Raw genomic sequence first — 57,175 nt, 5'->3', positions numbered from 1 at the left:
TCGTCTTCCCGCAGTTGCTCGATGAGCTTGTCCGGCTCGTCGGCGTAGCTGCGGCCGAACCGCGCGACCGAGTTGTCGATGATGCCGACCTGGTCGGACTCCTGGCCGCCGCGACCGAAGTAGGCGCGGTCCCGGTCGTCGACGATCGCGAAGATGCTGCGGCTCACCGACACCCGCGGCTCGCGCGGATGGCCGGCCTCGACCCATGCCTTGCGGAACCGCTGGATCTGCTCGGCCTGCAGCTGGTGGAAGGGCACGCCGGTGTCCTCGGTGAGCAGCGTCGACGACATGAGGTTCATGCCCTTCTCCGCGGCCCATTCCGCCGTCGCGCGGGTGCCGGCACCCCACCAGATCCGGTCGCGGAGGCCGGGCGACTGCGGTTCGATCGGCAGCAGGCCCGGCGGGTTGGGGAACATGGGCCGGGGATTCGGCCGCGCGAACCCGCCACCCTCGATGACACGCAGGAACACCTCGGCGTGCTGGCGGGCCATGTCGGCGTCGGTGGAGCCCTCCGGCGGGACGTACCCGAAGTACTTGTAACCCTCGATGACCTGCTCGGGGGACCCGCGGGAGATGCCGAGCTGCAGCCGGCCCTCGGAGATGAGATCGGCGGCGCCGGCGTCCTCGGCCATGTACAGCGGGTTCTCGTAGCGCATGTCGATGACACCCGTGCCGATCTCGATGCGACTCGTCCTCGCGCCGATCGCCGCCAGCAGCGGAAACGGCGACGCGAGCTGCCGGGCGAAATGGTGGACGCGGAAATAGGCGCCGTCGGCGCCGAGTTCCTCGGCCGCCACCGCCAGGTCGATCGATTGCAGCAGCGAGTCCGACGCCGACCGGACCTGCGAGCCCGGGGAGTCCGACCAATGGCCGAAGGACAGGAAACCGATCTTCTTCATGATCGGGAGAAGGGCGCCGGGGCCGGTTTTGTTCCCGGCTACTCCTGTGACCCGCCGACGGTCGCCTGCTGTCGGTCGTCGGCCAGGGCCAGACTCTGACGAGGCCGGTTGCTCGCATCCGCCAGCGAGTCGAGGAACTGCTGTGCGGCCCACGTGAGGGTCTCGGGATCGTCCGGGAGCGTGGACTGCGAGTATCCGGTGAGCACGTAGTTGGCCCAGCTCGAGTACCGGTGGGCGGCGACGCGGTCGTCGAGCAACTCCATCGCGATGTCGAAGACGACCTGGTAGCGGGCGTGGTCGGCCATCTCCTGGACCTTGCGCACGTCCGGATCCATGTTGGCCCACGTGCGGATGGCCGCCTCGGCGTGATGGGGGAGGGAGACGGCGAACTCGATGAGGTCCCTCATCCGCTGCAGGGGATCGGCGACGGCCTGGACGGCAGCGACCTCGAGTTCGGTCCGGGAGGCCAGCCAGTGCTGGATGAGCTGGCCGGTGTAGTCCGACCAGTTCTTGAAGAAGTGGTAGAAGGAGCCGCTGGTGACCCCGAGACGCCCGCAGACCTCGGACAGCTTGAGCGCGCTGTAGCCCGAATCGGCGAGAATGCTGATTCCGGTCTCCAGGTACAACTCCCGTGTGGTGGCTGCCATGAGGTCACCGTATTCCACATCACGCATCCTGTGGGTCGAAGGGATGACCGATTTGTGCGCCCGACACACGCGTGCCGTCGCGGGAGCGCACAACGTGACGGGCCGGGACCGCGACGAGGATCGCCCGTCGCCGGTCCCGGCCCGATCGAACCGGTTGTTGTCGCGGTGTCGGCCTACGGGGCCCAGGTCCGCGGAGCGGCCTCGCCGTCGGCCTCCGGCGCCGAGGTGACGCGGTAGGCGCGGTTGACCGCCGAGACGACGGCCCGCAGGCTCGCGGTGGTGATCGACGACGCGATGCCGACGCCCCACACGGTCTCACCGTTGACCTCGGTCTCGACGTAGGCCGCGGCGCTGGCGTCACCGCCGGCGGTCAGCGCGTGCTCGCTGTAGTCGAGAACGCGGACGTCGTAGCCGATGGTCGACAGCGCGTCGACGAAGGCCGCCAGCGGGCCGTTGCCCGAGCCGGTGATCTCGCGTTCGGTGCCCTCGACCTTCACCACCGCGGTGATGTGGTCCTCGCCGCCGTCGACCTCGGCCGCGTCGACCCTCTGGCGCATGCGCTCCAGCGGCCAGATCGGGTGCAGGTAGTTCTCGGCGAAGACGTCCCACATCTCCTTCGGGCTGACCTCGCCGCCCTCGCCGTCGGTGATCTTCTGGATCTCGCGGCTGAACTCGATCTGCAGGCGCCGCGGCAGGTTCATGCCGTGGTCGGCCTTCATGATGTAGGCGACGCCGCCCTTGCCGGACTGGCTGTTGACGCGGATGACGGCCTCGTAGTTGCGGCCGACGTCCTTGGGGTCGATGGGCAGGTACGGGACGGCCCAGATGATGTCGTCGACGTCCGCGTCCTGCGCGTCGGCGTCGAACTTCATCTGGTCCAGGCCCTTGTTGATGGCGTCCTGGTGGCTGCCGGAGAACGCGGTGTAGACCAGGTCGCCGCCGTACGGGTGCCGCTCGGGGACGTTCAGCTGGTTGCAGTACTCGACGGTGCGACGGATCTCGTCGATGTCGGAGAAGCTGATCTGCGGGTCGACGCCCCGGCTGAACATGTTCAGGCCCAGGGTCACCAGGCACACGTTGCCGGTGCGCTCGCCGTTGCCGAACAGGCAGCCCTCGATGCGGTCCGCGCCGGCCATGTAGCCCAGCTCGGCCGCGGCGACGGCGGTCCCGCGGTCGTTGTGCGGGTGCAGGCTCAGGATGATGGAGTCGCGACGCTGCAGGTTGCGGTGCATCCACTCCACCGAGTCGGCGTAGATGTTGGGCGTCGCCATCTCGACGGTGGCCGGCAGGTTGATGATCATCGGGTTCTCCGGGGTGGGAGCGATGATCTCGGTGACCGCGTCGCAGACCTCCTTGGCGAAGCTCAGCTCGGTGCCGGTGTAGGACTCGGGCGAGTACTCGAAGCGCCAGTTGGTGTCCGGGTACTTCTTCTTCTCCTCCAGGACCAGGTGCGCGGCATCGGTCGCGATCTTCACGATCGCCGGCTTGTCGGCGCGGAAGACCACGCGGCGCTGCAGCACCGAGGTGGAGTTGTAGAAGTGCACGATGACGTTCTTGGCGCCACGGCACGCCTCGAAGGTGCGCTCGATCAGTTCCGGACGGCACTGGGTCAGGACCTGGATGGTGACGTCGTCGGGGATCGCGTCGTCCTCGATGATCTCGCGGACGAAGTCGTAGTCGGTCTGGCTCGCCGACGGGAAGCCGACCTCGATCTCCTTGTAGCCCATCCGGACCAGCAGGTCGAACATGCGCCGCTTGCGGGCCGGGCTCATGGGATCGATCAGGGCCTGGTTGCCGTCGCGCAGGTCGACCGCGCACCACAGCGGCGCCTTGGTGATGACCTTGTCGGGCCAGGTGCGGTCGGGCAGTGAGATCTTCTCGACCTCGTCGGCGAACTGCCGGTAGCGGTGGACCGGCATCGCGGAATTGCGCTGCGGATTCCAGGAGGGCTGGTCGGCGGGGATCGGGCCGGAGGGCTCTACGATGCGGCTCGCGCCGGACGAAAAGTTGTCTGCAGGTGACATTTCGGGGTCATTCTCCGTGTCTGAGTGGAAAGTGACCGGCGCATGAAAGGGCCCCGCGACGGAGGGCCGGTCGTATCAGACCCCGCCGCGGCAACCGAGGAGGAGTGCACGCTGCATGCATTCGACTGTACTCCTCGGTGCAAGAGGAACAAAATCGCAGGTCAACCGTATCGCTGGACCCTCCGAGATTCGAATGTGACCCCTCTTCGGGGGGGTGGTCGGGACTTGGTGTGAGCCACACCATATGACCTACATCTCATCGGGTCGAGCGAGTGACGGAGTTCATCGGAGGGCTCGGTTTCGCCGACCGGGGATGGACGGGCCACCCCCAGCCCGGACCCGACGACGGCCGTTCAAACCCGAAGCGGCCGACCGCCAGCAAAGGACGACGCCAGTGACCACCACCCCCGCAGATCCACCGAGCGCCGACTTCCCGGCCCTGCAGCCGCCCGAGGCGGCGCCCCCGAAGAAGACCAGCCTCAAGCGCGTGGCCGCGGCCAGCTCGATCGGCACGACCATCGAGTTCTACGACTTCTTCATCTACGGCACCGCCGCCGCCCTGGTCTTCCCGACCGTCTTCTTCCCCGCCGCCGACGAGGTGACCGGCACCATCGCCTCGTTCGCGACCTTCGCCGTCGCGTTCTTCGCCCGCCCGGTCGGCGCGATGTTGTTCGGGCACTTCGGCGATCGCATCGGCCGCAAGCGCACCCTCGTCTGGACCCTGCTGATCATGGGCCTCGCGACCGTCGCGATCGGCCTGCTGCCGGGCTACGAGACCGGCGTCTTCGGCATCGCCGAGTCGGGCATCGGCATCGCCGCTCCCATCACGCTCGTCGTGCTGCGCTTCCTGCAGGGCTTCGCGGTCGGCGGCGAATGGGCCGGCGCGACCCTGTTGACCGCCGAATACGCACCTGCGGGCAAACGCGGCCTGTACGCGATGTTCCCTCAGCTCGGCCCGGCCTTCGCCTTCTTCCTGTCGAGCCTGACGTTCCTGATCGCGTCGCTGACCCTGGGCGAGACCAGCTCGGCCTTCCTCGAGTACGGCTGGCGCGTCCCGTTCATCCTGTCCTTCGCGCTCGTCGCCGTCGGACTGTGGGTCCGCCTCGCCGTCGCCGAGACCCCGGTCTTCCGGGAGGCCCAGCGCCGCAAGGCACTCGAAGGTGCGTCGAACGAACCCGCACTGCCGTTCCTGGATGCCTTCCGGTACCAGTGGAAGGAGATCCTGATCGCCGGCGGCGCGCTCGCCAGCCTGTTCTCGCTCTTCTACATGGGCACCGCCTTCCTGACCAACTACGGCACCAAGAGCCTCGAGCTGTCGCGCACCTTCGTGCTCAGCGCCGGCATGATCGCCGCCGTGATCTTCGGCCTGTCGACCGCCGCGTCGGCCATGTGGTCCGACCGGGTCGGACGACGCCGGGTCATCCTGACCTCCTGCGCCGTGGCCGTCCCCTGGGTGCTCATCCTGTTCCCGATCCTCGATCTGGGCGGCGGCTTCGCGTTCGTCGTCGGACTCGTCGGCACGCTGCTGATCTTCGGCATCGCCTACGGCCCCGCCGGCGCGCTCCTGCCCGAGCTCTTCGAGGCCCGCTACCGCTACACCGGTGCCGGGATGGGCTACAACCTCGCCGGCATCCTCGGCGGAGCGATCCCGCCGCTCATCGCCGGGCCCGGCGCGATTTGGGTGGGCGTGCTGCTCGCCGGCCTGTCGGCGGTCAGCGTGATCTGCACGATCGCCATCGTCGAGACCAAGGACAAGGCGATACGCGAGGAGGGCGCTCTCGTCGAGGATGAGTCGGAGCCGGCTCTCGTCGGCTGAGCATCCCTGCGGCGCAGCATCTTCCGCCGACATGAGAACATCCCCGTCGGACCGCTCGGTCCGGCGGGGATGTTGCGTATGGGGCCGCGTCGGTGTGCCGGGTGTCAGTCTCGCTCGCCGAACGCGGGCGTGCCCCACTGCCCGGCGAAGGCGACCTCGCTCAGCGGCAGGCGCGACCGGGGCTGTTCGTCGCGCTCCCGGATCTCGTCGGGCAGCGTGGCCGGATCGGCCGGGACGCCGATGGCGAGCAACACCAGAGGACGCTGGTCCGACGGGATGTCGAAGGCGCGGACCGCGGCCGCCGCGTCGAACCCGGCCATGGGGTGTGCGTTGAAGCCGACGGCGACGGCCTGCAGGCTCATCTGGGCCACGGCGAGTCCGAGGTCGACGGCCGCGTAGGTGTGCTCCTTCGGGTCGTCGGGGCGGTCGGAGGTGCAGACCAGAATGAGTGCGGCCGACCGCGGGGCCCACCCGGCATTCCCGCGGGTGAGCGTGCCCACGAGCGTGTCGAAGGTGTCGTCCCCGCGCTTGCCGACGACGAACCGCACCGGCTGGAGCCGCCCCCAGGTCGGCGCCCAGCGGCCGGCGTCGACGATCGTCTCGAGGTCGTGGACGGAGATCGAGGCGCCGGGGTCGTAGCCCCGTGCGCTCCAGCGGGATTCGATCAACTCATGCATGTCCCGAGGGTAGAGGGGCGGCGCCCCCGGACTACTTGGGCTCGCGCATGGCGAAATACACCGCGACCCCGAGGACGGCCAGCGCGATCCCGGCGGTGAGGGACGCCGCGTGCATGCCGTCGACGTAGGCCTGCCGCGCGGCGCTCGCGAGCCCCTCGCCCGGCGACCCCATGTCGAGGGCGCGCAGGAGTGTCTCGCCGAGGGTGTCGCCGAAATCCCACCCGTTGCGGTGAGAGCGGAAGATCAGTGTCGCCAGTGAGCCGAGCAGCGCCAGGCCCAGGGCGTTGCCCAGCTCGAAACTGGTCTCGGAGATGCCGGAGGCCGAGCCCGCCCGTTCCGGCGGGACCGCCCCGATGGCCACGACCGACACCAGGCTGAACTGGATGCCGTAGCCGACGCCGGCGACCGAGGTGCACAGCAGGTAGACCCAGATCGGGGACGAGGTGGTCAGCGCCAGGAGTCCGAGATTGCCCACCGCGGCGAGGCCGATGGCCAGCAGGAACGCGGCGCGCGTGCCGATCAGCGCGGCGACGCGTGAGGCCCCGACGGAGAACACCGCGACGGCCACCGCCATCGGGAGTCCGGCGATCGCCGCGGCGAGGACGTCGTGACCCATCACCGACTGCAGGTAGACCCCGGTCAGGTAGGACATGCCGCCGAGCGCCGCCATGCCGACGAGTGCCACCGAGATCGCGCCGACGAACTGCAGGTTGCCGAAGAGCTTCAGGTCGAGCAGCGGCGCCGGGGCGCGGCGCTGCCAGACCACGAACGCCGCCAGCATCACGACGCCGACGATCCCGACGGCGACCGTCGTCGCGTCCATGCCGTCGCTCGCGAGCGTCTTCACGGCGTAGACCGCCGGGAGGATGCCGCCCATCGACAGCACCACGCCGAGCACGTCGAACCGCGCGTCCGACGGGGCCTTGAACTCCGGCAGCAGACGCGGACCGAGGATCAGCAGCACGGCGAGCACCGGCACGTTCATCAGGAAGACCGAGCCCCACCAGAAGTGGTGCAGCAGAACGCCTCCGACGACGGGGCCGATCGCGCTTCCGCCCGCGAACGCCGCGGTCCAGACACCGATCGCCCGGCCTCGCTCGCGGGGATCGGAGAACATGTTGGCGATCAGCGACAGGCTCGACGGCATCAGCGTCGCACCGCCGACGCCCATCAGGGCGCGTGCGGCGATGAGGATGCCGGCGGTCGGTGCGAAGGCCGCGAGGATCGACGCGAGTCCGAACACCGTCGCCCCGGCCAGCAGGATGCGCCGCCGGCCGATCCGGTCGCCGAGGTTCCCCATCGTGATGAGCAGGCCGGCGATGAGGAAGCCGTAGATGTCGAGGATCCACAGTTGCTCGGACGCCGACGGGGCGAGCGAGGCGGTGATCGACGGGATCGCGAGGTAGAGGACCGAGACGTCGAGTGCCACCAGGAGGACGGGCAGGGTGAGCACCGCCAGACCCAGCCACGTGCGTCGGTCGGCGGTGTTGGCGACCTGCCGATCGGACGAGGCGAGGTGGGCTGACACTGGATGCTCCTACGAGATGGTCACGGGATGGTCATGCCGCGTACGGCGTACGCGGACCAGGTTACGATCATGAGTACGCTGTACGCAATCGAGATGTTCCCGGTCGGTGAGGAGGGGCCACAGGTGACCACGGGCACGCCCAGGCTGTCGCGGTCGGCCATCGTCGACGCGGCGATCCGGCTGGCCGACGAGGGCGGGCTCGCGGGCCTGTCGATGCGCAAGGTCGCCGACAGCCTCGGCGTCGGGGCGATGTCGCTTTATCGGCACGTCGCCGACAAAGAGGCCCTGCTGCTCGCGATGACCGAGGAGATCGGGCGTCTGTATCCGTACCCGGTCGAGACGTCGCCGCCATGGCGCGAGCGGGTGCGGATCGCGGTGGACGTCGACTGGGAGCTCTACGCGCGGCACCCGTGGGTGGTGCTGGCCTACTCGTCTCCGCGCAACAGCTACGGCGAGGATTCGCTGGAATGCCTGGACTGGTTGTCCGCCGGCTTCCTCGAGCTCGGCGTGGACATCGAGCAGGCCACCGACATGGCCCTGTCGGTGTGGAGTTTCGTCCAGGGTGTCGCGCTGGCCGCGGTCGGCGACGAGCTGCTCGCCCAGCAGGTCCGCGGCGAGTCCGGCCCGGACGCGCCCTGCCTGACCGACGTGATCTCCGGCAGGTCCGACGCGGACGTCCCGCCGCACCTGGCCCGCCTCGCGGGCCGGCCCGACGCGACGCGGCTCCTCGACCCGCGGGCCCGGCTCGACGCCGGGATCGATTACCTCTGCGCGGGATTCGAGGCCTCCGCGCGTTGACCCGGCGCGGCGGCCCGCCGTCCGGCATCCGCATCACATGGCGTGCGGGAAGACCGTCAACATGTGCGCGCCGAACCACGAACTCCCGATCACGATCGGCACCACGATCAGCGCCGCGGTGACCCGCCGCATCCGGGCGAGCGCCATCGCCAGCGGGATCAGCAGGACGAAGGCGGGCAGCAGCAGGCGGGGCCGGCTCATCATCAGTCCGCTCGACAGGACGATCTGCGCCACGAGCAGGGACCCGAACAGCAGCACCGGCCACGGCACCCGCGACCACACCGCGACCCCGACCATCGCCACGGTGCTCAACACGATCCACGAGGTCGCCACCGGCGGAACGTCCGAGGCGTTCACCAGCTGATCGTTGACGAAGTTGAATGCCGCGACACCCCAGTCGAATTCGGTGTCCCAGCCCTCGGTCTGGATGCGGAACCAGCCGGTCGGGGAGCCGGTGTGAGCCCAGACCACTCCGAGGTAGGCGAGGTAACCCATGGGGCTGATCACGATCGCGGCGACGGCGCGGAGGCGGTCGGCGCGGGTCGCGTCGCCGGATCCGCGCGCCTGCCAGAGGTATACGGCGGCCGCCAGGATCACCACGCCGATGATGACCGCGGCGGTCGGACGGCACAGGCCGCACAGGCCGGCCATGATGCCGGCGAGCAGCCAACGTCGCTCCAGGATGCCGACGAGCGCCCACGTCGCCAGGGCGCAGAACATCGCCTCCGTGTAGGCCATGTTGAGCACGATCGACATCGGGGTCGCGGCGAACAGCGCCGCGAGGAACAGCCCGGTCGCGCGCTCCGGCGCACGACCGATGGGGGAGTGCCCGGCCATCAGCCGGGCACACACCATGCCCAGTCGGGCCGCGCCCACCGCTGCCACGCACCCGAGGACGAGATTGAGCGACAGCGCCGCCCCGAAGGGCGTCACGCCGGGAAGCCTCGCGATGAGACCGACCAGATACGGGTAACCGGGGAAGAAGGCGTAGGCGGTGTCGGAGGTGTGGATGCCGCGGGCGTCGGTCAGCGTCACCGGCACGCCGCCGTAACCATGCGTGGCGATGGACAGCATCCACTGGCCGTCCCATTTCGTCAGCGCGTCGCCCAGCGTGGTGTGGCGCAGGTCGGCGAAGCGGGCCAGGACGAGGATCCCGACCGCGCGGATGACCAGGTACACGGCCAGGGCGTCCAGCCACCAGCGATGGCGTCGGAGTCGTTCGGCGTGCGGCGGTGTCGTGGTCGCGGACTCCGCCGCCGACTCCCCGGCGCGATGGTCACCGCGCTCCTGCCGGTCGGGGTCTTCTCGACGTCCCGCATCGTCGACGTCGGTTCGGGTGGCCACGGCAGCGATCCTAGGTGGTGGCGTCCGGGTGTCGCCCGACCGATGTATGCGCCTGGTCACACTGCACCGGGTGACCAGGTCAGAGCGGTTCCCGGATGCCCGGTAAGGTTGTCCGAAGCAAGCTGACGTCTATCGAACCGGCGCGAGAGCCGGCGGGAGGTAACTCGACGTGGCCCTCGTGGTGCAGAAGTACGGCGGATCCTCGGTCGCGACGGCCGAACGCATCCGTCGCGTTGCCGAGCGCATCGTCGAGACGAAGAAGCAGGGCAACGACGTGGTTGTCGTCGTCTCGGCGATGGGCGACACCACCGACGAACTGCTCGACCTCGCGCAGCAGGTCAATCCGACGCCGCCGCCGCGCGAGATGGACATGCTGCTCACCTCGGGCGAGCGCATCTCCAACGCGCTGGTCGCGATGGCCATCTCCTCGCTGGGCGCACAGGCCCAGTCGTTCACCGGTTCGCAGGCCGGCGTCATCACGACCAGCAGCCACGGCAAGGCCAAGATCATCGACGTCACGCCGGGACGCGTCCGGAGCGCCCTCGACGAGGGCAAGATCGTCCTCGTCGCCGGCTTCCAGGGCGTCTCCCAGGACACCAAGGACGTGACCACCCTGGGCCGCGGCGGCTCGGACACCACCGCCGTCGCGCTCGCGGCCGCGCTGAACGCCGACGTCTGCGAGATCTACACCGACGTCGACGGCGTGTTCACCGCCGATCCCCGCATCGTCCCCGACGCCCGCCGCCTCGAGAAGGTCTCTTTCGAGGAGATGCTGGAGATGGCGGCCTGCGGCGCCAAGGTCCTGATGCTGCGGTGCGTGGAATACGCACGCCGATACAACGTTCCCGTTCACGTGCGCTCGTCGTACTCGACCAAACCCGGCACGATCGTGGCCGGATCGATGGAGGACATTCCCGTGGAAGAAGCCATTCTCACCGGCGTCGCACACGACCGGAGCGAGGCCAAGGTCACCGTCGTCGGCCTCGACGACAAGCCGGGCTACGCGGCGAGGGTGTTCCGCGCCGTCGCCGACGCCGAGATCAACATCGACATGGTCCTGCAGAACGTCTCCAAGGTCGAGACCGGCAAGACCGACATCACCTTCACCCTGCCGCGCGAACTCGGACCGGTCGCGGTGGAGAAGCTCAACAAGCTCAAGGAAGAGATCGGCTTCACCGATCTGCTCTACGACGACCACATCGGCAAGGTCTCGCTCATCGGTGCGGGCATGAAGTCGCACCCGGGCGTCACCGCCACCTTCTGTGAGGCGCTCAGCGACGCCGGCGTCAACATCGAGCTCATCTCCACCTCGGAGATCCGGATCTCGGTCCTGTGCCGCGACACCGAACTCGACGACGCCGTGCGCGCGCTGCACCAGGCCTTCGACCTCGGCGGCGACGAGGAAGCCGTCGTCTACGCCGGAACGGGGCGATAGGCCATGGGTGTGCGTATCGGAGTCGTGGGCGCGACCGGGCAGGTCGGCGCCGTCATGCGAAAGCTGTTGGAGGCGCGCAACTTCCCGGCCGACGAGGTGCGGTTCTTCGCCTCTCCGCGGTCGGCGGGGAAGAAGCTGCCGTGGAAGGGCGGCGAGATCGTCGTCGAGGACGCGGCCACCGCGGACCCGGCCGGTCTCGACATCGCGCTGTTCTCGGCCGGCGCCACCATGTCCCGCGAGCAGGCCCCTCGCTTCGCCGCCGCCGGTGTGACCGTCATCGACAACTCGTCGGCGTGGCGCAAGGATCCCGATGTGCCGCTGGTGGTCTCGGAGGTCAACGGCGAGCTGGCGAAGAACCCGCCCAAGGGCATCATCGCCAACCCCAACTGCACCACCATGGCCGCCATGCCGGTCCTCAAGCCGCTGCACGACGAGGCCGGCCTGCAGCGCCTCGTGATCTCCAGCTACCAGGCGGTCTCCGGTAGCGGCCTGGCCGGAGTGCAGGAGCTCGCCACCCAGGTCCGCGCCGTCGCCGACGACGCCGAGAAGCTCGTCCACGACGGCTCCGCCGTGGAGTTCCCGGCGCCGAACAAGTACGTCGCGCCGATCGCGTTCAACGTTGTGGCCCTTGCCGGCTCGCTCGTAGACGACGGCTCCGGCGAGACAGACGAGGACCAGAAGCTGCGCAACGAGTCGCGCAAGATCCTCGGCCTGCCCGACCTGCTCGTGAGCGGCACCTGCGTGCGCGTGCCGGTCTTCACCGGGCACTCGCTGTCGATCAACGCGGAGTTCGCCAACCCGCTCTCGGTCGAGCGCGCCCAGGAGATCCTCGCGTCGGCGCCCGGCGTCGAGCTCACCGACGTCCCGACCCCGCTGGCTGCGGCCGGCAAGGACCCGTCGCTCGTCGGACGCATCCGTCAGGACCCGGGCGTGCCGGAGGGGCGCGGCCTCGCGCTGTTCGTCTCGGGCGACAACCTCCGAAAGGGCGCTGCCCTCAACACGATCCAGATCGCCGAACTTCTCGTCTAGTCGGCGGCGTCACCGGCGACGGCCTCGGCCGCCTCGGTGATGATCGAACGCATCGACGCCTCCGCGGCTTCCGGGTCGCGGAGGCGTATTGCTCTGGCGACATCGTCATGCAGCGCAATCGCGGCGGGATTGGGTGTGGGGGGCATCATCCCGTGATGGGTGCGTCCGGCGAGGACCTCGCCCACCACGTCGGCCAGGGAACGGAACATCTCGTTGCCGCTCGCCTCGAGCAGGGTGCGGTGAAAGACCTTGTCCGCCTCCAGGTATGCCTCCAGGTCACCGTCGCGGCCGTGGACCGACATGTCCGACACCGCGGCCGCCAGGGTCCGGCACTGGTGCTCGTCCGCGCGTTCGGCGGCAAGTGCGGCGGCCACGGGTTCGAACCCCCTGCGCAATTCCGAGAGCGTCGCCAGGAACTCGGCGCGGTCGGCGCCGTCGAGCCGCCAGCGGATCAGGCGCGGGTCGAAGACGCTCCAGCGGGTCCGCGGCTGGATGGTGCTCCCCACCCGGCGCCGTGACTCGACCAGGCCCATCGACTCCAGCACCCGGATCACCTCGCGGGCGACCGTGCGCGAGATGTCGAAGTCGGTGCAGATGGCGTCGAGGGTGAGCACACTGCCCGTCGGCTGTGCCCCGGAGACGATCCGCCGGCCGATCGCGGCGAGGACCTCGTCATGGAGCTCCCCGGCGCCGCGTGTGTTCTGACTCACCGAAACATCTTCTCATTTATGGAGGCGCTGACCAATAGGACTACGTTATGCGGGCCGGCACTTGCAAAAGTATGACTATTGCGGCAGGCTGCGTGATCAGCAACACAGTGATGTGAGGAGTGGGCATGGGATCTCCGGTGGTCGTGATGGGCGTTTCCGGGTCCGGTAAGTCGACGGTCGGCGCGGCGTTGGCACAGCGCCTGCGGGTGCCGTTCGCCGACGCCGACGACTTCCACTCACCGGAGAACATCGCCAAGATGTCGTCCGGGCAGCCCCTCGACGACGCCGATCGTCGCCCCTGGCTCGCGGACATCGGAAGGTGGCTCGCCGAACACTCCGACGGCGGGGTGATGAGTTGCTCCGCGTTGAAGCGGTCCTATCGCGACCTGCTCCGTGAACATGTGCCCTCGGTGGTGTTCGCCCACCTCGAGGGCAGCGTCGAGGTCATCGCCCGCCGTCAGGCCTCCCGCCCCGGGCACTTCATGCCCAGCGCCCTGCTCCGGTCGCAGTTCGACACCCTCGAGCCGTTGGACCCCGCCGAGCGCGACGTCACCGTCGACGTGGATCGAGACGTCGACACCATCATCGACGACCTGGTCGTCGCACTTCCGGCCGTCGAGGAGAACTGATCATGCTGTCGTCCACCGTTCTTCTCGCCGCCGGCGCCGACCTGCCCGAACCGGTCGCCCCGGGATGGCAGCTGGTCGTCGCGGCGCTGGCCGGCATCGCGGTCATCGTCGTGGCCATCACGCTCGCCAAGGTCCATCCGTTCCTCGCGCTCGTCGGCGGCGGCGCGACCGTCGGGATCGTCGCGGGTGAGTCGATCCCGACCGTGCTGGACTCGTTCACCAGCGGATTCGGCTCCACCGCAGCCGGTGTCGGCATCCTCATCGCGCTCGGCGCGATGTTCGCCAAGCTGCTCGCCGACTCCGGGGGCGCCGACGAGATCGTCGACACCATCGTCGGGCACGCCTCCCCGCGCATGCTGCCGTGGGCGATGGCCCTGGTGGGGGCGGTCATCGGCCTGCCGATGTTCTTCGAGATCGGCCTTGTGCTGCTGATGCCGGTCATCTACCTCGTGGCCCGCCGCTCCGGTCTCGGCCTGATCCCGGTGGGCATCCCCGCGCTCGCGGGCCTGTCGGCGATGCACGGCTTCGTGCCGCCCCACCCCGGCCCGCTGGTGGCCATCGACGCGCTCGGCGCCGATCTCGGCCTCACGCTCGCCCTCGGCGTGGCCGTGGCGATCCCGACGATCATCGTCTCCGGTCCGCTGTTCGCCACGGTCGCCGGCAAATGGGTGCAGGTCGAGGCGCCGCACACGTTCGACGTCGATCCCGACGACGGGCCGGCCACCCGACGGCCGTCGTTCGCGATCACCATGTTCAGCGTGCTGCTGCCCGTCGTGCTGATGCTGGGCAAGGCGCTGGTCGAGATCTTCATCGACGACGAGGACCAGGTCCTTCGTCGTGTCCTCGACATCCTGGGTACCCCGCTGATCGCGTTGCTCATCGCCGTCGTGGTCGCGATGTTCACCCTCGGCCGCGGGTCGGGAATGGACCGGCAGACCATCTCGCGATGCACGGGCGCGGCGCTGCCCGCGATCGCCGGCATCCTGTTGATCGTCTCGGCGGGCGGCGGGTTCAAGCAGGTCCTGGTCGACACGGGCATCGGCACCCTGCTGGCCGACTGGGCCACCGGCGCGAACGTCCCCGTCCTCGTCCTCGCCTGGGTCCTCGCCGCGCTGATCCGCCTCGCGACCGGTTCGGCGACGGTCGCGACGATCACCGCCTCGTCGCTGATGCTCGGTCTCGTGGACACCCTGGGCTCCGGGGAGATCTCGCTCGTCGTACTCGCGATCGGCGCCGGATCGGTGTTCCTCTCGCACGTCAACGACGCCGGCTTCTGGCTGGTCAAAGAGTACTTCGGCATGAGTGTCGGCCAGACCTTCAAGACCTGGTCGATGATGGAGACCCTGCTGTCGGTGAGCGGCCTGGTCGTGGTGGTTCTGCTCGGGTTGGTGATCTGACCGGCCGCACCCCGGCCGGAGATCGTCCCTGGAACAGGCCCTCGGAGATCGTCGACGTACGGTCGGCGGACCTTCTCAAGGGAGCGGAATCCAGGGGCCTTTTCCAGTAGCTTGACGACTCATGAGGAGAGCCCGGCCCCGAATCGCCGCCCTGGTGCTCGCCGTCGTGTTGTCGATCGCGTATCCCGCGGCAGCGCAGCCGGATACGACGACGAGCGGGCTCGGGCCGTCGGACACCTCGCTGATGCACGGCGACCCGGCGTCCACCGACTCGACCGGGCACCGCGGGCCGGGACGCGGCGCGCGGCTCGCGGCGTCGTCGGTGCCGGGCGGTGCCTGCGCCGCGACCTTCATCGGTTCGGACGGCATGCCGGTCTCCCTGTGCACGCAGTTCGTCGGGACGTCGCCCCCGGCCTTCGCGGCCCCGTCCGTCGTCCTCTTCGACCCGCGCACCGCGCAACCGCTCGCATCGAGGCAACTGGTCAAGGGCGGGCTCCTCGGCGGCGTGTACGGCTATCTCGACGACCGCGACCGAGTCGTCGTCGCGGACGGAACCAACTCGATTCTCTTTGTCGCGCACCGGAAGAGGGCCGCCGACTGGGAGGTCTACGTCGACGACCGGATCGATGTCGCGCGGCACATCCCGCCCGGCGACGCGATCACCGGTCTGGCGCCGGATCCCGACGGCCGCATCTGGTTCGCCACCACGCGCGGCGTCGTCGGCGTCATCGACCGCGACCGGGTCGTGACGACCACGAGGCTCCCCGCCGGCGAGGAACTGGGAAACGGGTTGTCCGTCAGGCGGAACGGGGTATCGATCCTCACCACGCACGCCCTGTACGAGATGCGGGCGGACGACGGTCGCGCGCCGGCGGTGGTGTGGCGCCGCGCTTACGACCGGGGGCGGGGCCGTAAGCCGGGGCAGCTCACCTGGGGGTCGGGGACCACGCCGACGTACTTCGGTCCCGGCGGGGACGGCTGGGTGGCCATCGTCGACAACGCGGACCGCCCGCAGTTGCTGGTCTTCCGCAGCGAGGACGGGTCACAGGTGTGCCGGATGCCGGCGTTCGGCCGGTCGGGGCAGGGAACGGAGAACTCCCCGATGGCGTGGGGCGACTCGCTCGTCATCCCCAGCACCTACGGCTACCAGTACCCGCCGATGGCGGTGACGGGCCCGTCGATCCCGGCCGACGCGCCGTTCACCGGCGGCATGACCCGCATCGACGTCTCCGAGGCCGGGTGCCGCCGCGTCTGGGAGAACTCCGACCGCGTCGCCACCCTGCCGAAGCTGTCCCGCGCCGACGGGCTGATCCACGCCCTCGGCTACGGCCCGGCGGTGCCGGGGCTCCCGCAGCAGGTGGGGCCGGTCGACTACATCGCGACCGAGTTCGCCACCGGTCGTCGGGTCGAGACCCGGCAGGTGGGCACGGGCCCGTTCGACGAGCCGTTGGAACTGACCGGGACCATCGCCGCCGACGACTCGCTCTGGCAGGCGACCGTCGGCCGGATGCTCAAGATCGCGCCGGGCGGCTGATCGTCGTTCTGTGCTGGGGGCGTGCTCGTGCCGGGTGTCCGCTCACCCTGCGCCGTTCCTGTGACCCCTCGTCACACCCATCACCTTACTGTGGGGTAAGTTACTCATCCATGAAACTCAAGTCGGGAATGAACATCGCGTCCCGCCGCAGGTCACGCCTGCGTCTGGGCGCGACGGCGGGGGCGGTCGCAGCGGCATGCGCGGCCGCGGTGATCACACCGAGCGCCCCGCTCGCGAACGCAGCCGATTTCTACACGCCGCCGGCGAAGATCGCCGGTGAGCCGGGGTCGGTCATCCGCAGCCAGCCGAGCGTACTGAGCCTGCAGATCCCGGGCGTGCCGGGGCAGTGGCCGGGAACCGCACGCAAGGTGATGTACACCTCCACCTACCAGGACGGCTCGCCCGCCGCGGTGACCGGAACCGTCGTGGAACCCACCGCGCCGTGGCAGGGCAGAGGGCCCCGCCCGACCGTCGTCATCGGCCCGGGCACCATCGGGCAGGGCGACCAGTGCGCCGCATCCAAGCTCATGGGCCTGCCGATGTCGGTCGACATCACCAAACCGAGCCTCGGCGTGAACTACACCGCGCCGGAGATGTACTACATGCTGCTCAACGGCGTCCGGGTCTTCGTCACCGACTACATCGGCCTCGGCACCCCGGGCATCCACACCTACGTCAACCGGGCCGAGACCGGCCACGCCATGCTCGACGGCGCCCGCGCGGCACTGCGGATCTCGGGTGCGCCGGCCGACGCGCCGGTCGGGTTCGCCGGCTACTCGCAGGGCGGCGGCGCGGCCGCGTCGGCCGCGGAACTCGCCGCGACCTACGCACCGGACCTCAACGTCAAGGCCACCTACGCGGGTGCTCCGCCGGCCGACCTCGAGCGGGTCATCCCGGCCATCGACGGCTCCACGATCGCCGGCGCCATCGGCTTCGCGGTCAACGGGCTGACCGCCCGCTATCCCGAGGTCGCCACGGTGGTGGAGCGGGAGACCAACCGGTCCGGCAAGGCCGCGCTGAAGCAGCTGTCCACCAGTTGCATCGCCGACATCATCCCGGCCTTCGGGTTCCAGCAGACCAGGAACTGGACGCGCACCGGGGAGACCCTGTCCGCGCTCATCGACCGGTCGCCGGGTGTCAAGAAGATCGTCGACGAGCAGCGCATCGGACGTCTCAAGCCGAACGCGCCCGTGTTCCTCGAGGGCGGCCTCAACGACGACGTCATCCCTCACGGGCAGGTCGCACAGCTCGCCGCCGACTGGCGCGCGCAGGGAGCCGACGTCCGGTTCGTCACGGACCCGACACCGCCGATCCTGACCAAGTCGATCGTCAACCACGTGGTCCCGATGCTCGGCACCTTCGTGCCCGGCATGGAATTCCTGCTGGGCGAGTTCCGGAAGTAGGGAACCGAACCGATCGTCGACAGGGCCCGCCGAGTCGCTCGGCGGGCCCTGTCCGTGCGAGGAACGCAGATGGCAGGATCGAGGAATGAACGATCCGCACGGACCGGCGGGCGGTGCCTCCGGGGAGCACCCCGACCGCGACCCCGAGCGCATCCCGACCCAGGCAGAACTAGACGCGGAGGACCTCGCCGAAATGGCGCGGTCGTCCCGCGACCGCGAGCAGTCCGCGCTCTATCCGTCGAGGCCGGGCGATCCCGGCCCGCCGCCGGCGGCACTGGCGCTGCACGCGCGAGTGACGTGGTGGGGCGCGGCGGTCGTCGGGCTGGTCCTCGCGGTCTACGGATTCCTCAACCTCGGCGCCATCACCGACGACCTGCGTGAGCGGCTGCTCGAAGGAGTGCGAACCGATCCCGCGAACTCCGCCCCCGAGGCGCAGGTCGACACCCTGGCCGGGTTCTTCCCGCCGTTCATGCTGCTGATGATCGTGGTGGTGCTCGCCATCGAATACCCGTTGCTCATCGCGGCGGCCACCCACCACAGCCGCAACAGTCGCAACTTCTTCGTCGCGATGGTCGTGGTGCATCTGCTGTGCATCCCGATCGGCGTCGACCTGCTGTTCCGCTACCCGGACATCCCGTCGGCGATGGTCGTCCTCTCCTACCTGCAGTTCGCGCTGGTGCTCGTCGCGGCACTGCTGACACTGCGCCGATCGGTGAACCGGTGGCTGCCGGAGTCGACCCGCATGCGCCCGAGCCGGATGCTGCGGGGCCGCTGACACCCGCGGCCACCGAGACCAGGGGCCGCCGACACCAGGGGCCGCAGACACCAGGGGCCACCGACACGTCCTCGCGCCGGTGTAAGCCCCGCCACCAGGCGGTTTGGCCGGAATGAATCCGGGTACAGAGTGGTTGGAAAGAACGTTGGTTCTTCTCGTCCCGGTGCCGCTCGTGCGCGCTGATGCGCGGGGGCCGGCACCGAGGCACCACTCATCTGAAGACCAGGAGGATCCGGCAGATGACAATCGAACCGGTGTACACCATCTCATCGAAGGCGTCCGGCGGCGGGCGCGACGGCGAGGTCGTCTCGGCCTCCGGGCAGATCGACCTCGATCTCCGCATGCCGAAGGAGATGGGCGGAAGCGGTGAGGGCACCAATCCGGAGGAACTGTTCTCCGCCGGTTACGCCGCGTGTTTCCTCGGCGCGCTGCGCGCCACGTCGAAGCAGGCGGGTAATCCGGTTCCCGACGAGTCGACCGTGAAGGTCACCGTGGGCATCGGCAAGGACCCGTCCGACGGCGGCTTCGGCCTCACCGTCGGGATCGAGGTGTACATCCCCGGCGTCGACGAGGCGAAGGCCCGGGAGCTCGCGGAGAAGGCACACGAGTTCTGCCCGTACTCCAAGGCCACCCGCGGAAACATCGACCACAAGGTGACCGTTGTCGTCTGACCCGACCGGTCTTCACCACCCGAGGCAGGGCCGCCGCCCACCAGGTGACGTCCCTCGCCTCATGCAGCCCGATATGACAGGAAAGGAAGTCATCATCATGGCCACCAACCCCATCACCAGCACCCTCAGCGACGAGCAGAAGGCGGTCGCCGGCAAGGCGTTGCAGGACACGCTCGTCGATCTCATCGACCTCACCCTGATCGCCAAGCAGGCGCACTGGAACGTCGTCGGCAAGCAGTTCCGCTCCGTGCACCTCGACCTCGACGAGCTCGTGACGGTCGCGCGTGAGTTCACCGACGCCGCCGCCGAGCGCGCCACCGCGATCGGCGTCAGCCCCGACGGTCGCGCCGAGACCGTCGCGAAGACGGCCGGCACCAAGGGATTCGGCGAGGGCTGGACCAAGGACACCGACGTCGTCGAATCCATCGTCGCCAACCTGAAGGCGGTCATCGACGGCCTGCGTGAGCGCATCGGCACCACCGAGGAAGCCGATCCGGTCACCCAGGACCTGCTCATCTCGTTCGCGTCGAAGCTCGAACAGCTGCACTGGATGTGGCAGGCGCAGGTCGCCTGACCCGAGATACCACTCTCTCCCTCTCACAGACGAACCCCGCCGGGCGCACCGGCGGGGTTCGTCGTCTCGTGCCGAGGACGGTGACCGGCGTCAGTCGTCGGAAGTCGTCTTCTCCGGCGCGGCCGCGGGCGTCACCGTCTCGTCTGCGGCGTAGGAGTCCTGAAAGGAGACGCGCGGGGTCGACGCCGAGTGGTACAGCGCGATCCCGGCGAAGACGAGCGTCGACAGCGCGAAGACCGCCGACGCCGCGATCAGGACGATGTGCACGACGGCGGGATACACCCCGTCGAGAGAGTCGACCGCGAGCGCTCCCACCGCGGTCAGCGCCGCCCCGAGGAATGCCCAGGCAGCGCTGCGAATCCACGGCGCCACCACCGACGCATAGAACAACCGCTGGTAGATGGTGAGGGAGAATTCGTCCACTGCGGCCAGCCGGACCTCGTCGTCGCCGGCGAGATCGCGCAGCTCACGTGCAAGAACAGTCTGCTTCTGCAGGGTTGCGGCCTCCCGCTCGCGATAGCGCACGAACGCCGCCACCGCGAACGCCGACGCGAGGAGCCCCAACCCGACCATCACACCCCAGTAATCCACGGCTCACACGCTACAACGACGACCATCCCGCCAGGTGAACCAGGTCACAGGAGTGGGCGTCGTCGCCGGTCACCGGCGGGACGGTCGTCGGGGGGTCGTCGCTGCTACGTTGGGCGGTCGTCGGCCCACACCGTCGACGTACATCGACGAACGGAGGGGATGCGCGGGTGAGGTTTCGCCTGATGGGTGCGGCGATCGTCTGCGTCCTCGCCGGACTGCTCCTCGGTGCCTCGGCTCCCGGTGGATCGTCGACCGGGGCCTCGCCGTCCGGGCAGGTCGTCGCCCGCGCCCCAGACGCCGCCGACGCAGAGGCCCCCGAACCGGCGAGCGCCGCACCGGAACTGCCCGGCGGCGGGCGAACCGTGTTCCCCAAGCGGCGGATGGTCGCGCTCTACGGCTCGCCCGGGGCCCCTGCGCTCGGTCCGCTGGGACGGCAGGGCGTCGACGAGTCCATCGCGCGCGTCCGCGCGCTGGCCGCCGACTATCAGCGATTCAGCGCCGAACCCGTGATCCCGGCGTTCGAGATCATCGCGACCGTCGCGTCCGCCGAACCGGGGGAGGGGTCGAACTACACGAACATGATCGACCCGGAGGAGCTGCGTCCGTGGGTCGAGGCCGCGGGACGGGCCGGGGTGTACGTGACCCTCGACCTCCAGCCGGGCCGGATGGACTTCCTGTCGCAGGCCCGGCGTTACGCCGACCTGCTGGCGCAGCCGCACGTCGGCCTGGCGCTCGACCCGGAATGGCGGTTGCGGCCCGACCAGGTCCACCTCACCCAGATCGGATCGGTGGGTGCCGACGAGATCAACCGGACGTCGGACTGGCTGGCCGGGCTGGTCCGCGAGCGCGGGCTGCCGCAGAAGTTGTTCGTGCTCCACCAATTCGACCCGGACATGCTCGCCCACCGGGAACGGATCGTGACCGGCCGGCCCGACCTGCAGGTCGTCCTCCACGCCGACGGGCACGGTGAGCCCGGGGTGAAGCTCGAGACATGGCGCAGATTGCTCGCCGATCTCCCCGCGGGGGTGTGGATGGGCTGGAAGAATTTCTACACGGAGGACTCACCGACCTTCTCGCCCGAGGCGACCATGGCGGTCCGGCCGACGCCCTGGTTCATCTCGTACCAGTAGGGGGCACGGCCTCTGCCGGTTCCGGGTCCCCGGGCCCGGACGCTGCGGACGAGGAGGAACAGACGGTGACCACCGTGGATCTGGCGGCCTGCCCCACCAGGGGCGAGAGAGCGGACCCGCTCGCCATCCTCGCCGCACAGGCCCGCGATCGGGTGGCCGACCTCATCCCGGTCCGGCACGCCAGGATGGCGGCGACGCCTTTCACCTTCTATCGCGGCGCGGCCGCGGTGATGGCCGACGATCTGGCGCGGACGCCGAACACCGGCATCATCACCCAGCTCTGCGGCGACGCCCATCTGAGCAACCTCGGCCTGTTCTTCAGCCCCGAACGCCGGATGGTCTTCGACCTCAACGACTTCGACGAGACGCATCCCGGCCCCTTCGAATGGGACGTCAAGCGACTCGCGGCGAGTTTCGTGATCGCCGGGCGCAACAACGGGTTCGACGACAAGACCAACCGCGCGATCGCCAAGACCGTCGCAAAGGCCTACCGCCGCACCATCAGGCGGAGCGTCTCGATGACCACGCTCGATTGCTGGTACGCGGGAATCGACGTCGAGTCGGTGATGGCCGAGATCGGCCCCATGCTCGACACCTCGATGACCAAACGGACCCAGAAGGCGTTGCGCAAGGCCCGCCACCGCGACAGTGCGCAGGCACTCGCCAAGCTGTGCGTGATCGACGAGGCCGGCAGGGCGCACATCCGCAACGATCCGCCGTTGCTGGTTCCGCTCGCCGAGCGGTTCCCCCGCGACACCGCGAACGTGCTCGCCGACCGGGTGCGCGAACGCGTCGAGTCCTATCGGGCGTCGCTTCCGTCGCACGTCCAAACCCTGCTCGCCCAGTTCTCCATCGTCGACATCGCGTTCAAGGTCGTGGGCGTCGGCAGCGTCGGCACGCGCACGTGGGTGGTCCTGATGATCGGCAAGAACCTCGACGACCCGCTGTTCCTGCAGGTCAAAGAGGCGCAGCGCTCGGTCCTGGCCGACCACGTGCCCGCGCCGGGCTTCGACAACCAGGGGCGGCGCGTCGTCGAGGGCCAGCGTCTCCTGCAGGCGGCGAGCGACCTGTTCCTCGGCTGGTCCACCGGACTCGACGAGTCCGGCAAGCGCCGCGACTTCTACGTGCGACAACTGCGCGACGGTAAGGGCTCGGTCGTCGTGGAGGCGCTCGAACCCGAGGGCATGACCCTGTACGCCAAGCTGTGCGGACTCGCGCTCGGTCAGGACCACGCCCGCACCGCCACCCGGTTCGACATCGCCCGATACCTCTCGGAGACCAAGGGTTTCGCCGGCGCCATCGCCGATTTCTCCGTCGCCTACGCCGACCTCAACGAGGCCGATCACGTGCAGATGACCGCCGCGATCAACCGCGGTGAGCTGGAGGTCCACGACCTGGTGGTGTGAACGAGTCGCCGGCGTCGGGGTGTCCGTCGACGCCGGCGGCTGTGGTACCACAGACGAGGGGCGAACCCCGCAGACACGGACCGACCGAGGAGAGAGCGCATGGACGACGCGACGTTGCGGGAGCGGGTGCGGGAGTTGATGCCTCGTGCGAAATCCGATCTGGCCGAGATGGTGGCGTTCCGGTCGGTCCACGACCCGAAGCAGTTCCCGCCGGAGGAATGCGACGGGATCGTCGAGTGGCTGCTCGGCGCCTTCGGCGAACTGGGTTTCGACGACGTCGCCGCGCACGTGACGAGTGACGGCTCCAAGGCGGTGACAGGACAGATCCCGGGTCCGGAGGGCGCGCCCACCGTGCTGCTGTACTTCCACCACGATGTCCAGCCCCCGCTCGGCGAGGACGAATGGGATTCCCCCGTATGGGAATTGACCGAGCGGGACGGTCGCTGGTACGGCCGCGGCGCCGCCGACTGCAAGGGCAACATCGCCGTGCACCTGACCGCGCTCCGGGCACTCGCCGGAGACCTGGGCGTCACGGTCAAGATCGTCGGCGAGGGATCGGAGGAGCAGGGCACCGGCGGCCTCGAGCACTTCGTCGTCGAGAACCCGGAACTGTTGCGCGCCGACGCGATCCTCATCGCCGACTCCGGCAACTTCGCGGTCGGCAAGCCGAGCCTGACGACCACGCTGCGCGGCATCGCGAACGTCGACGTCACGGTCGAGACGATGGGGTCGGCCATGCACTCGGGCATGTTCGGCGGCGCCGCCCCGGATGCGCTGGCCGCCCTCATCCACATGCTCGCGTCGCTGCGCGACGAAGACGGAAACACCACCATTGCCGGCCTCGACGCCGATCAGAAGTGGCCCGGCGTCCAGTACCCGCCCGAGCAGTTCCGTTCGGATGCAACGGTTCTCGACGGGGTCGACCTCGCCGGCTCGGGCACGGTGTCGGACATGGTGTGGGCGCGGCCCGCGGTGACCGTGCTCGGCATCGACTGTCCGCCGGTGGTCGGGTCGTCGGCGGCCGTCCAGCCCCGGGCCCGGGCGCGGATCAACCTGCGGGTGCCGCCGGGCATGGATCCGACGCAGGCGCAGGACGCGCTGATCGCGCACCTGGAGAGTGTCGCCCCGTGGAACGCCCGGGTGTCGTTCGAGCGCGAGGCGGTGGGTTCGCCGTTCGTCGGCTCGACGTCGGGGCCGGCCTACGAGACGCTGACCGACGCGTTGTCGACCGCGTACGGCACCGAGGTGGCCATCCAGGGGCAGGGCGGGTCCATCCCGCTGTGCAACGTCTTGCAGGAGACGTTCCCCGACGCCGAGATCATGCTGTTCGGCGTAGAGGAACCGCAGTGCCTGATCCACGCCCCCAACGAGAGCGTGGCCCCGGGAGAGATCGAGCGGATCGCGCTGGCGGAGGCGATCTTCCTGCGCGACTACGCCGCGCTGGCCGCCCGGAAGGGGTGAACCGCAGGCCCCTCGGCGCTACCCCGCGCCGGGGTCGTCGAGTCCGCTGAAACGCCGCAGCAGCAGGTCCTTCACCTCGGCACGGCTCGCCGCGACCAGGATGAACGCCGCCTCGCGATGGAGTCGCTCCGACGCGTAGCCGCGGATCAACGACGACCCGCCGTGCGCGGCGACCAGCGTGGACGTCGCATCGAGGGCGAGTTGGGCGGCGTCGGCGCGCGCCGCCACCAGGGCGTCTGCGCTCACGCCCATCGCGGTGTCCAGCGCCGATCGTGCGGCGTCGGCGCGTTCGCGCAGCCGACGGGCGGCATGAGGGAGGGCGGAGGCGTCCAACAGCGCGGCGCAGCGGCGGATCAGCCCGAACGGCAGCGTCCCGTTGATCCGGATGCCGGCGGTCTGATTCGCGAAGAAGTCCTCGCGGGTGACCCGGGTGACCACCCGGGCATCGGGGACGAAGAGGTCGGCCACGTGCAGGGACACGGTCGAGGTCGCGTTCGCGGCCGACAGCTGCATCGGGATGACCCGCACCCGGTTGCGCAGGTCGGTGAGCGGCAGGATCGTGGCGACGACGTCGTCGGTGTCCACGTCGCGAGCGGAGATCTGGAAGAGGTCGACGATGTCCCAGCCGCTGACGAACGGGGAGTGCCCGCTCAGCACCCAACCGCCGTCGACCCGCCGGGCCGTCATGTGCGGCGGGGTGCGCACGGCGCCGGAGAACGCCACACCGGCGCGGAGCCGGCCACTGACCGTGGCGTCGAGCAACTCCTCGCGCAGGGCGGTGTTAGTCGAGCGGGAGAGGGAGATGACGACCCCGTGGTGCTGGAGCCAGGCGAACGACGTCGACAGGCAGCCGCTGGCCAGGACCTCGAGGATCTCGATGACCTGGGGGAATTCCAGCCCGGGGCCGCCGGCCTCGGGCGGCGCGGCGATGCCGAAGAGTCCGGCCTCGGCCAGCGCCCGCCAGTGCGAGTGCGGGATGACGCCGGAGCGGTCGACCTCGCCGGCGGCCGGGTAGAGGATCTCGTCGGCGATCCGGTACGCCTCGGATCGCAGCGCGATCGCCCTGGCGGCCGGGTCCTGCGTGCTCACATCCTCACCCTACGACGGAAGACCCGGGTCGACGGCCGACCTGCCCGACCCGACGCGTGTGAGTACGAAGGTGGGCATTTTCGCAGCACAATCCCGTGACAAGGTCCTTCCGAATTGGGACCTAAGGCCCAAGACCGGCACCTGGCCCGTCGGTAGTGTCTCAGATTGGGTGGGAGCATAACCTCTCTCATGGAAGGGAATCACGTGGGCCCAGGTGCCAATGGTCGTGACGTGCAGCTGACGAGGCCCGTCGGAGGTGCCGTTTCGCAACGCGAACCGCTCTCCCGGGCCGGGGTGTCGGATCTGCGGACGAGTGAGCGGTACTTGCGCGCCGCCGTCGCCGACCTCATCGAGCGCAATTTCCGTGATCCGGACTTCAGTGTGGAGGTCATCGCCCGGCAACTCCACGTGAGCCGGCGTCACCTGTACCGGGTCCTGGCCGGGAGCCCGACGTCGCTGGCCGAGATGATCGCCGAGCGTCGTCTCGAGTGGGCGCGGAGGCTCCTCACCGGTCCCGGCAACCTCAAGCTCGAAGCAATCGCACACGCATCGGGCTTCGCGTCGACCGCGACGATGCGAAACCGGTTCCGCGCGAAGTACGGGATGACCCCGGACGAGTACCGCCGGGCCGCGGCGGCCACCAAGGCCGAAGCCAGCTGAGACGATTCAGGGCAAGCACCACCTCGGGTGCTTGCCCTGAATTCTCTGTGAGAGGTCTGCCCGTCAGGTGGTGCGTGATCGCGCACGGTGTGCGGGATTCGGCGACGCCACTGTGGGATCAGACGGTGCCCCGGCGGTTCAGATGGCGCACAGCGGCGAGTAGTCGTTTCGTCCGCCGGTGGTCGGCGAGATCAGGAACGTGCACGGGTTGAAGCCAACCCGCTCGATCTCCTTGGTGAGGCGGCGCAATTCGGCGTCGGACACCACCTTGTCGCGGGAGAGGAGGAATCCCGACGCGCGGCTCGGGTCGCCGACGATCGAGTACTTGTAGGGCGCGTCCGGGGAGTCGCCGTCCTCGAGATGGGCGACGATGTAGTTCGGTGCCCCGTTCGGGTTGATGCTCGCGGGGGTCTGCGGGAAGCGCACGCTCAGAGCGGCATTCGACGTCGTGTCCACGACGGTCGCGCGTCCGACGACGCCGCCGCGCATACCGGTGGGGCCGGTGCACTGGTTGTCGACGCCGATGGTCTTCGCGTCGATACGGGTGTAGAAGGCGCTGGTGTCGCGGGCGCATGTGACGCCCCAGAACGACGGGACGGTGGCCAGTTGCCACCACTTGCCGAGGTAACGATCCACCTCGAGATTCTGCACCGGTGCCAGCGGGGCCGCGGCCGCGGAACCGGTCCCGGCCGCGAATCCGATGGCGACGACGATGCCGGCGACAAGTGCGGCCAGGGTGCGTACGACGCGCATGATGTTCCTTTCGTGGGGCCGAATCACCAGTGGTTCGGTCCGGCCCGCACGACGGATGGGTCGTGCACCCCGGCGGCCTTCGTCGCCGGCATCGGTCAGTTGTGGCCCGGAGGTCAGGTCACAGGTTGTAGGCGCGATCGGGGTCCCAGGTCGACACCGCCCAGATGACGATGAGATCCAGGACGATGATCAGGATCGCCCACGCGGGATAGTACGGCAGCCAGAGGAACTGCACGACGATCGACAGCGATGCGATGACGATGGCGGCGACGCGGGCCCAGTCGGCGCCGAGTGCGAGGCCGCCGGCGATCAGGACGCCGATGATGCCCAGGATCAGGTGAATCCAGCCCCACGCGGTGAGGTTGAACTCGAAGATGTAGTTCGGGCCGATGACGAACAGCTCGTCGTTGGCGATGGCGGAGATGCCCTGGAAGATCGACACCAGGCCGGCGACGAACAGCAGTGCCGCGGCGACGATCGAGATGCCGAAGGCGAATCCCTGCTTCGCAGCAGAGTCGATCTGCTTGTCGGTCGGGGAGCTCATGAGGAGTCCTTTCGCTCTGAGAGCGCCGCCGCCGCCCTCTTCGAGAGCGCTCCGCGACGGCGCCGTGGGTGATGAAGCGGGTCGAACGTAGCCGAGAATGCACCCTCGGACACGCACCGCACAGCGTTTCGGCCACTTCCGGCACAGGTTTGACCAGGCGATTTAGTACTTCGCGGGGGTGGGGTATAAGCTATCGCAGGCTAAACCGCCACGGGGTGTGGCGCAGCTTGGTAGCGCGCTTCGTTCGGGACGAAGAGGTCGTGGGTTCGAATCCCGCCACCCCGACAAGAGACCGGGTCCGCCGGTCGACACAGAATGTGTTGGTTGAGACACAGCAGAGAGACCCCGGTCCGCGAAAGCGACCGGGGTCTCCTCGTATCCGAGAGTGTCAGTCGTCCGGTTCGGACGAGAGTCGGTCGCCGATGTGGGCGATGATCTCCGCGTCGTCGGAGTGGAAGCGGTCCACCTCTTCGCCGCCGTCGCACCGCAGCAGCGCGACGGTGACCCCTCCCGAGTCGCGGTGGACCACCCGCCAGGACGCCCCGAGATCCTCCCAGCGTCGGAGCTCGTCGAGGGTCACCGTTCCTCCCGCCGTCCGGTCCTCAGCAGCCCAACCGGCGCGCCAGATCGAGCAGATCCGTCGCGTGGACGTCGTTGTCCGGTGATCCCGAGTCGTCCTTGGGTGCACCGCCCCACTCGTCGGGGCGTTCGACGAACGCGGTGCGCAGCCCGAACGAGCGTGCCGCGTCGAGGTCGTTCTGGTGAGTGGCCACCATCATCACCTCGGACGGCTGCACCTCGAGCAGCTCGGCCAGGCCGCAGTAGGTCTCACGCGCGGGCTTGTAGTGGTGCCAGAGGTCGGAACCGCCGATGACGTCCCAGGCGAAGTCGTTGTGCCGGGCCATGTCGGTCAGAAGCGCCACGCTGCCATTGCTGAGCGCGCACACGATGAATCCTCGCTTGAGCCGGCGGATGCCCTCGGCGGCGTCGGGCCAGCCGGGGATCGTCCGCCACGCACGCACCAGGGCTCGGACCTGGTCGTCGTCCGGTGCGACGCCGAACAGTGTCGCGACGTCGTGGAGGGTCTCGGTCTGCAGGTCGTCGAGGCCGCGCCAGCCGAGTTCTCCCGACTCGACACGGGCGAGGATCGGCGCATAACGGCGGCGCCACTCGCGGGTGAACTCGGCGGCGTCGACCTCGGGCAGGATTCGGGCGACGGCCCCGGAGATGCCGGTGAACCAGTCGGTGACCGTTCCGAAGGTGTCGAAGGCCAGGACCTTGACGCCGGCGGCGCTCATCCCGGGGTGACCTCCGGCCGCCGCCCGCGCATCACAGGGACTCTCGGGCCAACTGCGGGAGGGACTGGTCGGCGTCGAAGTCGGCGTCGCCGTGCGAGACGGGCGTCAGGGTCAGCAGGCTCGCCTCTGGGCGGCAGCAGAAACGCGCCGGCGCGTACGGCGAGGTGCCGAGGCCCGCACTGACGTGCAGCTTCATCGAGGCGCCCCAGTTCGAGGGGCCCTTCACCCGGGACCGGTCGATGTGGCAGTTGGTGACGAGCGCGCCGAGGAACGGCAGGCACAACTGCCCGCCGTGGGTGTGCCCGGCCATGACGAGGTCGTAACCGTCGGCGGCGAACCGGTCGAGGACGCGGGGTTCGGGCGAGTGCGTGAGGCCGAGACGCAGATGTGCCAGCGGGTTGGGCCGGCCGGCGATGGTCTCGTACCGGTCGCGCTCGATGTGCGGGTCGTCGACGCCGGCGGCGACGATGCGCACGCCGCTCACCTCGAGCTCTCGCACGGTGTGCGTCGCGTCGAGCCAGCCGCGTTCGGTGAAGGCCGCGCGCAGGTCCTGCCACGGCAACGGGTCGCCGTACGTGCGCTGGTGGTCGGTCTTGAAGTACTTGAACGGGTTCTTCGGCTTGGGCCCGAAGTAGTCGTTCGATCCGAACACGAAGAGGCCGGGCCGGCTCAACAGGCCGCCGAGGGCCTGGATGACCGCGGGCACGGCCTGAGGGTGGGCGAGGTTGTCGCCGGTGTTGACCACGAGATCGGGCTCGAGCGCCTCGAGCTCGGAGATCCAGGCCTGCTTGAGGCGCTGCCTGGGCATCATGTGGATGTCGCTGATGTGCAGGACCCGCAGCGGGGAGGCGCCGGGTTCGAGCACGGCCATCGTGGTGTGGCGGAGCGCGAAGGCGTTGCGCTCGATGACCGTCGAGTAGACCAGCCCGGCGGCGGCGAGTCCTGCGGCACCCGCGAGTGCTCGCGAACCGACACCGGAACCGGACGAACCGAGGCGTGAACGGCGCAGGCGTGCGAAGTCGAGGTCGGAGTGCTGCATCTGTTCAGGATACGCATTTGCCGATGCACACCGGATCGGCTCGCGGATGGCGATCACCGCCCCGGCCCGCCGACCGTCCGCAGTGCGGGGTCGGCGGGCCGAGGCGGTGATCGTGGTCCGGTGGCCGGGGCGGGGCGCCGGTGTCAGCCCGGGAGCTGGATCACGACCGGCCCGACACCGGGCACGACGACGGTCGTCTCGGTGGGTCCGTTGCCGCTGTCACCGCCGGCGCGCCGGCCGTTGCTGACGTAGATCGTCACGGTGCTGCCGGGCATCGCCGAGTCCGACGGCGCGGTGAACACGACGGTCCCCTTCGGGCGGCCGCTGTCGACCTCGAGCTCGTTGACCCGGAAGCCCGACTGCTGCAGGCGCGAGGTCGCCTCGCTCGCGGTCAGGCCGCTCACCTGGGGGATGCGCCCGCGGTCGGTGCCGTTCCAGTACGCGCGGTCGATCGGGGGCAGCCGCACCGGCCCGAACTTGGTCGCGATCGGCTTCATCGCCTGGAACCACGTGCGTGCCGGTTCCATACCGCCGTAGAGGTCGCCGTCGTAGCAGGACCGCAGGGGGCTGGTGCACACGCCCTGCGGGTTCGGGCCGTCGCTGTAGACGTAGGCCGCGCCGGCGATCTGGTTGGTGAAGCCGATGAACGCCGAGCTGCGATGTGCCTCGGTGGTTCCCGTCTTGCCCGACATCGGCAGGGTCCAGCCGGCCGACCCGGCGGCGCCCGCGGCGGTGCCGGCGCCGATGTGGTCCTTGCTCAGCGCGTTGGCGAGGGAGTCGGCCAGACCCTTGTCGACGACCTGCTCGCAGCCCGGCGGGGTGAACGGCACCGACGTCAGCGCGCGCTGGCCGTCGGGCCCGATCACCGGGTTGCCGTACTGGTCGCGCTTGACCCGGCTGATCGACTTGATCGGGTTCGGCGGGCACCACACGCCGCCCGAGGCGATGGTCGCCGCGACATTGGCGAGTTCGAGGGCGTTCAGCGGCAGCGGACCCAGGGTGAACGAGCCGAAGTTCCCGTCCTTGACGTACTGGGCCATGCTCTTGTCGCCGTAGCCCGACGAACCGGGGATCGTGTACGAGCGCAGACCCAGACGCACGGCCATGTCGACCGCGGGCTTCACCCCGACCTGCTGCAGGAGCTGCACGAACGCGGTGTTCGGCGACTGGGCGAGTGCGTCGGTCACCGACATCGAGGCCGGGTACCGTCCGTCGTTCTTGACGCAGTAGGAGTTCTCGGGGCAGCCGAAGGCCCCGCCGCTGTTGCCCATGCCCTGCACGGAGACGAAGCCGGGCACCGGGATGCTCGACCCGGCTCCGAGCCCCTTCTCCATGGCCGCCGCGACGGTGAAGATCTTGAACACCGACCCGGCGCCGTCGCCCACCATGGAGAACGGCTGCGGCTGCATGGTCTCGCCCGCGTCGAGGTTCAGGCCGTACCGGCGGCTCGACGCCATCGACAGCACATCGTGTGACTTGTCGCCGGGGCGGATCGTGCTCATCACGTCGGCGACGCCGTCGGCGGTCGGGCTGGCCTGGGCCTTCACGGCCCGGTCGGTGGCGCGCTGCACCTCGGGGTCGAGCGTGGTCTGGATGATGTAGCCGCCGCGCATGACCGAGTTGCGCGAGATCCCGTTCTCGGCGAGGAACTGCAGCGCGTAATCGCAGAAGAATCCCTCGTTGCCCGCTGCGATGCAGCCCTGGGTCGGCGTCTTGGGGCGCGGGAGCACGCCGAGCGGCGTGTCCTTGGCCGCCTCCAGCTCGGCGCGCCGCTCCGGGAAGTTGGCGATCATGGTGTCCAGGACGATGTTCCGGCGCTCCAGCGCGCCCTCCGGGTTGGTGTACGGGTTCAGCGCGGAGGTCGACTGCACCATGCCGGCGAGCATCGCGGCCTGCTGGACGTTCAGGTCCTTGGCGGGGATCCCGAAGTAGGTCTGGGCGGCGGCCTCGATCCCGTAGGCGTTGTTGCCGAACGGCACGACGTTCAGGTACCGGGTCACGATCTGCTTCTTCGCCTCCTGCTTGGCGGCGGCGTCGTCGAGTCCCTTGTCGCGCTTGGCCTGGTCGATGAGGCTCTGCTCGAGCGTGAGCGCCATCCGGACCTCACGGAGCTTGCGGGCCGGCGTCGTCTCGACCGCGGCCTGGCGGTCGGCCTCGGTCCGGGCCAGCACGAGCAGCTGATAGTTCTTGATGTACTGCTGATCCAGCGTCGACGCACCTTGTTGGACCTCGCCCGACGACGAGTTCTTGAGCGCGGCGCGGATGGTGCCCTTCCAGTCGACGCCGTCGTGCTCGAGGAAACGGCGGTCCTCCACGGAGATGATCGCGCGGATCATGTCGGGCGAGATGTCGTTGTAGCCGACCTGGATGCGGTACTGGTCGAACAGCATCGCGATCGGCTTGCCGTCGGCGTCGGTCATCGTGGTGACCTCCGGCAGCGTTCCGTTCAGCAGTTCGGAGGAGACGTTCTCGACCGCGGCGGCAGCCCTGTTGGAGACGACACCTACACCGCTGGCCACCGGGTAGAGGAGGCCGGCGACGAGAATGCCGGCCAGCAGGCTCGCCCATGCCAGTGACCACAGCTTCTTGGACATCACCCCGACAGGATACGTGCGATCCGGACGAACATCGTCGTGCCTCGCTCCCGGGACAGTCGCCTCCCGCGACGCCGGGGCCGGGATGCATCGTCCCACGACAACGGCCCGCTGATGCCCGCCGAAGGGGGTCCGCGCAACCCTCCGATCGGATGAGTTTGCACGGTTGTCCCACTTTCTTCAGCCGCAGGGGTTGCGGACCAATGCACAGATCCCTAGATTGAGTGCAGAATGTGACTTACATAACAGTTTGTTGTAAATGTGGCCTGAGCAGCGCGTTGAGTCTCGACTTCGGGGCCATGCACAACACGACGAGTAGGGGTGGCGGATGGCGACAGCTGCAGTTTCCAGCGGAGAAGATCGTCTGGCCTGGGTGGCCAAGGCGCGGTGTCGGGGAGGGAACCCGGATGATCTGTTCGTGAGGGGCGCAGCCCAGCGCAAGGCTGCGACGATCTGCCGGCACTGCCCGGTCCAGCTCGAATGCGGGGCCGATGCGCTCGACAACCGCGTCGAGTTCGGCGTGTGGGGCGGTCTCACCGAGCGTCAGCGCCGCGCCCTTCTCCGTCAGCATCCCGAGGTGACGTCCTGGGCGGCCTTCTTCGAGGCCCAGCGTCGCCGCCAGCGGGCCGACGCGGTCTGATCCCCGCGACGCCTCACAGACGAGAACATCGGCTCGACCGGACCTGCCCGGTCGAGCCGATGTTCGTTGCGAGGCGTTCTTCGTGAGGTGTCCGCGAGTCGGTGACCCGGGCCGTCGGCCGGCACGGGTCACCGCGAGCCGTCCGGTCAGCCCCTGCCCGTGATCTGCTCGGCCACCGCGCGCAGGGCCGTCATGTCCGCGACCTCGAAAGGCAGCGCCGGGACCCCGACGATCGGGACGCGCGGATGCGACGCCGTGAACCGCTGCAGGAGATGCAGTTCCCGCTTGCCGGTGGCGGCGCGGTCGGCGTGGATCTGCAGCACGCCGCGGGTGAGGTCGTCGGTGATCGACTCGAGCGCCACCAGGGCGGCCTCTTCGTGGATCGACGTCAGGTTCGGGTGCGTCCGGTTGAGGATCAGGCCGGCCAGCGGCATCGACTCCTCCGACAGGCGGTCGACGAAGAACGCGGCCTCGCGCAGCGCGTCGGCCTCGGCGGCGGCCACCACCGCGAACCGGGTTCCGGGCTGCTTGAGCAGCTCATAGGTCTTCAGCGCGCGATCCTGGAAGCCGCCGAACATCGAGTCCAGCGACTGGACGAAGGTCGCGACGTCGCGCAGCATCTCGCCGCCGATGATCGTCGACACGCCCCGCATCGCCAGGCTCATCGCGCCGGTCACCATGCGGCCCACGCCGCGGCCGCCGCCGACGAGCATCTTCATCAGGCGGCCGGACAGGAACGACCCCAGGCGCTGCGGGGCGTCGAGGAAGTCGAGCGCGTTCCGCGACGGCGGGGTGTCGACGACGATGAGATCCCAGTGGTTCTTCTCGAGCAGCTTGCCCAGCTTCTCCATCGCCATGTACTCCTGCGTGCCGGAGAACGAGGACGCGACGGTCTGGTAGAAGGCGTTCTGCATGATCGCCTCCGCCCGTTCGGGTGTCGAGTACTCGAGCACCATCTCGTCGAAGGTGCGGCGCATGTCGAGCATCATCGCGTCGAGGCTGCCCTTGCCCTCGATCGGCACCGGCTGCGGCTCGTTGGTCAGCTCGCTCATCCCGAGCGACTGCGCGAGGCGCTTGGCGGGGTCGATGGTCAGCACGGCCACGGTGCGCCCCTGCTCGGCGGCGTACATCGCCATCGCCGCGGCGGTCGTCGTCTTGCCGACACCGCCTGCACCACAACAGATGACGACACGGGTCCCGGGGTCGGTCAGGACCGCCCCCATCTTGAGGTCGAGTGGCATCAGGCCCCCGCTTTCTGGAGAAGGTTGGCCAGCTCGTAGATCGAACCGAGGTCGATGCCGTCGCCGAGCGACGGGAGCTCGAGCATCGGCAGCTCCACCTCGTCGAGCTGTGCCTTCGCGATCTGCTGCGCCTGCAGCCGGGTGGCGTGCTCGATGGTCTCGGTGAGCAGCCCCGACAGGTCGCCCTCGGCCAGCTTGAGGCCGGCCGCCTTGAGGTTCTCCTCGATGCGGACCGCGTCGATGCGGCCCTCGGCGATCTCGTCGATGGAGTCGGCCGGCAGGTACGGCGGGCTGACCCGGTTGATGATCAGGCTGCCGAGATTGAGGTTCTTGCCGCGCAACTCGTCGATCGCCTCGATCGTCTCCTGGATCGGCATCGCCTCGAGCAGCGTCACCAGGTGGACGACGGTCTGCTCGGAGTGCAGCAACTGCGCCACGCCCTCGCTCTGGCTGCGGATCGGGCCGGTCTTGGCCAGGTCCGCCATGGCCTGGGTGACGTCGAGGAAGTTGCCGATCCGGCCGGTCGGCGGCGCGTCGACCACCACCGCGTCGTACACCGGATTGCCCTGCTTGTCGGTGTGGATGACGCGCTCTTTGATCTTGCCGGTGAGCAGCACGTCCCGCAGGCCCGGCGCCACGGTGGTCACGAAGTCGATGGCGCCGATGCGCTTCATCGCCCGGCCCGCGAAGCCCAGGTTGTAGAACATGTCGAGGTACTCGAGCAGCGCGTGCTCGATGTCGATGGCCAGCGCCGACACCTCGCCGCCGCCCTCGGCGGTGGCGATCCTGGTGTCGGCCGGCGGGAGCGGCGGGATGTCGAACACCTGCGCGATGCCCTGCCGCCCCTCGGTCTCGACGAGGAGCACCTTCTTGCCGTCGGCGGCGAGCGCCAGCGCGAGTGCCGCCGCGATGGTCGTCTTACCGGTTCCGCCCTTGCCCGAGACGAAGTGGAGACGCGCACGCGATGCCGCGTCCGGCCACTCGTTGTCGACGGTGACGGAGGAGTTGTCTGTCACGCCGGAATCGAGGGGTCCCCCCGCCCCGGAACGTGCGCCTGCTTGATTGGCCACCGCAACACCATATCCATTGATCGCCTGCGGATAGGCTGAGTCCATGAGTGAAGTGACTGCGTGGGAATACGTGACCGTGCCGCTGCTGACGCACGCCACGAAACAGATCCTGGACCAGTGGGGTGCCGACGGCTGGGAACTGGTCGCGGTGCTGCCCGGTCCGACCGGCGAGCAGCACGTGGCCTACATGAAGCGACCGAAGGGCTGATCATGGCGTCTACCTGGACCGATCGTCTCGCCGAACTGGGCATCACCCTGCCCGACGTGGTGCCGCCCGTCGCCAGCTACACGCCGGCGGTGCGCACCGGGAACCTCGTTTACACCTCGGGCCAGCTGCCGATCGTCGCCGGCGAGCTGTCCGTGCGCGGAAAGGTGTCCGACGGCGCCGAGGGCGTCGTTCGGCCGGAGGCGGCCACCGAGGCCGCGCGCATCTGCGCGCTCAACGCCCTGGCCGCGGTGAACGCGCTCGTCGGCATCGACTCGATCGTGCGCGTGGTCAAGGTCGTCGGCTTCGTGGCCTCGGCCCCCGGCTTCACCGGTCAGCCGCAGGTCATCAACGGGGCCTCCGACGTCATCGGCGAGATCTTCGGGGACGCGGGCGTGCACGCTCGCTCGGCCGTCGGCGTCGCGGAGCTGCCGCTGGGCGCTCCCGTCGAGGTCGAGCTGATCGTCGAAGTGGCCTGACCCCCTGGACGTCGCGCTGCTGATCGTCGCGGCCGCGGCAGCCGGGTGGGTCGACGCCGTCGTCGGCGGTGGAGGACTCGTCCTCATCCCCGCGATGCTGATCGCCCAGCCCGGCCTGCCGACGGCGACGGCGCTCGGCACCAACAAGCTCGCGGCGGTCTTCGGGACCGCGTCGGCCGCGTGGCGCTATGTGCGGCACGTCCGCATCGACCTCCGGCGGCTTCTCCCGGTGTTCGCCGCGGCGCTGGTGTTCTCGGCTCTCGGTGCGCTGGTGGCGATCTCGCTGCCGACGGAGATCTTCACCCCGTTCGTGCTGGTGATGCTCGTCGGCGTGGGGTTGTTCGTCGCGCTGCGACCGGGCTTCGGCGGGGACCTGTCGGCGGGGCCGCGGTCGCGGCTCTCGACCATCGCGGGCCTGGTGATCACCGGGGTCGTCATCGCGTTCTACGACGGGGTGATGGGCCCGGGCACCGGGACCTTCCTCATCATCAGCCTGACCGCGCTCGTCGGGACGTCGTTCCTGGAGAGCTCGGCGATGGCCAAGGTCATCAACACCGGGACCAACCTCGGTGCGCTGACGGTGTTCGGGCTGCAGGGCAACGTGCTCTGGCTGCTCGGGCTCGGTCTCGCGGTGGCCAACATCGCCGGGGCCCAGATCGGGTCGCACATGGCGATCGGGCGCGGTAGCTCGTTCGTGCGCTGGGTGTTGCTCGTCGTCGTGGTGGTGATGGTCGGCAAGCTCTCCTACGACCTGGTCACCGGGTGAGGCCGCGTCGTGGACTCGCAGGCGCTCCGCGCGACGCCGAAGCGGCGGCCCGCGCCGGTGCGAACCGCCCACGCCGTCGGCGGCGACCGGTGATGCTGTGAGGGTGAGGGCATCGACGGCGACGGCCGGGCGGATTGCGGTCCAGCGCCGGACCGTCGCCCTGCTGTGCCTGGTCCAGGTGCTGGCCGGGATCTCGATGGGCGGTGCGCTGGCACTCGGCGCGATCATCGGAGAGCAGCTGTCCGGCAGCGAATCGTTGGCGGGCGTCCCGACGACCGTGCTCACCCTCGGCGCGGCCGCGGCGGGGCTGCCCCTGGCGTCACTCGCCTCGGCTCGGGGGCGGCGGCCCGCGCTGACCACCGGCCTCCTGATAGCGGGAACCGGGGCGCTGCTCGTGGCCTTCGGCGTCGACGCAGAGTCCTTCTGGCTCATGCTCGCCGGGATGTTCGCGCTCGGATCGGGCACCGCCGTCAGTCTTCAGTCCCGTTTCGCCGCAACCGATCTGGCGGCGCCCGAATCGCGCGGCCGGGATCTGTCGCTGGTGGTGTGGATGACGATGGTCGGCGCGGTCGTCGGGCCGGCGCTGGTGCCGGCCGGGGCGGAGGTCGCGTCGTTCCTCGGGATGGCCGATCTCGCCGGGCCGTTCCTGCTCGGTGCATGCGGATGTGCCTGCGCTGCAGCATTTCTCTTCCTCGGGTTGCGCCCCGATCCGCTCCTCGAGGCCGGCGGGGGAGTGGCGTCGTCGTCGACCTCCTCGATCGCCGCGGGTCTCGCCGCGATCGTGCACTCGCCTCGCGCGCGTGCCGCGGTCGCCGCGGTGGTCTCGGCGCATGCGGTGATGGTCGGGGTCATGGCGCTGACGCCGGTGCACATGCACCACGGCGGTGCGTCGGTGACCGTCGTCGGGCTGTCGATCAGCGCGCACATCGCCGGGATGTACGCACTCGCCCCGGTCATGGGTCTCCTCGCCGATCGGGCCGGTCGGGTTCCGGTCGTCCTCGCCGGCCAGGCGATCCTCGTGGGCAGTTGCGTCCTCGGTTTCGTCTTCTCCGGGTCGCAGGCGGGCCTGGTGGCCGCACTCGTCCTGCTCGGCATCGGATGGTCGGCGTCCACGGTCGCGGCGTCGACGCTGTTGACCGATTCCATCGAGGGGTCGAGTCGGGCTGCCGCGCAGGGTGTCTCGGACGCCTCGATGAGCCTCGCCGGTTCGGCGGCGGGTGCCCTCGCGGGGGTCGTGGTCGGCGCGTTCGGGTACCCGGTCCTCGTCCTGTCGGCCGCGGTGATCGCGATACTGACCGCGGCCTATGTGGTGGTCGACGGTGCGCGCGGTCGTCGTGCCGGAGATGTGGCCTAGAGTTCGAGACATTCGACGCCGAGAACGGGATACGGCCGGACAGGGAGAGGTGAGGGTGTCGCAGCAACTCGTGGGGCGGACCGGCATCGTGACGCTGTCGATCCCCGGAGGTGAGCAGCTCGGCGAGGTCGAGCTGTCGTTCGCCGGCGGCACCGAGCGCTTCCTGGCGCGCGCGACCGAACCCATCGAGGTCGACGCCGCGGTGCTCGTGGTCGGCGAGATGCCCGGGCGCGTCGTCGATGTCGAGCGGTGGACGAGGCTGCCGGGCCTGTAGGACATGCCGGTGGAGCCGGGCCTGTGGATGCAGGACCGTTGCCGGCCGTTCGATGAGGCAGGATGAGTCCGATGGTCTGCGGTCCGCGCGTGATCGTGCGTGACCGGATGGATGTCGCGTGACGCCCGCCTCGCATCTGTCGCGGTGCGCCGGAGCGAGGAGCAGGCGGCACACCTACGACGACAAGGGGAAATCACATGCTCGGTTACTACGTCCCGGAGCCCGACGAGGCGATGCTCATCTCGGGTGGCAAGACCCAGATCGACGGTGCGCCGTTCGATGTGGTGGTCGGGCACGGCAAGTGGGTCATGCCGTTCTTCCGCAAGGTGCGCTTCCTGTCGCTGGCGCTGCACGAGGCGTCGATCCGCGAGGTGTGCGTCACCACGCAGGGCATCCAGTTGAACGTGCGCGCGGTGATCGCCCACAAGGTCGGCAACGACGTCGCGTCGATCGTCAACGCCGGTCAGCGCTTCATCTCCGAGCAGGAGAACGAGATGAATCAGCTCACCGGCCAGATCTTCTCGGGTCATCTGCGGTCGATCGTCGGCTCGATGACCGTCGAGCAGATCATCCGCGAGCGCGACACCCTCGCACGTCAGGTCCTCGAGGCGTCCAAGCGGGAGATGGCGTCGATCGGGCTGGTCGTCGACTCGTTCCAGATCCAGTCGATCGACGACATGGACTCCGGCTACATCAACGCCCTCGCGGCCCCGAACATCGCCAAGGTGCAGCGCGAGGCCGCCGTCGAACGCGCCCGTGCCGACCAGGAGTCGGCCAAGGCGCAGCAGGAGTCGCTGCGCAACCAGGCCGACTACGAACGCGAGACCGCGATCAAGCGCGCGGCGATCAAGGCCGAGACCGACAAGGCGAACGCCGAAGCGGCCCAGGCCGGTCCGCTCGCCGAGGCGCGGGTCAACCAGGAGGTCATCAAGGAGCGCTCGGTGCTGGCCCAGGCGCAGGCCGAGCTCCGCGAGCAGGAACTGATCTCGGAAGTCGTCAAGCCGGCGGAGGCCGAGGCGCGGCGCCGCGAGATCCTGGCCGAGGCGGAGGCCAAGGCCACCGAGATCCAGTCGGCGGCCATCGCCAAGCACAACCGGATCGCGCTCGACCAGCAACTCATCGAGGCGCTGCCGGCGCTCGTGGGCGAGGTGTCGAAGGGCCTGGGCAACGCCAACCTGACGGTCTTCAACGGCGCCGAGGGCGTCAACGAGATCATGACCGGCGTCATCACGCAGGGAGCCGCGCTGCTGAAGAGCCTGCAGGAGCAGGTCGCGAGCGCGGTCGTCGACGAGACCGATGGCGACACCCCGGTCGAGGGGCGGCAGGTCAGCGGGAGCTGAGCGGATCCCCGAGCACTCGGTACACCGGGTGCTCGGGAGCGATCCGGGCGAACTCGTCGAGCGAGGCCTTCGGCCCCAGCCCCAGGTGCGGACGCGCGCCGGGGGCAACGGCCGCATACCGCCGCAGGATCGGGGCGCGCTCGTCGGCCGGGACCTCCTCCAGACGCACCGGTTGCTCGTCTCCCTGGCGGATCAGCGTTGCCCGACGCGCGTTGGCCTCGATGTTGCGGACCCAGTTCGCCTCCCGGCCCAGCATCGACACCAGGTAGTCCGCGCCGTCGAGGTCCGCGACGGCGATCGGCACCGTGGTCGGCTGCCCGGAACGTCGTCCGGGAACGCGCAGCACGGCCGCCTGCGGCACCCGCGATATACCGCGGGCGTAGAGCCAGGCATCGAACCGGTTCGCCCATCGCATGACGCGTCCCGGTCGGCCGTCGCGATAGAGGAACCGTTTGAGTCGTCCGGCGGCGTCCGCCGCCTGTCGCTTCAGGGGCGCCACATCCGCGATTGTAGGAGGCGTGGCGGATGTTTCAAGGTCGTCGGAAATCGGGGTCGCCGCGCGTCGAGATCGCGTGATCCCAAGGTCGCAGGCCATCGTTCGGCAACCGACCGACGAGGTGCTCCGATCCTCGCGAGCGGATTCCCGCGGTGAACGGCGTCCCGGCCGTCGGCAGTCGTTAGGCTCGCAGGTATGAGTGCACCGAACGACGCCCCCGCCCATCCCGCCTACGGGGTGCTGCGCGAGGTCACGCCCTTCGCCTCGGTTCTGTTGTGCGACAACTCCGGGATGATGGAGCTCGACGGCACCAACACCTACATCCTGCGGGCGCCGGGCAGCGACGAGTGCGTCGTCGTCGATCCCGGTCCGCCGAAGTACAAGCACCACTCACGTCAGCTCGCCGAGATCCCCGGCGTCGCGCTGACCCTGGTCACCCACCGGCACTTCGACCACACCGGCGGGATCAAGCGTCTCCACAAGCGGACCGGCGCACCCGTGCGTGCCCGGCTGGACAAGTACTGCCGCGAGGCGCCACCTCTGCGAGACCGCGAGGTCATCGAGGCCGCCGGGCTGCGGATCACCGTGCTGCACACCCCCGGTCACACCGGTGACTCGGTCAGCTTCCTCGTCGAGCACGAGGACGAGCGCGCGGTGCTCACCGGCGACACCATCCTGGGGAGCGGCACGACCGTCCTGGATCCCACCGACGGCGGGCTGCGCGACTACCTGAACTCGCTCAACCGGCTCATCGTCGAAGGCGAAGGGGCGCGGCTGCTTCCGGCGCACGGCCCCGACCATGACGACCTGGGACCGGTGGCGCGCTTCTACAAGTCGCATCGCGAGGAACGCCTCGACCAGATCGTGTCGGCGCTCGACGAGATGAAGATGAGCCCGCACGAGGCGAAGCCGATGAAGGTGGTGCGCAAGGTGTACCGCGACGTCGACAAGAAGTTGTGGCCGGCGGCCCGGATGTCGGTGAAGGCGCAGCTGGAGTACCTGCGCGAGGTGTACTGATCCCCACGGGTGATCCGTGGCGGCGGGCCTCACCCCGGGACGCGGCGTCGTCGCCCCGTCGAACAGACACGGATACGAGAGACGCCGCCCGCCCCGTGGGGCGAGCGGCGTCTCTCGTCGTTCTTTCGGGTGCCTGCTCCGGGTCGTGGCGTCAGCGGGCGCGACGCGCCAGGCGCTCGGAGTCGGCGATCAGCACGCTCTTGCCCTCGAGTCGCAGCCAGCCGCGCTGCGCGAAGTCGGCCAGCGCCTTGTTCACGGTCTCGCGGGAGGCGCCGACGAGCTGGGCGATCTCTTCCTGCGTCAGGTCGTGGGTGACGCGGAGGGCGCCGCCCTCCTGCGTGCCGAAGCGCTGCGCCAGCTGCAGGAGCTGCTTGGCGACGCGGCCGGGCACGTCGGTGAAGATCAGGTCGGCGAGGTTGTTGTTGGTGCGACGCAGGCGGCGTGCGAGCACGCGCAGGAGCTGCTCGGCGATCTCCGGGCGGTCCTTGATCCAGGCGCGCAGGGCGTCGCGGTCCATCGACACCGCGCGGACCTCGGTCACCGTCGTCGCCGACGAGGTGCGGGGGCCCGGGTCGAAGATGGACAGCTCGCCGAACATGTCCGACGGTCCCATGATCGTCAGCAGGTTCTCGCGGCCGTCCGGTGAACGGCGACCGACCTTCACCTTGCCGGACAGGATGATGTAGAGACGATCGCCGGGCTCGCCTTCATGGAAGATCACGTGTCCACGAGGGAAATCCACGGGCTGAAGCTGCTTGGTCAGCGCCGCGACGGCAGAAGGCTCGACGCCCTGAAAAATGCCTGCCCGCGCCAGTACTTCTTCCACCTAGGGAACCTTTCTCGAAAACTCTGCTACAGCCACGTGTTGAGATCGCGCCCTTGGATACGCTACCCCGCGCATCAGCATATGTGTTGAATGGGTCACTGACGGCGCATTGGAGTGTGTGTCTGCGCAATGGCCTGTCGCGACCTCACGAACAACGGGCGAACCGGACACAATCCCGAGTTTAGTGACGTGAAGAACGTCCTGCGGAATCGGGCATCCCGTCGACCGCGACGGAGGGGCCCGGGGGAGGGTCCGGGCGACCGGACGTCAGCTGGCCCGTTGCGGAGAGGTGGCGCGGGAGGGCGGGGACTGGATGCGCCGCGGCCGCAACTCGTGCAGCTCGGCGGATTCGGCCAGGCGTGACGGCGCCCCGGCGTTCTGGGAGCCGGCGCGGTCGATGTAGTCGTCGACCTCGTCGTTGGAGACGGACACGCGGTCGACCCGGGCCTGCAACTTGTCCATGCCCATGGCGAAGAGCATGAGTACGGCCGGGAACAGCAACGCTGCGAGACCTTGCATGGGGACCAGTAAACACAATCGTCCCCGCGGATTCCGCATCGAAATGGCCGACGTCACTGACTTGTTACCTGACCGTAGGTTCGGGCCGAACGACTCCGACGGGTGTCCGGGCGGGTGTCGGAGCCGGCGGCAGAACACTTCTGACCGGCGACGATGCGGCCGCGGAAGAGGGGTCGTCGTCGGGCGCGCCCGGCCGGGTGGGCCGGGGTCGCCCGTCACCTCGCTAACCTGAATCCCGTGAGCGCACGCAAGGCTGCGGCCGCGGGCAGGTCCCCGGCCCGCAAGCAGGAGACCCGACTGGGACTGGTTCGCCGCGCGCGCCGCATGAACCGGGCGCTCCAGGTCGCCTTTCCGCACGTCTACTGCGAACTCGACTTCACCAACCCCCTCGAGTTGTCGGTGGCGACGATCCTCTCCGCCCAGTGCACCGACGTGCGCGTGAACCAGACGACCCCGGCGCTGTTCGCGAAGTACCGCACCGCCCGCGACTACGCCGAGGCCGACCGCACCGAACTCGAGGAGTTGATCCGCCCGACCGGCTTCTACCGGAACAAGGCGAACTCGATCATCCGGCTGGGCCAGGAGCTCGTCGCCCGGTTCGACGGCGAGGTGCCCCGAACGCTGCCGGAGCTGGTCACGCTCCCGGGGTTCGGTCGCAAGACCGCGAACGTCGTGCTCGGCAATGCCTTCGGTATCCCCGGGATCACCGTCGACACCCACTTCGGGAGACTCGTCCGCCGCTGGCAGTGGACCGACGAGGAGGACCCGGTCAAGGTCGAGCGCGCAATCTGCGAGCTCTTCGAGCCCAAGGACTGGACCGACCTGTCGCATCGGGTGATCTTCCACGGGCGGCGCGTATGCCACGCCCGCAAGCCCGCCTGCGGGGTGTGCATCCTCGCCAAGGACTGTCCGTCGTACGGCACCGGACCCACCGACAAGATCGAGGCCGCCGCCCTCGTGAAGGGCCCCGAGCGGGAGCATCTCCTGCAGCTGGCCGGACTGGCGGAGCCGTGACCGACGCCGAGAGCCGCGCAGACGCCCCGGAGCCCGACCCGACGGAGGTCCCGCCGGCCGGGGGCGGGAGGTTCCCGCCCGCCGCGCGCTGGACCGTCGTCTTCATCGTCGTGATGGTCGCGTTGATCGTGGCCATCTGGCCTCGGGGAGACGACCCGGACCCCATGACCTCGGCACCGCCGTCGGCGAGCGGCCAGCGTCCGTTCGACGCCCCGGCCGACGAGAAGCGGGTCGCCGAGGCGCGCGCCGCCGCGGAGCTTCCCGACTGCCCGGTGACCGGGCTGCCGGAGAGTCCCGGGTCGGTGCTTGCCGGGATCGTCGAAACCTGCCTCGGCACCGGCGCTCCCTACGACCTCGGCGCCGCGACCGCGGGCCGGCCGCTGGTGGTCAACGTGTGGGCGCAGTGGTGTGCGCCGTGTAAGACGGAGCTGCCGTACTTCGAGGAATTCGCCGCCAAGGCGGGCGGCCGCGTGACCGTGCTGGCCCTGCACGCCAAGGAGGGCGGCAGCAACCCGTTCTTCCCGCTCACCCTGCTCACCGAGATCGGAGTCCAGTTGCCGGCAGTGCTCGACACCGACGGCCGCGTCGCCGCCGCCGTCAACGCGCCCCGGGTCTTCCCGTCGACGGTCTTCCTGCGGCCCGACGGAACGGTCGCGAAGGTCTACCCCGGCGTCTTCGACAGCCCGCAGGAGATCGCCGACGCGGTCGAGGAGTACCTGGGCGTGAAGGTGGCGGTATGAGTACCGAACCCCACGTCGGCCCCCTCGTGGGCCCCGAGGAGATCCCGCCGTGGCTGCGCACGCTGACCGGCGACGTCTTCGCCGTCACCGAGGCGGTGAACAACCGAGGCGGCGACCGCACCCGCTGGGCGCAGATGTTCCGCCGCGATCGCCGGTCGGCCGCGGTCCTGGTTCTGTTCTCCGGCTCGTGGGATGCCGCCGACGACCATCCCGGCGGGGTCCCGGCCGACGCCGAGGTCCTGCTCACCGAGCGGGCGGCGACGCTGCGACAGCACAGCGGCCAGGTGGCGTTTCCCGGCGGCGCCGCCGACCCGGGCGACGACTTCCCGGTCGGGACCGCGCTGCGCGAGGCGGAGGAAGAGACCGGCCTCGACGCATCCGGCGTGCACATCCTGGCCAACCTGCCCAGCTTCCCGGTCCCGCCCTCGGGCTTCGACGTCGTGCCCGTGATCGCCTGGTGGCACGAGCCGGGCGAGGTCCGTGCCGTCGATCCGGGGGAGACGGCACGCGTCGACCGCATCCGGCTGCGTGATCTGCTCGCGCCGGAGAACCGCTTCCAGGTGCGGCGCTCGGTCCTCGGCGGCAGGTTGTACCAGGGGCCGGCGTTCTTCGTCGACGGTCTGCTCGTCTGGGGATTCACCGGCGGACTCATCGCCGCCATCAGCGAGGCGTCGGGCTGGGACCGTCCGTGGGACAAGGACGACGTGCGGCCGCTCGACGAGATGATCGAACTCGCCGGCAGCCGACAGCAATCGGGTTTCGAGGCGCTCCACCCGCGCGAGACGGCCGATCCCGGTGAGCTCGACGCCCGGCCCGGTGGTGGATGATGACCGGCTCCACCTGGGTCGACGTCATCGTCATCGGGATCGCGCTGCTCGCGGCGCTGAGCGGCTACCGCTCCGGTGCGGTGGCCTCCGCGCTCGCGTTCATCGGCGTCGCCCTCGGTGCGGTCGCCGGCCTGTTGCTCGCACCGCATCTCATCGAGCACTTCGACGACCTCCGGATGCGGGTGCTCCTCGGTGTCCTCGTGCTCGTCGTGCTGGTGGTCATCGGCGAGGTCGCGGGCATGGTGCTCGGCCGGGCCGCCCGCGGAGGCATCCGGTCGCCGGGCCTGCGCGCCGTCGACAGCGCGGTCGGCTCGATCCTGCAGGTGGTCGCGGTGTTGCTCGCCGCGGGACTGCTGGCCATCCCGTTGCGCGAGTCGGCGGACCCGGCGATCGCCGGTGCGGTCCGCGACTCGAAGGTCCTGACCGGCGTCGAGGTGCTGTCACCGCAGTGGGTCAACGACCTGCCCGGTGAGTTCAAGGCCCTCCTCGACAGCTCGGGACTGCCCAAGTTCCCGTTCGTCTCGACGCCGTCGACCAACGTCGACGCGCCGGATCCCGCGCTCGCGGATCTTCCCGTCGTGCGGCAGGTGCGACCCTCGGTCGTCAAGATCGAGGGTGTCGCGCCGAGTTGCCGCCAGGCGCTCGAGGGCAGCGGATTCGTCGTCTCGCCCGAGCGGGTCATGACCAACGCGCACGTCGTGGCCGGCACCGAGCGGCTCGAGGTCGAGACCAGCACGGGTGCCCGGCTGCCGGCCAAGGTGGTGCTCTTCGACAGCGACAACGACATCGCGGTTCTCGACGTCCCGGGCCTGCGCGCTCCAGCACTCCGATTCGCCTCCCGCGCGGCGTCGACGGGAGACGACGCCATCGCACTCGGCTTCCCCGAGGCCGGTCCGTTCACCGTGAGCCCGGTGCGCGTGCGCACGACGTTCATGCACACCGGCGACAACATCTACCGCAACGGAGAGGTCACTCGCGAGGTGTATGCGGTGCGCGGCTCCATCCGCCAGGGCAATTCCGGTGGGCCGCTGATCAACTCCGACGGGGAGGTGCTCGGCGTCGTGTTCGGCGCGGCCGAGAACGCCGAGGACGAGACGGGGTTCGTGCTCACCGCCCGACAGGTGCGCGCCGACTTCGTCGAATCCGAGCGGCGAAGCGAGCGGGTGAGTACCAGGAGCTGCGTTCTGGCCTGATCCGGCGGGTCTTGCGGACGGCGGCGTCGGTGGTCGCCTCCGGCTCCGAGCGCAGGAACTCCAGGATCGCCTCGGTCACCGCCTCCGGCCGCTCCTGGTGCACGAAGTGGCCGCCGCCCTCGATCTGCCGGTACGTCTGGTGGGCCGCCCAGCGGTGGCCGTCGGCCATCGCGTCGCTCAGGATGTACGGGTCGTCGCGCCCGCGGAGCGCGAGCACCGGCAGATGCAGCCGCTGGTCCATGAGCTCCATGAACCGCCAGCCGTCGGGGCGGAACTGGGACCGGTACGCCCAGCGCCGGTACTCCAGGCTGCAGTGGGCGACGTTCGGGATGAGCATCGCCGAGCGGTTCAGCGCGACGGTGCGGGCGTAGTCCTCGGTGCCGCGCCACGACGCCGACGCCCGGTGCGCGAAGTAGTCGGCGATGAACGCGGCGTCGTCGCGGGTGACCTGGCGCTCGCCGAGACGCGGGAGCTGGTTGCGCAGGAACGGCACCAGGAACTGCGACCGCTGGGCCCGGTCGCGCAGCGCGCGGTGGCGCAGGGCTCGCGGATGCGGGGACGCGACGACGACGATGCGGTCGACGACGCGCGGATGCAGGGTGGCGGTCGCCCAGCACACGAGACCGCCGTCGGAGTGGCCGATCAGCGTCGCGCTGGTGTGCCCGAGCGCGCGGATGAGTCCGTTGGTGTCGCCGGCCAGTGTCCAGCCGTCGTAGCCGCGCGGCGGCTTGTCGGTGTCGCCGTACCCGCGCAGGTCGACCGCGACCGCACGGTAACCGGCATCGGCGAGCGCGGTGAGCTGATGCCGCCAGCTCCACCAGAACTCGCCGAACCCGTGGAGCAACAACACTAGTGGGCGGTCGGCGGGGGTCCCGGCCGGTTCGACGGCATGGAACCGGACACCGTTCGCGCGGACGTCGAGATGTACCCAGTCGCCGGGGAGACGAACGCTCGAGGGGTCAGGCGCCTCGCTCACTGCTCAGCCTTCGCGCGCGGGAGGGATCCTCGGATGCGCGGTCTGGCCGGGCCCGGCGGCGCCGCGGTTGGGCAGGACGGTCTGCAGCTCGTTGACCGACTCGATGGTCTTCTTGGGGCCTCTGACCTTCTTGAAGAAGATGTAGCCGACGAACGCGGCGAGGCAGGTGACGACGACCAGCACCAGGAAGACGATCAGGAACGCCAGCCAGCGCGGCAGGAACTCGTCCAGCAGTTCGGCGAGGAAGAAAAAGAAGAAGAAGCTCGAGTACAGCGCCATCACGCCGGCCACGATCAGCAGGCCGGTGCCGGCTCCCGCCTTCTTCGCCTCGCCCACGATCTCGGCCTTGGCGAGTGCGACCTCTGCACGGAACAGCGTCGACATGCTGGTGGTCGCATCCTTGACCAGGCTTCCGATCGTCGGCTCACCACTCGGACCTGCGTTCGGGTCGGAGAGCGGGATCGACGGGACGGAGTCCCGGCCCGCTTCGGGCAGGCCGTGCTCGTTGGGGCTCACAGAATCCTCCGTTGTTCGGCTGATGGGCATATGTTGCCATGCGCGCGGCTTCGGGGTGGCGGCCCACCCGAGGAGCCGCCGCATCATCGCCCCGAAACAGCAGGTGCGCCACCGGCGTGAGAGCCGGTGGCGCACCCGATGGTCGGCAGGCGCCGCGGAACGCTATGCCCGCTTCGAGCGGATCGCCTCGAAGACGGACGGGTCGACGAGGGTCGAGGTGTCGCCGAGCTCGCGGCCCTCGGCGACGTCCTTGAGCAGGCGGCGCATGATCTTGCCCGACCGGGTCTTGGGCAGCTCGGGCACGATGTTGATCTCCCGCGGCTTGGCGATGGGGGAGATCTCGACCGAGACCTGCTCGCGCAGCTCGGCGATCACCTTCTCGCCGGTGTCCTCCACGCCCTCGCGCAGGATGACGAAGGCGACGATGCCCTGGCCGGTGGTCTCGTCGGCCGCGCCGATGACCGCGGCCTCGGCGACACCGGAGTGTCCGACGAGCGCCGACTCGACCTCGGCGGTGGAGATGCGGTGACCCGACACGTTCATCACGTCGTCGACGCGGCCGAGGACCCACAGCGCGCCGTCCTCGTCGTAGCGGGCGCCGTCACCGGCGAAGTACCAGCCCTGCTCGGCGAACCGCGACCAGTAGGTCTCGCGGTAGCGCTCCTCGTCGCCCCAGATGCCGCGCAGCATCGACGGCCACGGCTGGTCGAGTACCAGGTAGCCCTGCTCGCCGGCGCCCACCGGGTTGCCCTCGTCGTCGACGATGTTGGCGCTGATGCCCGGCAGCGGACGCATGGCCGAGCCGGGCTTGGTCGCGGTGACGCCGGGCAGCGGCGAGATCATGATCGCGCCGGTCTCGGTCTGCCACCAGGTGTCGACGATCGGTGCCTTGCCGCCGCCGATGACCTCGCGGAACCACTTCCACGCCTCGGGGTTGATCGGCTCGCCGACGCTGCCGAGCAGGCGGATCGAGGACAGGTCGTGCGCCTCGGGGATCTGCTGGCCCCACTTCATGAAGGTACGGATCAACGTGGGCGCGATGTAGTAGATCGTGACGCCGTACTTCTCGATGATCTCGAAGTGGCGGTGCTCGTTGGGCGAGTTCGGGGTGCCCTCGTAGACCACCTCGGTGGCTCCGTTGGAGAGCGGGCCGTAGACGAGGTAGGAGTGGCCGGTGACCCAGCCGATGTCGGCGCCGCACCAGTAGACGTCGCGGCCTTCCTTGTGGTCGAAGACGTAATGGAAGGTGTAGCTCACCTGGGTGAGGTAGCCGCCGGAGGAGTGGACGATGCCCTTGGGCTTGCCCGTGGTGCCCGACGTGTAGAGCAGGAACAGGGGGTGCTCGGCGTCGAAGGCCTCCGGCTCGTGGGTGTCGGACTGCTTGTCGACGGTCTCCTCCCACCAGACGTCGCGTCCCTCGACCCAGTTCAGATCCGGGTCGTGGTCGGTGCGGCGCACGACGAGGACCTTCTCGACCGACTTGGCGGCGTCGTCGCCGCTGCCGAGTGCCTCGTCGACGTTGGCCTTCAGCGGGGCGGGCTTGCCCCGGCGGAACTGGCCGTCGGTGGTGATGACGAGCTTGGCCTCGGCGTCGTCGACGCGCGAGCGCAATGCGCCGGCGGAGAAGCCGGCGAAGACCACCGAGTGGGTCAGGCCCAGGCGGGCGCAGGCGAGCATCGAGATCAGGGCCTCGGGGACCATCGGCATGTAGATCGCGACGCGGTCGCCGGCCTTCAGCCCGATGGAGGCGAAGTAGTTGGCCGCCTTGGAGACCTCGGCCAACAGTTGGCTGTAGGTGATGTCACGGGTGTCGCCGGGCTCACCGACCCAGTGGATGGCGACGCGATCGCCCTTGCCGGCGGCGACATGACGGTCGACGCAGTTGACCGCCACGTTCAGCTTGCCGCCGACGAACCACTTCGCGAACGGGGCGTTCGACCAGTCGAGGACGTCGGTGAAGTCGGTCTCCCAGTCGAGGCGGCGCGCCTGTTCGGCCCAGAAGCCGAGCCGGTCCTTCTCGGCCCGGTCGTACAACTCGGCGGTGCCGTTGGCCTGTGCGGCGAACTCCTCGGACGGTGGATAGGCCTGAACGGTGGTTGAGGACATCGGTTGTAAGAGCCTTTCGCTGTCGACGGCCGGACCACCCGACGGTGAGGGTGATCCGGACGGATGACGGATCGCTGTTGTGAGCGTAGTCACCCCACGTTGCAACGGGGTACCCGTCCTCCGGTGAGCGAGTCCGATACGCGACGAACGGCGTGCTCACCGCGATGAACGGCGCGCGGGTCGGGACCCGGTCGGGACGAAGGGTATATCGCGGTCGTTCGACGGTTCGGTGCCGCGTCGGTTTTCGAAACGGTGACTAACAATTCAGGTCGGATCGCACCGGTCGGGTGCGCGCATCTATCGTCGGATCGTGACCAACGACCCCCTGGCCCCGCTGCTGGATCTGCCCGGTGTCGCCGACGCCGCCAATCGCGCGCGTGACGCGCTGTCGGCCGTGCATCGGCATCCCGCGAATCTGCGCGGATGGGACAAGACCGCCACCGAGGCGTCGTGGCGGGCGGGCCGGTCGTCGGCCGCGATCGACGGGGGCAGCGTCGAACTGCGGCGCGACGGCGATTTCGACGACCCGATCCTGGCCGGGGCCATGCGCGTGTCGCAGGCACTCGACGGGGAATCGCTCGAGAACCTGATGCGCGTGGTGCGGCGGGCGCCCGCGCAGGCGCTGGCCCGGTTGCACACGCTGGCCGCGGCCGATTTGGTCGACGACGCAGAGGAACTCGGACGCCCGCGGACTGAGACGGATATCGCTTCGCGTCTCGATCTGCTGGGCCAGTTGATCACCGGCGCCACCTCGGTGCCGGCGCCGGTGCTGACGGCGGTCGTCCACGGGGAACTGCTCGCACTGGTGCCGTTCCCGACGGCGAATGGTGTTGTCGCGCGCGGCATGGCGCGACTCGTCTCGGCGGCGACCGGTCTCGACCCGCACTGCCTCGGCGTCCCGGAGGTCACCTGGTTCAAGCGCGTGGTGGACTACCGGCGGCTTGCCGACGCATTCGCCGCCGGCACGCCCGACGGGCTGCGGGAGTGGCTGCTGTTCTGCTGCGAGGCCCTCGAAGCCGGTGCGGCCGAGGCGAAGTCGATCGCCGACGCGGCTCGGGGCAAGTAAGGGGCCGGGGAAGACGAAGACCCCGGACAGCACTGCGGGCGGCCTCCCTGTCGTCTCCGACGAGGTTGCCGCCCGCGTAGCACGGACTCAAGTTACCAAGCGTGCTTGGTGGGTTGTGGTCACCGCCTCGGCGAGGGATCACGAGTCAGGGGCGTGCCGTCCACATGCTGCCACTTCGTGGGCCGAACGTCCCGGGCTTTCGCCGGCGGGACGAGGCTGTGGCGCATCTGGTGTGACGGTCGTGTCTCCTGGCCATGATGTCGCAGGCGCACAACGCTTTTGCCTTTATGCGGCGTGCTCCGCGTGGGTGCTTGCCGCCCGTGCTGGGAAGTGCTCGGAGCGGGGGCTCGGTCCTTCTCTTCCGGATCGGGCTTGGCCTTCCGAACTTCCGTACCACTGTTGTACACCGTGATCGCGGTCACATCAAGCGATTGGGCCCGAAATGTCGCAACACCCGAGGTTTGGGGCGGAATCTGCTGTATGCCAGGGCATTCCGGCCCGAGGTGCGACGTGTCGGCGTTCTGGACCCTGGCGCTGCCGCACCGGGGGCGTCGGGTGTGGCCGGGTTGCTCGTCGAGGGTTCGGCGGGCGTGGTTGGACCTGGCCGGCCGATGTCCTCCTCGATGCGCGCGCCGAGCCGCGCGCATCGAGGAGCTCCTCCGGAGGGGCGTCTCTACGCGGGTTCACCATCGCAAAGAATGATCATGAAAACGAATTTCGATCGTTTCGGCAATTCGCGGGTTCGTGAAGCGCGGAATCAGAACAGGAATTCGCGAAAAGCGGTTGTTGTGCTTGCAAAGATTCCGTAGGCGTGTGTATAGTCCTTTACACCGGTTTGATACCGGCACGTTTCAGCCCGACCCCCCGGGGCTGAAACGCGACAGCCCCGGCCTCCTCCCCCCCTGGCCGGGGTTGTCTTCTATCTACGGTCTTTTTACCCGGCACTTCTCCGATGCCGAACGATCTCTCCACAGGGGTTCGCAGCGCGCCTTCTGTCGTCCACAGTCGTCGTCTGATCGCCGTTGCGCGTCTCCGGGCGGGCGAGGATCGCCGTCATGTACGACGTAAGTTCGACGACTACGACGGCCGCGCATTGAGGCCCCGTCACGCCCGCCAGCCGCCTCCGCACCGTGCAGATCCGCCGACGTCGCCGCGATCGGCGAGGGTCACTCGGATGGCCTCATCTCGACGCATGGCACCAGCCCGAAGTGAAGGAAGGCTACTCATGAGACCGGGCGACTGTCACCCGCGCGCACAGCGCACCGCATCCCAACTATCCAGCCCCCGCTCCCACGCCGCCCGTGCCAACGCTGTCCGGTTGGAGACCCCGACCTTGATCAACGCCGACTCGACATGGGACCGAGCCGTCCGCACTGAGATCCCAAGGGCATTGGCGATCTCGTCGTTGGGCCAGCCTCGGGACACCAGGCCCACGACGTCGAGCTCGCGGGGCGTGAGACCGGCAGGTGGATCGGTGCGCCTGAGTGTGATGAGAACACCGTCGCCTCCGGCGTCAGCGCGAATCGACCACCATTGGCCGTCGTCGCCGCGTCTGCGGAACCGCAGCGGGGGCGAACCGGGTGAGAGAAGCGTCGCGACGCGACGGAGAGCAGAAGCGTCGAGCGGACTCTCCGCTGAGTCGCCAAGGCGGGGCTCCACGCGTCCCGGTGACACATGAACCACAACGTCGGCAGACTCGGGGTCCGGACGGATCTGCGGGGCGGCGAGGCCGGCGAGCTCGGCAGCGAGCATCGTCAGCGCCAGGCGTGCGTCGTCGGCCAGGGCTCGACCATGTAGCGAACTCATCGCCACAAAAGCCGGGCGAGGATGGGAGCCGGTGTACCGGCCGAGCGGAAGCGTGATACCTTCGTGAAATCCGCAGGGGCGCAAGGCTTCCTGATAGGTGATGGTGTCGCGGACGTCGAATGGCAGATCGATGAAGCGGAGGGCGACGCGTCTCTCGATGGCATACCGGTGCCCAGCACACTCGAACGCATGGGTCGTGGCGATGAAGTCGGCCACCTCGGTGGGGTAGTCAAGGTTGACGATGATCGGTTGCCGGGAGCTGGCCAGAGTGCGCTGTCTGCCGATGAGCGCCGCGCAGTCGAAGCCGAGGCCGTCGCGAAGCATTCGGACAGGCTCTTCGATCGGTGCCTCGCCACGGCCGGCCGCGCGGACGCTGTCGGCGACGCGCACCCACCAGGTCACGTCTGTGCTCACTGGACCTCCTGATGGAGTCGTGGTCGAGGCGTGCGGTCACCTCGGCTATTCGGCCGATGTGCTGTGGAACACAGCCTGCCATTGTCAAGGCGGTCCGGCAATCGAGGTGCCGGGCGCCTGACGATTTGAGGAGAATCCCATGAACATCGAGGAGTACGCCGCGCTCGATGCCACCGGCCTGGCCGAGGCGATCAACTCCGGTGACGTCACCGCCGACGAAGCAGCCGAGCTCGCGACCGACGCGATCAACGCCGTGAACGCCGAGCTCAACGCGGTGGCGACCGGTCCTTTCGACCGACCGCTCGACTACGCTGCCGAGGGACGATTCGCCGGGGTTCCGTTCGCCATCAAGGACCTGGTTTGCCATGCCGAAGGTGTTCCGACGCGCATGGGCACCCGGATGCTCGGCGATGGCGTGACGCCGCCGGCCGACACCCACCTCATGGAGCGGTTCCGGGCGGCCGGCCTCGCAACCGTCGCTGCGACCACGACCCCGGAGTTCGGCTATAGCGCCAACACCGAGGCTCTCGCCTACGGCCCGACCCGTAATCCGTGGGACACCGGCCGCAGCGCGGGCGGTTCCAGTGGTGGCTCGGCAGTCCTTGTCGCCGCCGGGGCTCTCCCCGTCGCGCATGCCAATGACGGCGGCGGATCAATACGGATCCCTGCGGCGGTCAACGGCCTTGTGGGTCTGAAGCCCAGCCGCGGCCGGGTTCCGCTCGGTCCCGACCTCGATGCCAATGCGCTCAGCGGCCTGGCAATAGAGTTCGCCGTCACCCGTTCGGTGCGCGACGCCGCCGCACTGCTCGACGAAGTCGCGGTCGGCTACCCGGGTGACCGCTTCATCATCGCCCCGCCGGAGCGGCCGTTCGCGTACGAGGCCGGTGCCGATCCCGGCCGGCTCCGCATCGCGCTGCACACGGACGCCTGGTCGGGGACCGCGGTCGATTCCGAAGTCGTCGCGGCAGTCGAGGAGGTCGCCCACACGCTGGAGGCTGCTGGTCACCTGGTCGACCGCGCGACGCCCAGCCTCGATTGGGAGCCCTTCCTCGAAGCAACTGCAGTCACGTGGTCGGCGTTCCTGGCCGAATCAGTCGCGGGAGTCGAGGCCATGACCGGCACGTCGGCCGGTCCCGACAACCTTGAGGCCACGACTTGGGCGTGCGTTCAGTACGGTCGCGGCCTCACGGTCCTCGATCTGGCCGGCGCCAACGCCCTCTTCGTCAGGATCTCCCGGACGGTGGGAGAGTTCTTCGGCGACTACGACGTCCTGCTCACACCGACAACCAACTACCCGGCGATGGAACTCGGCTACCTAAACGCCAACGACCCGGATCTCGACGCCCTGGGCTGGACCCAGCGGATCTTCGATGTGTTCTCATTCACGCCGCTGTTCAACACCACCGGCACCCCGGCGGTCAGCCTGCCGCTCGGCCAATCCAGCGACGGCCTGCCCATCGGCGTCCAGCTGGCCGGACCGATGTGCTCGGAATCGATGCTGCTGCGGGTCGCCGCCCAGCTCGAAGCGGCGATGCCGTGGCGGGACCGGCGGCCGGCGGTGCATGTGACGACGGTCTGACCGCGTCGCCTGGTCGCTCGCCTCAGCTACATGAGCCGGGCGATCAGGCTCTCACCGCTGGCTGTTTGAACCGTCCTGGGTCGGATGGAGACCTGGTTTAGGCCACCTCCGCTTCGGAGGCGACGGTCTCACGGTAGCGCGTCTCGTACTCGACCGGCGGGCAGTAGCCGATTGCCGAGTGCAACCGTTCGGTGTTGTACCAATGCACCCATGCGGCGGTTTCGCGTTCGACCTCGGCTCGTCCGGTCCAGGATCGCTGGCGGTCGATGAGTTCGCTCTTGTACAACCCGATCGTCGATTCCATCAACGCATTGTCCAGGGCATCGCCAACTGAGCCGATCGAGCCGGCCAGGCCGGAGTCGCGTAGCGCCTCGGTGAAGGCGAACGAGGTGTATTGACTTCCCGCATCGCTGTGATGAATCAAACCTGTTGCAGTAAAGGAGAAGTCGGTCCTTCTTCGGGTGAACAGGGCCTGCTCGAGAGCGCTGGTCACCAGCGGTGTCGTCTTGCTCGTCATCACCCGCCAACCCAGGATCCCGCTGACCCCTGACCAGACTCCGTGAGTCCGCGGTGGGCATGTGACTACCGGCCCGCCGTGGCGGCGAGCGCGGCGTTGCGCCGGCACCGCGTTGCTTGACGTGGACCCCACAGCCGGCAGGTGGGTTGTCCTGAGTCATGCCCCCATCGTATTCTTTGACTGACTGATCAGGTAATGATTGGAGAATGGTGCCGAGACGAGCTGATCCGGAGCGGATCGCGCAGAAGCGGGAGCAGATCGCCGTGGAGGCTGGCCGTCTGTTCGCCGCCCAGGGCTATGACCGCACGAGCGTCGCGGAGGTCGCCAAAGCGGTCGGCACGAGTCCGGCCAGTGTCTTCTACTACTTCGAGGACAAGGCTTCCTTGTTCCGGGCGGTGTTCGAGCGTGACCTGCCTGCCGCCGAGGCGTTGATCGCCCGTCATGTCGAAGCGCCCGACCCGGTGACGGCGATCTTGGACGTACTCGACGCCCTGGCCCGAGACGCCGCCGACCCGTCGGCCTCGGGCATGCTGATCGAGCTGCTACGCCGCGCTGGCGATGACCCCGAGCTGCTCGCCGTGGTGGGGCGCACCGCAAACGTCCTACGTGAGGGCTTGGCCGCGCTGATCTCTCGCGGGATCACCGAGGGAGCCATCGACCCGGACCTGGACGCCACCGAGACGGCGGCCTGGTTGCAGGCCATCGTCGATGCGACCTATCTCAACGCCCGTCCAGGGCACTCCCCACATATCGAGTTGCACCGCACCGTGCTGGGTTACCTCAACCCTCCGCAAGGCCGCCAGGAGGAACCTAATGGCTGAGAACACCGTCAACGTATCGATCCCACGGCGATGGATCGTCGGCATGCACGCGGCAGGCGCACTGCTCGGCTTCGGTGCCGCCTTCGTCATCGGACCGCTCGTGACCTGGCTGCTCGGGCTCGCCGGTGACGCACCCGGTCCGCTGCGCTTGGCTGCGGGCCTGCCCCTGGTCTGGGCGATCCCGGTACTCACTCTGGCTGGGCTCGGTGTCGGGTTCTGGTTCGCCAAAGAGTGGCAGAAGGAGAACGGCACCATCACAACCACTCCCGAGGGAGTGACGGTGCACCGTGCCGGGAGCAACCGCTACGTCGCTCGTGAACGCATCGGCGGTGTGTTCACCGACGGTCGCGACCTTATCGTCACCGACAGCGCCACGAACGAGCTGCTGCGCGTCAATACCGACAAGGTGCTCGTCGACAGGCTGCGCGACGCCTTCGAACGCTTCGACTACCCCTGGCAAGGAACACGAGACCCCCACGACCACGCCTTCGCCACCTGGGTCGACGGCAGCGGGCTGCTGGATGCCCGCACGCACGACCTCCTGCGAGCCCGGCAACGTGCGCTGGCCGACAAGCGTCCCGGCGCCGCCGAGGACGCCCGAGACGAACTCCGCAACCTCGGCATCGCCGTACGCGACCGCCACGGCGCTCAGCAGTACCGGGTCATCGGGCGCGGCGAGTAGTAGCCAGTCGACAGAGGAGAATTCGAACGCATGCATCCGGCAACCCGCTCACGGACTGTCGTGTAAGAGCCCCGAGATCCCTATGCGAGGCCTGAATGAGTGCCAGTTCAGTTGCGGGTAATGAGGTTGGTGACAGCAGCTGAACCGATCAGCGGTCGGCTTGGCTGTATGCGGTAGCTGCGGGGGTGTCGCGTGAAGGTGGCGGAGTAGAGCTGAAACGCGACAGCCCCGGGCTC

Annotated in this window: 54 protein-coding genes, 1 tRNA gene and 2 pseudogenes (1 of these 57 cut by a window edge); 32 read left to right on the top strand and 25 right to left on the bottom strand. The window is 69.2% G+C overall.

Annotation, left to right across the window (positions count from 1 at the left end):
- The 3 genes from GP2_RS16240 to leuA all read right to left on the bottom strand — a co-directional run.
- Positions 1-899 carry the 5' portion of an LLM class flavin-dependent oxidoreductase gene (locus GP2_RS16240; RefSeq protein WP_006901622.1) on the bottom strand. 121 nt of this gene lie to the left of the window's left edge, so 899 of the gene's 1,020 nt are visible here — the first part of the coding sequence; the start codon lies at positions 897-899; its stop codon lies off the left edge, out of view.
- A 38-nt stretch (positions 900-937) separates the two neighbouring features.
- Entirely contained in the window at positions 938-1,546 is a 609-nt protein-coding gene (locus GP2_RS16235) for a TetR/AcrR family transcriptional regulator (protein ID WP_247603261.1), read from the bottom strand.
- 173 nt (positions 1,547-1,719) lie between these two features.
- Positions 1,720-3,570, bottom strand: a complete 1,851-nt coding sequence (gene leuA, locus GP2_RS16230; RefSeq protein ID WP_006901620.1) for a 2-isopropylmalate synthase — start codon at positions 3,568-3,570, stop codon at positions 1,720-1,722.
- A gap of 394 nt (positions 3,571-3,964) precedes the next feature.
- Between leuA and GP2_RS16225 the strand changes: the two genes are divergently transcribed.
- Complete coding sequence (locus GP2_RS16225; RefSeq protein ID WP_006901619.1) at positions 3,965-5,386, top strand: MFS transporter; 1,422 nt, start codon at positions 3,965-3,967, stop codon at positions 5,384-5,386.
- Positions 5,387-5,490: 104 nt separating this feature from the next.
- Here the strand turns inward: GP2_RS16225 and GP2_RS16220 are convergent, their stop codons facing one another.
- Positions 5,491-6,063, bottom strand: coding sequence for a nitroreductase family protein (locus GP2_RS16220; protein ID WP_006901618.1), 573 nt, complete (start codon positions 6,061-6,063; stop codon positions 5,491-5,493).
- 31 nt (positions 6,064-6,094) lie between these two features.
- A complete protein-coding gene (locus GP2_RS16215; RefSeq protein ID WP_006901617.1) occupies positions 6,095-7,591 on the bottom strand; it encodes an MFS transporter in 1,497 nt (498 codons plus the stop codon).
- Positions 7,592-7,714: 123 nt separating this feature from the next.
- On the opposite strand from GP2_RS16215, the gene GP2_RS16210 reads away from it, so the two are divergent.
- Entirely contained in the window at positions 7,715-8,389 is a 675-nt protein-coding gene (locus GP2_RS16210; protein ID WP_040527288.1) for a TetR/AcrR family transcriptional regulator, read from the top strand.
- A gap of 33 nt (positions 8,390-8,422) precedes the next feature.
- Here GP2_RS16210 and GP2_RS16205 read toward each other — a convergent pair whose 3' ends face one another.
- Positions 8,423-9,733, bottom strand: a complete 1,311-nt coding sequence (locus GP2_RS16205) for a putative hexosyltransferase (protein WP_006901615.1) — start codon at positions 9,731-9,733, stop codon at positions 8,423-8,425.
- A 169-nt stretch (positions 9,734-9,902) separates the two neighbouring features.
- Here GP2_RS16205 and GP2_RS16200 point away from each other — a divergent pair, with 169 nt between their 5' ends.
- Both GP2_RS16200 and GP2_RS16195 read left to right on the top strand, forming a co-directional pair.
- Positions 9,903-11,168: an aspartate kinase gene (locus GP2_RS16200; RefSeq protein ID WP_006901614.1), complete on the top strand. Its 1,266-nt coding sequence runs from the start codon at positions 9,903-9,905 to the stop codon at positions 11,166-11,168.
- 3 nt (positions 11,169-11,171) lie between these two features.
- A complete protein-coding gene (locus GP2_RS16195) occupies positions 11,172-12,197 on the top strand; it encodes an aspartate-semialdehyde dehydrogenase (protein WP_006901613.1) in 1,026 nt (341 codons plus the stop codon).
- Here the strand turns inward: GP2_RS16195 and GP2_RS16190 are convergent.
- Positions 12,194-12,907 carry a FadR/GntR family transcriptional regulator gene (locus GP2_RS16190; protein ID WP_006901612.1) on the bottom strand — a complete coding sequence of 238 codons (714 nt, stop codon included), beginning with the start codon at positions 12,905-12,907 and terminating at the stop codon, positions 12,194-12,196. The genes GP2_RS16195 and GP2_RS16190 overlap by 4 nt on opposite strands.
- Before the next feature lie 125 nt (positions 12,908-13,032).
- On the opposite strand from GP2_RS16190, the gene GP2_RS16185 reads away from it, so the two are divergent.
- From GP2_RS16185 to GP2_RS16155, 7 genes are all read left to right on the top strand, one after another.
- On the top strand, positions 13,033-13,536 hold the full coding sequence (locus tag GP2_RS16185; protein ID WP_006901611.1) for a gluconokinase: 504 nt from the start codon (positions 13,033-13,035) through the stop codon (positions 13,534-13,536).
- Between the two features lie 2 nt (positions 13,537-13,538).
- Entirely contained in the window at positions 13,539-14,933 is a 1,395-nt protein-coding gene (locus GP2_RS16180; RefSeq protein WP_006901610.1) for a GntP family permease, read from the top strand.
- A 121-nt stretch (positions 14,934-15,054) separates the two neighbouring features.
- Entirely contained in the window at positions 15,055-16,467 is a 1,413-nt protein-coding gene (locus GP2_RS16175) for an NHL repeat-containing protein (protein ID WP_006901609.1), read from the top strand.
- A 110-nt stretch (positions 16,468-16,577) separates the two neighbouring features.
- Positions 16,578-17,870, top strand: coding sequence for a lipase family protein (locus tag GP2_RS16170; protein ID WP_006901608.1), 1,293 nt, complete (start codon positions 16,578-16,580; stop codon positions 17,868-17,870).
- An 85-nt stretch (positions 17,871-17,955) separates the two neighbouring features.
- Positions 17,956-18,645 carry a hypothetical protein gene (locus GP2_RS16165; RefSeq protein WP_006901607.1) on the top strand — a complete coding sequence of 230 codons (690 nt, stop codon included), beginning with the start codon at positions 17,956-17,958 and terminating at the stop codon, positions 18,643-18,645.
- Between the two features lie 239 nt (positions 18,646-18,884).
- The gene (locus GP2_RS16160; protein ID WP_006901606.1) at positions 18,885-19,316 is read left to right on the top strand and encodes an organic hydroperoxide resistance protein; all 432 of its coding nucleotides are present in this window, start codon (positions 18,885-18,887) and stop codon (positions 19,314-19,316) included.
- Between the two features lie 97 nt (positions 19,317-19,413).
- Complete coding sequence (locus GP2_RS16155; protein WP_006901605.1) at positions 19,414-19,890, top strand: Dps family protein; 477 nt, start codon at positions 19,414-19,416, stop codon at positions 19,888-19,890.
- A 90-nt stretch (positions 19,891-19,980) separates the two neighbouring features.
- Here the strand turns inward: GP2_RS16155 and GP2_RS16150 are convergent, their stop codons facing one another.
- Positions 19,981-20,481 carry a hypothetical protein gene (locus GP2_RS16150; RefSeq protein ID WP_006901604.1) on the bottom strand — a complete coding sequence of 167 codons (501 nt, stop codon included), beginning with the start codon at positions 20,479-20,481 and terminating at the stop codon, positions 19,981-19,983.
- A 329-nt stretch (positions 20,482-20,810) separates the two neighbouring features.
- Here GP2_RS16150 and GP2_RS16145 point away from each other — a divergent pair.
- From GP2_RS16145 to GP2_RS16135, 3 genes and pseudogenes are all read left to right on the top strand, one after another.
- Positions 20,811-21,611: pseudogene (locus GP2_RS16145) on the top strand (hypothetical protein); the annotation flags it as partial.
- A 65-nt stretch (positions 21,612-21,676) separates the two neighbouring features.
- The gene (locus tag GP2_RS16140) at positions 21,677-23,017 is read left to right on the top strand and encodes a DUF2252 domain-containing protein (protein ID WP_006901602.1); all 1,341 of its coding nucleotides are present in this window, start codon (positions 21,677-21,679) and stop codon (positions 23,015-23,017) included.
- 99 nt (positions 23,018-23,116) lie between these two features.
- The gene (locus GP2_RS16135; protein ID WP_006901601.1) at positions 23,117-24,478 is read left to right on the top strand and encodes a dipeptidase; all 1,362 of its coding nucleotides are present in this window, start codon (positions 23,117-23,119) and stop codon (positions 24,476-24,478) included.
- An 18-nt stretch (positions 24,479-24,496) separates the two neighbouring features.
- Here the strand turns inward: GP2_RS16135 and GP2_RS16130 are convergent, their stop codons facing one another.
- A complete protein-coding gene (locus tag GP2_RS16130; protein ID WP_006901600.1) occupies positions 24,497-25,567 on the bottom strand; it encodes an acyl-CoA dehydrogenase family protein in 1,071 nt (356 codons plus the stop codon).
- Between the two features lie 231 nt (positions 25,568-25,798).
- On the opposite strand from GP2_RS16130, the gene GP2_RS16125 reads away from it, so the two are divergent.
- Entirely contained in the window at positions 25,799-26,227 is a 429-nt protein-coding gene (locus GP2_RS16125) for a helix-turn-helix domain-containing protein (RefSeq protein ID WP_244941160.1), read from the top strand.
- Between the two features lie 138 nt (positions 26,228-26,365).
- Here the strand turns inward: GP2_RS16125 and GP2_RS16120 are convergent, their stop codons facing one another.
- Together GP2_RS16120 and GP2_RS16115 are read right to left on the bottom strand one after the other, a co-directional pair.
- Positions 26,366-26,980 carry a lipocalin family protein gene (locus tag GP2_RS16120; RefSeq protein WP_006901598.1) on the bottom strand — a complete coding sequence of 205 codons (615 nt, stop codon included), beginning with the start codon at positions 26,978-26,980 and terminating at the stop codon, positions 26,366-26,368.
- 118 nt (positions 26,981-27,098) lie between these two features.
- The gene (locus tag GP2_RS16115; protein WP_006901597.1) at positions 27,099-27,524 is read right to left on the bottom strand and encodes a DUF7144 family membrane protein; all 426 of its coding nucleotides are present in this window, start codon (positions 27,522-27,524) and stop codon (positions 27,099-27,101) included.
- A gap of 211 nt (positions 27,525-27,735) precedes the next feature.
- Between GP2_RS16115 and GP2_RS16110 the strand changes: the two genes are divergently transcribed.
- Positions 27,736-27,809 (top strand) — tRNA-Pro (locus tag GP2_RS16110).
- Positions 27,810-27,912: 103 nt separating this feature from the next.
- Here GP2_RS16110 and GP2_RS16105 read toward each other — a convergent pair.
- The 4 genes from GP2_RS16105 to GP2_RS16090 form a co-directional block, all read right to left on the bottom strand.
- Positions 27,913-28,104: a hypothetical protein gene (locus tag GP2_RS16105; protein WP_006901596.1), complete on the bottom strand. Its 192-nt coding sequence runs from the start codon at positions 28,102-28,104 to the stop codon at positions 27,913-27,915.
- A 22-nt stretch (positions 28,105-28,126) separates the two neighbouring features.
- Positions 28,127-28,822 carry a haloacid dehalogenase type II gene (locus tag GP2_RS16100; protein WP_006901595.1) on the bottom strand — a complete coding sequence of 232 codons (696 nt, stop codon included), beginning with the start codon at positions 28,820-28,822 and terminating at the stop codon, positions 28,127-28,129.
- A gap of 31 nt (positions 28,823-28,853) precedes the next feature.
- Complete coding sequence (locus GP2_RS16095) at positions 28,854-29,861, bottom strand: metallophosphoesterase (protein ID WP_006901594.1); 1,008 nt, start codon at positions 29,859-29,861, stop codon at positions 28,854-28,856.
- Between the two features lie 143 nt (positions 29,862-30,004).
- On the bottom strand, positions 30,005-32,455 hold the full coding sequence (locus GP2_RS16090) for a penicillin-binding protein (RefSeq protein ID WP_006901593.1): 2,451 nt from the start codon (positions 32,453-32,455) through the stop codon (positions 30,005-30,007).
- A gap of 328 nt (positions 32,456-32,783) precedes the next feature.
- Between GP2_RS16090 and GP2_RS16085 the strand changes: the two genes are divergently transcribed.
- Positions 32,784-33,095 carry a WhiB family transcriptional regulator gene (locus GP2_RS16085; RefSeq protein ID WP_040527269.1) on the top strand — a complete coding sequence of 104 codons (312 nt, stop codon included), beginning with the start codon at positions 32,784-32,786 and terminating at the stop codon, positions 33,093-33,095.
- Positions 33,096-33,241: 146 nt separating this feature from the next.
- Here GP2_RS16085 and bagB read toward each other — a convergent pair whose 3' ends face one another.
- Both bagB and bagA read right to left on the bottom strand, forming a co-directional pair.
- Entirely contained in the window at positions 33,242-34,336 is a 1,095-nt protein-coding gene (gene bagB / locus GP2_RS16080) for an ArsA family ATPase (protein WP_006901591.1), read from the bottom strand.
- Positions 34,336-35,406, bottom strand: coding sequence for an ATPase BagA (gene bagA, locus GP2_RS16075; protein ID WP_040527268.1), 1,071 nt, complete (start codon positions 35,404-35,406; stop codon positions 34,336-34,338). Before bagA ends, bagB begins: the two co-directional genes overlap by 1 nt.
- Before the next feature lie 43 nt (positions 35,407-35,449).
- Here bagA and sp36 point away from each other — a divergent pair, with 43 nt between their 5' ends.
- From sp36 to GP2_RS16050, 6 genes are all read left to right on the top strand, one after another.
- Positions 35,450-35,614, top strand: a complete 165-nt coding sequence (gene sp36 / locus GP2_RS21560) for a Sp36 family protein (protein WP_006901589.1) — start codon at positions 35,450-35,452, stop codon at positions 35,612-35,614.
- Between the two features lie 2 nt (positions 35,615-35,616).
- Entirely contained in the window at positions 35,617-36,090 is a 474-nt protein-coding gene (locus GP2_RS16070; RefSeq protein WP_006901588.1) for a RidA family protein, read from the top strand.
- A 4-nt stretch (positions 36,091-36,094) separates the two neighbouring features.
- Positions 36,095-36,856, top strand: coding sequence for a TSUP family transporter (locus GP2_RS16065; protein ID WP_040527266.1), 762 nt, complete (start codon positions 36,095-36,097; stop codon positions 36,854-36,856).
- Between the two features lie 103 nt (positions 36,857-36,959).
- Positions 36,960-38,210, top strand: a complete 1,251-nt coding sequence (locus tag GP2_RS16060) for an MFS transporter (RefSeq protein ID WP_006901586.1) — start codon at positions 36,960-36,962, stop codon at positions 38,208-38,210.
- 55 nt (positions 38,211-38,265) lie between these two features.
- Entirely contained in the window at positions 38,266-38,484 is a 219-nt protein-coding gene (locus tag GP2_RS16055) for an NfeD C-terminal domain-containing protein (RefSeq protein ID WP_006901585.1), read from the top strand.
- A gap of 197 nt (positions 38,485-38,681) precedes the next feature.
- Positions 38,682-39,824, top strand: a complete 1,143-nt coding sequence (locus GP2_RS16050; RefSeq protein WP_006901584.1) for a flotillin family protein — start codon at positions 38,682-38,684, stop codon at positions 39,822-39,824.
- On the opposite strand, the gene GP2_RS16045 is transcribed toward GP2_RS16050, so the two are convergent.
- Positions 39,811-40,323: a nitroreductase/quinone reductase family protein gene (locus GP2_RS16045; RefSeq protein ID WP_006901583.1), complete on the bottom strand. Its 513-nt coding sequence runs from the start codon at positions 40,321-40,323 to the stop codon at positions 39,811-39,813. The genes GP2_RS16050 and GP2_RS16045 overlap by 14 nt on opposite strands.
- A gap of 192 nt (positions 40,324-40,515) precedes the next feature.
- Here GP2_RS16045 and GP2_RS16040 point away from each other — a divergent pair, with 192 nt between their 5' ends.
- Entirely contained in the window at positions 40,516-41,337 is an 822-nt protein-coding gene (locus GP2_RS16040; protein WP_006901582.1) for an MBL fold metallo-hydrolase, read from the top strand.
- A gap of 151 nt (positions 41,338-41,488) precedes the next feature.
- On the opposite strand, the gene GP2_RS16035 is transcribed toward GP2_RS16040, so the two are convergent.
- Positions 41,489-42,163, bottom strand: a complete 675-nt coding sequence (locus GP2_RS16035; protein WP_005171581.1) for a Crp/Fnr family transcriptional regulator — start codon at positions 42,161-42,163, stop codon at positions 41,489-41,491.
- A gap of 267 nt (positions 42,164-42,430) precedes the next feature.
- Positions 42,431-42,682, bottom strand: coding sequence for a hypothetical protein (locus GP2_RS16030; RefSeq protein ID WP_040527265.1), 252 nt, complete (start codon positions 42,680-42,682; stop codon positions 42,431-42,433).
- A 324-nt stretch (positions 42,683-43,006) separates the two neighbouring features.
- Between GP2_RS16030 and nth the strand changes: the two genes are divergently transcribed.
- Genes nth through GP2_RS16010 form a run of 4 tightly spaced genes read left to right on the top strand, consistent with a single transcriptional unit; the run spans position 43,007 to position 46,456 of the window.
- The gene (nth, locus tag GP2_RS16025; RefSeq protein WP_247604127.1) at positions 43,007-43,696 is read left to right on the top strand and encodes an endonuclease III; all 690 of its coding nucleotides are present in this window, start codon (positions 43,007-43,009) and stop codon (positions 43,694-43,696) included.
- Positions 43,693-44,436, top strand: a complete 744-nt coding sequence (locus tag GP2_RS16020; protein ID WP_006901579.1) for a TlpA family protein disulfide reductase — start codon at positions 43,693-43,695, stop codon at positions 44,434-44,436. Before nth ends, GP2_RS16020 begins: the two co-directional genes overlap by 4 nt.
- Complete coding sequence (locus GP2_RS16015) at positions 44,433-45,263, top strand: NUDIX hydrolase (RefSeq protein ID WP_006901578.1); 831 nt, start codon at positions 44,433-44,435, stop codon at positions 45,261-45,263. The genes GP2_RS16020 and GP2_RS16015 overlap by 4 nt, the downstream gene beginning before the upstream one ends.
- Positions 45,263-46,456 (top strand): MarP family serine protease, encoded by a 1,194-nt coding sequence (locus tag GP2_RS16010; protein ID WP_006901577.1) that lies wholly within the window; start codon positions 45,263-45,265, stop codon positions 46,454-46,456. Before GP2_RS16015 ends, GP2_RS16010 begins: the two co-directional genes overlap by 1 nt.
- On the opposite strand, the gene GP2_RS16005 is transcribed toward GP2_RS16010, so the two are convergent.
- The 3 genes from GP2_RS16005 to acs all read right to left on the bottom strand — a co-directional run bounded on the left by GP2_RS16005 (position 46,371) and on the right by acs (position 50,054).
- The gene (locus tag GP2_RS16005) at positions 46,371-47,432 is read right to left on the bottom strand and encodes an alpha/beta fold hydrolase (protein ID WP_006901576.1); all 1,062 of its coding nucleotides are present in this window, start codon (positions 47,430-47,432) and stop codon (positions 46,371-46,373) included. The genes GP2_RS16010 and GP2_RS16005 overlap by 86 nt on opposite strands.
- 3 nt (positions 47,433-47,435) lie before the next feature.
- Complete coding sequence (locus GP2_RS16000) at positions 47,436-47,948, bottom strand: phage holin family protein (protein ID WP_006901575.1); 513 nt, start codon at positions 47,946-47,948, stop codon at positions 47,436-47,438.
- 162 nt (positions 47,949-48,110) lie between these two features.
- Positions 48,111-50,054 (bottom strand): acetate--CoA ligase, encoded by a 1,944-nt coding sequence (gene acs / locus GP2_RS15995; RefSeq protein WP_006901574.1) that lies wholly within the window; start codon positions 50,052-50,054, stop codon positions 48,111-48,113.
- Between the two features lie 310 nt (positions 50,055-50,364).
- Between acs and GP2_RS15990 the strand changes: the two genes are divergently transcribed.
- Positions 50,365-51,120 carry a Fic family protein gene (locus GP2_RS15990; RefSeq protein ID WP_006901573.1) on the top strand — a complete coding sequence of 252 codons (756 nt, stop codon included), beginning with the start codon at positions 50,365-50,367 and terminating at the stop codon, positions 51,118-51,120.
- A 1,242-nt stretch (positions 51,121-52,362) separates the two neighbouring features.
- On the opposite strand, the gene GP2_RS22255 is transcribed toward GP2_RS15990, so the two are convergent.
- Positions 52,363-53,340 (bottom strand): helix-turn-helix transcriptional regulator, encoded by a 978-nt coding sequence (locus tag GP2_RS22255; RefSeq protein WP_006901571.1) that lies wholly within the window; start codon positions 53,338-53,340, stop codon positions 52,363-52,365.
- 139 nt (positions 53,341-53,479) lie between these two features.
- Here GP2_RS22255 and GP2_RS15980 point away from each other — a divergent pair, with 139 nt between their 5' ends.
- Positions 53,480-54,919, top strand: coding sequence for an amidase (locus GP2_RS15980; protein ID WP_006901570.1), 1,440 nt, complete (start codon positions 53,480-53,482; stop codon positions 54,917-54,919).
- 97 nt (positions 54,920-55,016) lie between these two features.
- Here the strand turns inward: GP2_RS15980 and GP2_RS15975 are convergent.
- A pseudogene (locus tag GP2_RS15975) lies at positions 55,017-55,454 on the bottom strand (transposase); the annotation flags it as partial.
- 188 nt (positions 55,455-55,642) lie between these two features.
- Here GP2_RS15975 and GP2_RS15970 point away from each other — a divergent pair.
- Both GP2_RS15970 and GP2_RS15965 read left to right on the top strand, forming a co-directional pair.
- Complete coding sequence (locus GP2_RS15970; RefSeq protein WP_006901568.1) at positions 55,643-56,257, top strand: TetR/AcrR family transcriptional regulator; 615 nt, start codon at positions 55,643-55,645, stop codon at positions 56,255-56,257.
- Positions 56,250-56,939 (top strand): YqeB family protein, encoded by a 690-nt coding sequence (locus GP2_RS15965; protein WP_006901567.1) that lies wholly within the window; start codon positions 56,250-56,252, stop codon positions 56,937-56,939. Before GP2_RS15970 ends, GP2_RS15965 begins: the two co-directional genes overlap by 8 nt.
- Positions 56,940-57,175 lie beyond the last annotated feature (236 nt).

The organism is Gordonia paraffinivorans NBRC 108238 (assembly GCF_000344155.1).
Taxonomy (GTDB): domain Bacteria; phylum Actinomycetota; class Actinomycetes; order Mycobacteriales; family Mycobacteriaceae; genus Gordonia; species Gordonia paraffinivorans.
The sequence above is the reverse complement of the archived record's forward strand: the minus strand, read 5'-3'. Positions and strand labels throughout refer to the sequence as shown.

Bases quoted from the DNA above. Each gene is read 5' to 3' on its own strand.
- GP2_RS16175 (WP_006901609.1), top strand. From the start codon at position 15,055: ATGAGGAGAGCCCGGCCCCGAATCGCCGCCCTGGTGCTCGCCGTCGTG.
- GP2_RS16180 (WP_006901610.1), top strand. From the start codon at position 13,539: ATGCTGTCGTCCACCGTTCTTCTCGCCGCCGGCGCCGACCTGCCCGAA.
- GP2_RS16185 (WP_006901611.1), top strand. From the start codon at position 13,033: ATGGGATCTCCGGTGGTCGTGATGGGCGTTTCCGGGTCCGGTAAGTCG.
- GP2_RS15980 (WP_006901570.1), top strand. From the start codon at position 53,480: ATGAACATCGAGGAGTACGCCGCGCTCGATGCCACCGGCCTGGCCGAG.
- GP2_RS16165 (WP_006901607.1), top strand. From the start codon at position 17,956: ATGAACGATCCGCACGGACCGGCGGGCGGTGCCTCCGGGGAGCACCCC.
- GP2_RS16170 (WP_006901608.1), top strand. From the start codon at position 16,578: ATGAAACTCAAGTCGGGAATGAACATCGCGTCCCGCCGCAGGTCACGC.
- GP2_RS16235 (WP_247603261.1), bottom strand. From the start codon at position 1,546: ATGGCAGCCACCACACGGGAGTTGTACCTGGAGACCGGAATCAGCATT.
- GP2_RS16090 (WP_006901593.1), bottom strand. From the start codon at position 32,455: ATGTCCAAGAAGCTGTGGTCACTGGCATGGGCGAGCCTGCTGGCCGGC.
- GP2_RS16220 (WP_006901618.1), bottom strand. From the start codon at position 6,063: ATGCATGAGTTGATCGAATCCCGCTGGAGCGCACGGGGCTACGACCCC.
- sp36 (WP_006901589.1), top strand. From the start codon at position 35,450: ATGAGTGAAGTGACTGCGTGGGAATACGTGACCGTGCCGCTGCTGACG.
- GP2_RS16070 (WP_006901588.1), top strand. From the start codon at position 35,617: ATGGCGTCTACCTGGACCGATCGTCTCGCCGAACTGGGCATCACCCTG.
- GP2_RS16095 (WP_006901594.1), bottom strand. From the start codon at position 29,861: ATGCAGCACTCCGACCTCGACTTCGCACGCCTGCGCCGTTCACGCCTC.
- GP2_RS16040 (WP_006901582.1), top strand. From the start codon at position 40,516: ATGAGTGCACCGAACGACGCCCCCGCCCATCCCGCCTACGGGGTGCTG.
- GP2_RS16115 (WP_006901597.1), bottom strand. From the start codon at position 27,524: ATGAGCTCCCCGACCGACAAGCAGATCGACTCTGCTGCGAAGCAGGGA.
- GP2_RS16010 (WP_006901577.1), top strand. From the start codon at position 45,263: ATGACCGGCTCCACCTGGGTCGACGTCATCGTCATCGGGATCGCGCTG.
- leuA (WP_006901620.1), bottom strand. From the start codon at position 3,570: ATGTCACCTGCAGACAACTTTTCGTCCGGCGCGAGCCGCATCGTAGAG.
- GP2_RS16195 (WP_006901613.1), top strand. From the start codon at position 11,172: ATGGGTGTGCGTATCGGAGTCGTGGGCGCGACCGGGCAGGTCGGCGCC.
- GP2_RS15970 (WP_006901568.1), top strand. From the start codon at position 55,643: ATGGTGCCGAGACGAGCTGATCCGGAGCGGATCGCGCAGAAGCGGGAG.
- GP2_RS16100 (WP_006901595.1), bottom strand. From the start codon at position 28,822: ATGAGCGCCGCCGGCGTCAAGGTCCTGGCCTTCGACACCTTCGGAACG.
- GP2_RS16085 (WP_040527269.1), top strand. From the start codon at position 32,784: ATGGCGACAGCTGCAGTTTCCAGCGGAGAAGATCGTCTGGCCTGGGTG.
- GP2_RS16120 (WP_006901598.1), bottom strand. From the start codon at position 26,980: ATGCGCGTCGTACGCACCCTGGCCGCACTTGTCGCCGGCATCGTCGTC.
- nth (WP_247604127.1), top strand. From the start codon at position 43,007: ATGAACCGGGCGCTCCAGGTCGCCTTTCCGCACGTCTACTGCGAACTC.
- GP2_RS16050 (WP_006901584.1), top strand. From the start codon at position 38,682: ATGCTCGGTTACTACGTCCCGGAGCCCGACGAGGCGATGCTCATCTCG.
- GP2_RS16155 (WP_006901605.1), top strand. From the start codon at position 19,414: ATGGCCACCAACCCCATCACCAGCACCCTCAGCGACGAGCAGAAGGCG.
- GP2_RS16030 (WP_040527265.1), bottom strand. From the start codon at position 42,682: ATGCAAGGTCTCGCAGCGTTGCTGTTCCCGGCCGTACTCATGCTCTTC.
- bagB (WP_006901591.1), bottom strand. From the start codon at position 34,336: ATGCCACTCGACCTCAAGATGGGGGCGGTCCTGACCGACCCCGGGACC.
- GP2_RS16015 (WP_006901578.1), top strand. From the start codon at position 44,433: ATGAGTACCGAACCCCACGTCGGCCCCCTCGTGGGCCCCGAGGAGATC.
- GP2_RS16135 (WP_006901601.1), top strand. From the start codon at position 23,117: ATGGACGACGCGACGTTGCGGGAGCGGGTGCGGGAGTTGATGCCTCGT.
- acs (WP_006901574.1), bottom strand. From the start codon at position 50,054: ATGTCCTCAACCACCGTTCAGGCCTATCCACCGTCCGAGGAGTTCGCC.
- GP2_RS15965 (WP_006901567.1), top strand. From the start codon at position 56,250: ATGGCTGAGAACACCGTCAACGTATCGATCCCACGGCGATGGATCGTC.
- GP2_RS16160 (WP_006901606.1), top strand. From the start codon at position 18,885: ATGACAATCGAACCGGTGTACACCATCTCATCGAAGGCGTCCGGCGGC.